The organism is Tsukamurella sp. NPDC003166 (assembly GCF_040611135.1).
Classification (GTDB): domain Bacteria; phylum Actinomycetota; class Actinomycetes; order Mycobacteriales; family Mycobacteriaceae; genus Tsukamurella.
In genome coordinates this window covers 1-55797 of sequence record NZ_JBEXNL010000011.1, presented here as the reverse complement: position 1 = coordinate 55797, position 55797 = coordinate 1, and the positions used below count along the sequence as shown (strand labels likewise).

Sequence of the window (55797 nt, the reverse complement as noted above, 5' to 3'; positions counted from 1 at the left end):
CTGGACCGCCTGCGCCAGCACGTGCGCCGCCGAGTGGCGGATCACGCTGCGACCGTCGTCCGTGTTCGCCGCGACGGACTCGACCTCGGTGTCGGTCTCGGGGATCCAGCTCAGGTCCTTGAGGGTGCCGTCGGCGGTCTTGACGACCACGACCGCCTCGGGGCCCTTGTTCGGCAGGTCCAGGTCGCGCATGGCTGCCCCGGCCGCGATTCCGGCGGGGACGACGAAGGTGGTGCTCACGGTGCTCCTAGTCATGTAGCGGGCGGCATACCTGGCCGCACGCGGTTGTCAGTCCGGTCGATCCTATCGGTCCCCGGCGCTCGGTCGCCGCGCGAGGCGACGCTCATGCGAGCCGCGCGCGCCGCTCCTGCGGAGTCTGTCGGGGGCAGCTCAGACACTTGCTCATACCGGGGCACAGGTAGAGGAGGCAGCAGGAGCCCCGCCGGACGACGGTGCCGCGCCCCGGGACCTCGTCGAACCGCGCCGCCGGGGCGTCCGGTCCGCACGCCTGCAGCATCCGATCGGCGACGGTGCGCGGCTCCCGCGTCTCGAGCGCCACCGCGGCGATCGAGTCCGTTCCGATCGCCCAGAGCGAGCGTTCCGTCGCGCCGCAGCCCTGCGCGATCTCGGGGATCAGTCGGTGGAACGCACGTGCCAGGGCGCCGGTCGGGTCGTCCGACGGTGCCGCCTCCCCCACCTCCGGCCATCCGCCGGCCCCGGTCCGGACGGGCGCGGCGGCACCGTCGAGCCCGGCGACGGCGAGCCGAGCGAGCGCCCCGGACAGCGCGTACCAGTACAGGATTCCGGCCACGCGCAGGTCGGGGGCGCGGACACCGCGCCGGAGCGCGTCGATGGGGTCGTCGAGCATCGGGCGTCACCCGAGGAGAGGGCCGGCGAGCCACGCCCAGTGGACGCCGAACCAGCCGGCGACCAGACGCAGGGCGCCGAGGAGCCAGAGGGTCGCGAGAACGATCGCGCACGTGCCCAGGCCGAACAGCACCTTCACGATGCCGCGCTGGCGCGAGAGCCATGCGGCGAACCGATCGTAGCGGGCTCTCGCGAAGCGTAGAAGTCTTTGCGCCCAGTCGAATTCGGTGGCGAGAATACCGAGACCCGCGAACACGATGAGCCAGCCCGGCCCGGGATACGGGATCGCGATGACGCCGCACACGAGCACGACGGCGCCGACGACGCCGACGCCGATGCGCCACGTGAGCGCACCGAACCGCGTGGACCTGATTCTCCGACGCCACGCGCGGAGCCCCGCGGCGGGTGCGTCCGCCTGTTCGTCGTGCATCCCCCCACGGTACCGGCGCCCTCGTCCACATTCCTCCCCCGCCATTTCCCGCGGCTTGCGATCGCTATTCGCCGAGGGCCTATTCGAATAGTAATACACCGATTTCCGTACTAGTAAGATCGCAAATCGATAGAACGAGTTCCCTTAGATCGCAGACGTTTTCGCTACTGCGAGGTAACAAAATTAGTTTTAACAACGGCTGCCGAAAACCATTGGTATCGCCCAGCAATGGTGATAACTTCAGAACTCCCAGGACATCCACAGGCAAGCTTCAGGCACTCACCGTGAGGGCCGGTGCGGAGCCTCCACCTGGGTCCACATCCCTTCCATCGGCGTTCTCGTCCGAGCTCGCCACACCTTCATGAACCGGAGGTTCTCCATGTCCACTACCTCGCCCAAGCATGCCCGAAAGACGGTGCGCCGCAGCGCTGTCGCCGTAACAGCCGTCGCCGCCGCGGCAGCGATGACGGTGGCCACGCCGGCCGCCGCGAACGCATCGACGCCCACCGGCAATCCCCAGGTCGACGCGATCCTCGGGGCCGCGCCGTTCCTACCCGGCGGCATTCCCCTGATCGTTATTCCGCAAGTCGCCCCACAAATCAATCAGGGTGTCGCCGTGTGGAACCAGATCCCCGTGGTCAGCAGCCTGATCCCCGTCTCGAACGCCAGCGGCACCATCATCTCGACCGGCCAGGTCACCGGCGCCCCCGCGGGCTGGCTCGGTGGAGGACAACAGAACACCTTCTCCGTGGGCGCCCCGCTCGGGCTCGGCGGGCTCACCAACACCACCTACGGCCTCGTCGGTGCCAGCTTCGGTCCCAGCGGTCTCGGCGGAGGCAGCATCGGCGGCAACAACACGACGCTGAGCGGCCCGCTCGGCAGTGGACTGAACCTCAACACCAGTCTCGCCGCTGTCACGAACCCGCTCACCGGTCTCACCACATGGACACCGACTCTCGGCCTCGGCGCCACCGCTCCGCTCGGTCTCGGCGGGGCCTCGGCGACGATCGTCCCCGTCACGGTGACCTACGGCCCCAACACGTTCATCGTGGGCCTCCCCGCCGTGAACCTGGGCCTGACCACCCCGCTCGGCGGCGGCACGCTCGGACTGAACCTGGGTAGCATCGGCTTCCAGAACGGCCAGCTGGTCCTCGTGACGCCCAGCGTCACCGGCGCCATCACCACCCCGCTCGGTGGGGGCAACCTCGGTGTCACTCCCGGGACGATCAAGGTCGGCACCGGCGGTCTCGACGTCACCGCTCCGAACGTCACGTTCGGGACGACCGTCCTCGGCCAGAACGTCGTGAGCGGCAGCGTCGTCGGCGGCTCGGCAACGGTGTCGCCCACCAAGGTCGAGGTCGACGGTCCGTCGGGCACCGTGATCGCAGGTCCGACCGGCGCGCAGGTGAAGGTCTCCGGCGACGCCGGCGATCTCAAGGTGACGCCCACCGAGGTCAAGGCCACCGGTCCGTCCGCAAGCACCCAGGTCACCACGCCAGTCGGCAACGGCGGGGCGCACGTCGAGACGGGCAGCGTGAACGTGTCGAACGGTGTCGGCACCGTCACGGGCCCGACCGGCGGCGCGAATGTCAACACACCGGCGGGTAGCGGCCAGGTCGAGGCCTCGGGCGGCCAAGCCACGGTGAACACGAACACCGGCAGCGCGTCGGTGACGGGTCCGAAGGGCTCGGTCGAGACCCAGACCGCCGCGGGCAACCACGGCGTCGAGGCCGATACGGGCGCTGCGAGCGTCGACTCGAACGGCCCGCACGTGACCGACACCCCCTCGGTCGACGTGCACTGACCTCCGGTCGATCCCACGGCGGCCGGGGCTACACGCCTCGGCCGCCGTCGGCGGGTCCGGTTGGATCCGCAGCGCACTTGCGAGTCCGTCAGTACAACCAGACGGACTGCGCACCGGTGTCGCCGATCCGGTACACCCAGATGGCACTGCCCACCGCCAGCACGACGATCACGACGGACAGGACCCAGCCGGCGATCCGACGCCCGCCGTGCAGCTGGTCACCGTCGCCCGACCGGAAGTCGTGCACCGCCCAGAACGCGAGCGTCGCAACGAACAACGGCGCGATCCACCAGATCATCTCGTGACCGAGATCGATGTGCTGTGCGAGCACCGGATTGATGTGCTTCTTCGTGTCCGCCAGCGCCTCGCCCGCGTTCGTCGTGATCGGGGTCAGCACGGTGGCCACGAGCGCGACCAGCGGCACGAGGAAGCCGAGCCGGCGACGCGCAGCGGGCCAGACCACGGCCGCGATCGAGAGGACGACCGCGAGCACGATGAAGACCACGGCGAAGTGCACGAGCAGCGGATGCAGAGGTACGCCGTTGAAGGTGGGTGCACTCGTGTGAGCGGTCATGCCCTTCAGGAGAAGCCGTCCGGCTGGGACTCCGCTGTGAGCACACTGCGAGGTCGGCGGGACGTCAGCCCTTCGTGAGCTCCTGCGCGAGCATGACGATGATGCCGCTGGGGCCGCGGACGTACGTGAGCCGATAGATGTCCTCGTAGGTGCCGACGCCGCGGAGCGGGTGGCAACCGTGCTTCGCGGCGATCGCGAGGGCCTCGTCCAGATCGTCCACGGAGAAGGCGACGCGGTGCATGCCGATCTCGTTGGGCAGCGTCGGCTCCGTCTCGATGGCGTCGGGGTGGATGTACTCGAACAGCTCGATGTGTCCCTGCCCTCCTGGTGTTTCGAGCATCGCGATCTTGGCGTGGTTGCCGTCGAGTCCGACGGCGGTGTCCGTCCATTCGCCACTGACCGTCTGGCGGCCGATGACGCTGAGGCCCAGATCCGTGAAGAATGCGATGGTCGCTTCCAGGTCGCGGACCGCGATTGCGACGTTCTCTAGTGTGATCGGCATGTCCTCGAGGCTATGCGCGGCCGCTGAGGTTCGTTGTGCGAATCACCGATGCGGGACATCGAGATGGGGCCGCCGTCGGGCGGCGGCCCCATCGACGAAGAGACCTCGTTCGGGGACTGTCGCGAGGTTCGGACCTATCGCGAGATCATTCCGTGGGGATCGATGATGAACTTGCTCGCGGAGCCGTCGCTGAAGGCCTGGTACGCGGCCGGCGCTTCATCCAGCGAGATGACCCTCGTGTTGAGCATCGCTCCCAGGTAGGGCATGCGGTCCCAGAGGATGGCCATCATCAATTCACGGTTGTAGCTCTGGATCGGCGCCATACCGGCGGCGATGCGCGGCGACTTGATCCACGCCTTGCCGAAGTCCAGCGGGAAGACGCCCTCACGCTCGGCCTGGGTCGGCGCGAGCGGATCGGGTCCGTAGACCCCGACGACGCCGGTGGCGCCGCCCGCTCGCGTGGCGTCGAGGACCGAGTTGATGGCGCCCGCCGGACGGTGTTCGTTCGACGCCGCACCGACGCCGTGCGCTTCGGAACCGACGTAGTCGACGGCGCAGTCGACCGCAGGCTCGCCGAGGATCGCCTCGATCTGGTCGCCCAACGGGACGTCGAGGCTGAGGTCGATCGTCTCGCAACCGTTGTTACGCACCAGGTCGAGGCGGTCCTGGTCATAGTCGCCGACGATGATGCAGGACGCGCCGAGGAGACGGGCCGCCGCCGCACCGCACCGCCCCACAGGTCCGGCACCGGCGATGTAGACGGTGGACCCCGGCTTGGCTCCTGCCTCCATGAGTCCGTGGAACGCGGTGGGCAGAATGTCGGACAGGACCGCGAGGTCCAGGATCTTCTCCATCGCCTGGTCCCGGTCGGGGAAGCGGAGGAGCTGGAAGTCGGCGTACGGGACGAACAGGTACTCGGCCTGTCCGCCGTCGAAGCCGCCGAGGTTGAACCCGTAGGCCGCCGAGGCGACATCGGGATTCGCGGTCTCGCACACGTCCGTGCGCTGCGCCTTGCAGTTCCGGCATCGCCCACAGGCGACGTTGAAGGGCACCGACACCAGGTCGCCCTCCTTGAGGAACTCGACGTCGGGACCCACTTCTATGACCTCGCCGGTCATCTCGTGCCCCATGACGAGGTTCTGCGGAACGGGGAAGGAGCCCCGGAAGATGTGCAGATCGCTGCCACAGATGTTGGTGGCGACGATCCTGAGGATCACGCCGTGGGGCGCCTTCCGTCCGTTCGGCATCTGCAGCTTGGGGAAGTCGAGGGTCTCGACCTTCATGGTGCCGGGGCTGTCGAACAGGACTGCGCGGTTGCCGTCTGCCATGGATCCACTCCTACTCGGATTGATGATTCCCTATGCGGGAGAATCGATCCCGGGCCATCTACTGCGGCCGACCGGGATCTACGGATGAGCGTATGCGCACGGATCGATGGGCGTCACTAGCGCGACGTGCCGCCCGACTGACGGTCCGTGCCAGACCGCTCCGGGGCGATAGACCGGTTGTCGGCGCCGCCTCGATCCGTTCTTCGGTCGGTCTCGGACTGCCTCGGTCCATGGAGGACCTGACCATCCGTGCCGCGTTCCTCGCATCGCGTGCCAAGCGGGTATTCCGATGTGGCCATGCGTGCATGCGGCGAAATACGGTGGGTCCATGAGCCAAACAGTTCGTGGAATCATCGCCCGTTCGCAGGGGCAGCCCGTCGAGCTCGTCGACATCGTCGTCCCGGACCCCGGTCCGGGCGAGGTGGTCGTCGATGTCCAGGCGTGCGGCGTCTGCCATACCGACCTCACCTACCGCGACGGCGGCATCAACGACGAGTTCCCCTTCCTCCTCGGTCACGAGGCAGCGGGCGTCGTCGAGTCCGTCGGCCCCGGCGTCACGCACGTCGAGCCCGGCGACTTCGTCGTCCTCAATTGGCGCGCCGTCTGCGGCGAGTGCCGCGCCTGCAAGCGCGGTCGCCCCCAGTACTGCTTCAACACCCACAACGCCACGCAGAAGATGACCCTCACCGACGGCACCGAGCTCACCCCGGCCCTCGGCATCGGCGCCTTCGCCGACAAGACCCTCGTCGCGGAGGGCCAGTGCACGAAGGTGGACGCCGACGCTGATCCGTCGGTGGTAGGGCTGCTGGGCTGCGGCGTCATGGCGGGCTTCGGCGCCGCCGTCAACACCGGCGGCGTGGCTCGGGACGACTCGATCGCCGTCATCGGCTGCGGTGGCATCGGCGACGCCGCTATCGCGGGAGCCTCGCTGGTCGGCGCGCGTACGATCATCGCGATCGACATGGACGACCGGAAGCTCGAGTGGGCGCGGGAGTTCGGCGCCACCCACACGATCAACGCCCGCGGGACCGACGTGGTCGCGGCGATCAGGGAGATCACCGGTGGCTTCGGCGCCGATGTCGTGGTCGACGCGGTCGGCCGGCCCGAGACCTACGAGCAGGCGTTCTACGGCCGGGACCTGGCCGGCACCGTCGTCCTCGTCGGGGTGCCGACACCCGACAAGCGCCTGGACCTTCCGCTCGTCGACTTCTTCTCGCACGGCGGGTCGCTGAAGTCGTCCTGGTACGGGGACTGCCTGCCGGAGCGCGATTTCCCCACGCTGGTGGACCTGTACCGGCAGGGCCGGTTCCCGCTGGAGCGGTTCGTCACCGAGCGGATCGGCATCGATGGCGTCGAGGAGGCCTTCCACAAGATGCACGCCGGTGAGGTGCTGCGGTCCGTGGTGGTCCTGTGAGCATCCAGCGGGTGGTCACCAGCGGCGTCTTCGAGCTCGACGGCGGCAGTTGGGCGGTCGATAACAACGTCTGGGTGGTCGGCGACGAGACGCAGGTGGTGGTCTTCGACGCCGCGCACACGGCGGAGCCGATCATCGAGGCGGTGGCCGGCCGGGAGGTGGTGGCCGTGATCTGCACGCACGGCCACAACGACCACGTCACGGTTGCGCCGCAGCTGAGCGACGCCTTCGGGGCGCCGATCCTGCTGCACCCCGCCGACGAGATGCTGTGGCGGCAGACCCATCCGAACCGCGACTTCCAACCGGTGGAAGACGGTCACGAGGTCCGGGCGGGCAACGTCGCGTTCCACGCCCTGCACACCCCCGGTCACTCGCCCGGATCCGTGTGCTGGTGGGCGCCGTCGCTGGGCGCGCTCTTCTCCGGGGACACGCTGTTCCACGGCGGCCCCGGCGCCACCGGGCGGTCCTTCTCGGACTTCCCGACGATCCTCGACTCGATCCGGACCCGAGTGGGCGGTCTGCCCCCGGAGACGGTCGTGTATACGGGGCACGGCGATTCGACCACCGTCGGCGCCGAGCTCGCGGACTACGACCAGTGGGTGGCGCGCGGCCACTGAGCCGCCCGGCACCGTCGAATACCCGAACCGGAAGGAGGCACCGCGTGGACACCGGCGATGCCATGGTGCACGTGCGCGGCGCGCGCGAGCACAACCTCAAGAACGTGGACGTGGACGTCCCGCGCTGCTCCCTGGTCGCCTTCACCGGCGTCTCCGGCTCGGGCAAGTCGAGCCTGGCCTTCGGCACGTTGTTCGCGGAATCGCAACGGCGGTACCTGGAATCGGTCGCGCCGTACGCGCGGCGGCTGATCGACCAGGTGGGTGTCCCCGATGTGGACGCGATCGAGGGGATGCCGCCGGCCGTCGCACTGCAGCAGCAGCGCGGCGGTACGAGCACCCGTTCCTCGGTGGGCAGCATCACCACCCTCTCGAGCCTGCTCCGCATGCTGTACTCGCGGGCCGGAACCTACCCCGCCGATCAGCCGATGCTGTTCGCGGAGGACTTCTCCCCCAATACTCCGCAGGGCGCGTGCCCGGCGTGCCACGGCATCGGCCGCGTCTACGAGGTCACCGAGGCGCACATGGTCCCGGACCCCACGCTGTCGATCCGCGAACGCGCCATCGCCTCCTGGCCGCCGGCCTGGTACGGGCAGAACCTGCGCGACATCCTCGTCTCCCTGGGCTACGACGTGGACGCCCCATGGCAGGACCTACCCCGCAAGGACCGGGACTGGATCCTGTTCACGGAGGAACGGCCCACGGTGCCCGTCTACGCCGGATTCACCCCGGCGCAGACCCGCCGGGCCGTCCGCAACGAGATGGAACCCAGCTACCAGGGCACGTTCATCGGCGCCCGCCGGTACGTCCTCGACACGTTCGCGGGCACCAAGAGCGCGAGCGTCAAGAGGCGGGTCTCGCAGTTCGTCGGGAGCATGCCGTGCACCCTGTGCCACGGCAAGCGACTCAAGCCCGAGGCACTGTCGGTGACCTTCGAGGGGCTCGACATCGCGGATCTCTCCCGGCTCACGCTCGACGAGCTGGCCACGCTCTGCGCGGCGGTGCTGTCGCCCGACTGGGCACCGGCCACGTCGGGCGGGGTGCTCGACGCAGCCGCCCGACGGTCCGCCGTCGACGCGCGGGTGGCGTCGGGCGGCGCGGAGCACGCCGCGGCCCCCGACGTCCGAGCGACGCCGAACATGTCGGCGGAGAAGCGATCCGCCGCGCAGCGGCTGATCGCCGACCTCGCCGTCCGGCTGCAGCCCCTGCGGGACCTGGGGCTGGGCTATCTCTCCCTGGCCCGCAGCACCCCGACGTTGTCGGGCGGCGAGCTGCAGCGCGTGCGGCTCGCGACGCAGCTCTCGTCGCAGCTCTTCGGCGTGGTCTACGTGCTCGACGAGCCCTCCGCCGGACTCCATCCACGTGATCGGGATGCGCTGCGCGGCATCCTCGCCGGGCTCAAGCGGGCCGGCAACAGCGTCTTCGTCGTCGAACACTCGCTCGACGTGATCCGGTCGGCGGACTGGCTGGTCGACATCGGCCCCGGCGCGGGCGAGGACGGCGGCCGCGTGCTCTACAGCGGCCCGCCCGAGGGGCTGGCCGCGGTCGAGGAGTCCGTTACCCGCCGCTACCTCCTCGACCGCGCACCGTCGGACAGTGGGCCGCACGTCCCGCGGGATCGCGCGGCCTGGCTCGAACTGACGGGCGTGACCCGCAACAACCTTCGCGACCTCACCGTCGCGCTCCCGCTGCACTGCCTGACGGCCGTCACGGGGATCTCCGGGTCGGGCAAGTCCAGTCTGGTCTCCCAGGCGCTCCCCGAGCTGGTCGGCGAGCACCTCGGCAGGCCCGTGCGGTTCGACGACACCGATGACGACGACCTCCTCGCCGAGTCGGCCGCACCGGTCGCGGGCGCCGTCGTCGGCGACCCGCAGGGGGTGCGCCGGGTGGTGAGCATCGACCAGAAGCCGATCGGCCGCACGCCGCGCTCGAACGTCGCGACCTATACGGGGATGTTCGACCGGATCCGGCGGCTCTTCGCGGAGACCGACGAGGCCCGCCGGCGCGGGTACAAGCCCGGGCGGTTCTCCTTCAACGTCGCGGGCGGACGCTGCGCCACCTGCGAGGGCGAGGGCTGGGTGATGGTCGAGTTGCTCTTCCTGCCGAGCGTCTACAGCCCGTGCCCCGATTGTCACGGCTCCCGGTACAACGCCGACACCCTCGAGATCACCTGGAACGGCCGCACCATCGCCCAGGTCCTGGAACTCAGCAACGCCGAAGCCCGCGCGTTCTTCACCGGCGAACCCGAAGTCCTCCGCACCCTCGAGGCACTGCGCGACGTCGGCCTCGACTACCTGCGCCTCGGCCAACCGGCGACGGAGTTGTCGGGCGGCGAGGCCCAGCGCGTCAAACTCGCCGGCGAACTGCAGCGCGCCCACCGCGGCGACACGCTCTACCTGCTCGACGAGCCCACCGCCGGACTGCATCCGGCCGACACCGATCGCCTCCTGGCGCACCTGCACCGCCTCGTCGACGCCGGGAACACCGTCGTCGTCGCGGAACTGGACATGCGCGTCGTCGCCCAGGCAGACCACGTCATCGACATGGGGCCCGGCGCGGGCGGCGCAGGCGGCCGCATCGTCGCCGCCGGTACGCCGGCGGAGGTCGCGGCGTCCGCCGAGGGGGCGACCGCCCCCTACCTCGCAGCCGAACTCCCCGCCTGAAACAGACCCGATCGCGCACAAATCGGTTCCAGCCCTGCGCGCTGGGCCGGCCACGACTCTCGACCGAAGGACATCGACGTGCGGGAACAAACACCACCTCCGGCAGCGCCGGCACGCATCCTGTGGATGTTGCGCCGCGAATCCGGTGCGGCGATGCTCCTCGTCGCGGTCACCGTCGTCGCACTGGTGTGGGCGAACTCGCCCGCGTCGACGGCGTACTTCGACCTGTGGCACCAGGAGGCCGGCTTCGAGATCGGGCCGTTCGGCATGCGGATGAGCCTGCAGCACTGGATCAACGACGGCCTGATGGTGATCTTCTTCTTCGTCATCGGCCTCGAGGTGCGCCAGGAGTACGCGCACGGCACCCTGCGGGACCGGTCCCGCGCCCGGATCGCGCTGATCGCGGGCGCCACAGGGGTGGTGCTACCCGCAGTCATCTACCTCCTCGTCGTCGGCATCAGCGGCGGCGAGGGCCTGCGGGGCTGGGGCGCCGTCGTGGGCACGGACACGGCGTTCCTTCTCGGGGCGCTCGCGATCGTCGGACCGCGGCTCTCCGGCCAGCTTCGGGTCTTCCTGCTCACCCTCACCGTGGTCGACGACTTCCTCGCCGTGTCGATCATCGGCCTGGTCTACAGCGAGAAGATCCACCTCGGGCCGCTCCTACTCGCCGTGACCTGCCTCGTCGGGCTGTGGCTGCTCGGGCGTTCCCGCCAGTGGCGGGCGGCACCGTACGTGGTCCTCGTCGTGGTGCCGTGGTTCGCCGCAGTCTCCTCCGGCGTGCACGCGTCCCTCGCGGGTATGGCCGCCGGCCTGCTCATTCCGGCGTATCCGACCCAGCGGCACAAGGTGGTCGCGGCGCGGCAACTGTTCCGGGACTTCTGGCAGTCTCCCAGCGCCGCATCGGGGCGGGAGGTCTCCCGAGGCCTCGCCAAGGGCACCGCCGTCAACGAACGCTTGCACGAATACCTGCGCCTGCCGACCGCGCTCCTCGTGGTCCCGGTCTTCGCCCTCGCCAACGCGGGCGTGGACCTGCGCGGCGGCCTCCTCGGCGAGGCCGTGACGTCGAGCGTCACCTGGGGTGTGATCGTCGGACTCGTGCTCGGGAAGTTTCTCGGCATCGGCCTGTCCACGTGGGCAGCCGTCCGGCTGGGGATCGGACGACTCCCGCAGGGCGTCGGCATGGGCAGCGTCTTCGGCGGAGCGGCGCTGTCCGGCATGGGATTCACCGTCTCGCTGCTCATCATCGGGCTGGCCTTCGGCTCGACCTCCGACCTCGGGCGACAGGCCACCGTCGGGGTCCTCATCGCGATGGTCCTGGCGAGCGCGCTCGGGTGGGCCGTCTTCCGGCTCGCCGCCGCCCGGTGGGGCGAGGACACGGCGGATCTCCCGATGGTGCTGTCGGTTCCGGTCGATCCCGAGGTCGACCACGTCCGCGGCCCCGAGGACGCCCAGCTCACCCTGGTCGAGTACGTGGACTTCGAGTGCAGCTTCTGCGCCCACGCGACGGGCGGATGGGACGACCTGCACGCCCGCTTCGGGGACGACCTTCGCTACGTCGTGCGGCACCTCCCGCTCGTCGACGAGCATCCGCACGCGCTCCTGGCAGCGCGGGCCTCCGAGGCGGCCGCGCACCAGGGGATGTTCTGGGAGTGGCTCGATCTCGTCTTCGAGCGGCAGGCGCACCTCGAGCGGGAGGATCTCATCGCCTATGCGGGTGAACTCGGGCTGGACGTCGACCGGTTCGTCGCCGATCTCGACGGTGCCGACGTCGCCGAACGTGTGGAACGGGACGTGCGGAGCGCCGCGGACAGCGGCGCGCGGGCGACTCCCACCTTCTTCATCGACGGATGCCGCAACGTGGGCGCCTACGACGCCCGCGCCCTCGGTCGCGGTCTGGAGGCGAGCCGCCGCGGCAGCCGCACCCAGGAACCGGCCTGAGCGGTCAGGACTGGAGCAGCGGAGCCGCTTCGGATTCCCTGTTCCGGTACTCCCCTGGCGTGGTGCCGGTGATCGATCGGAAGCTGCGGTAGAAGTGGGCTTCGCTGGCATAGCCGACGTCGCGGGCGATCGACCCGACGGCCAGGTCGGTGCGGTTCGCGAGCATCTTCTGCGCCGTCTCGATGCGCAGTAGCCGCAATTGGCCGACGACCGTCTGCCCGGTCCCGTCGAACAGCCGGTACAGGCTGCGACGCGACAGATGCGACGCGGCGGCGATGCGATCGACGTCGAGATCGGGGTCGGCCAGATTCTTCCGCATGAAGTCCACCACGCGTTCCCGGCGCAGAAGCAACGGCAGGTCCTCCGACCCCATCTTCGCGGTGGAGTAGGCGACGAGTGAGCTCGCAAGGCCGGAGACCTGGGGCCGCAACAGTGACGCGCCGGCGGGATCGTCCACCTGGGCCCGGGCGAGGCTGAGGAAGAACGCCGAGACGGACCCCAACGCACCGTCGAGCGGGATGGCCCGCGCCAGGAGGTCCGTGCCGCGTCGCAGGCCCGCGGTCGCGAAGGCGCGCTCAGCGGGAACGTGGATGACGACCTGCTCGTAGGCCCCGTCGAAGTCCAGTTCGAACGGGATACTGCTGTCGTAGAAGACCATCTCCCCGGGACCGAAGACGGCCGTGTTCCCGGCCTGCACGACAGCGCCGCTACCACTGACCGGGAGCACGGCGAACAGGTACTCGTCGCTCTCCGAGCCCTGTCCGATGAGGCGACTCGACCGCGTCACGGTCTCCCCGTTGGAACGCTTGGTGGACACCGCATAGTCGCCGTAGCGGGAGCTACTGATCTCGCCGACGAACTCGGGGTGCCGCGGCGTCGTGTCGACATCCACGTACACGTGCCGGCGAATCGACCGCCAGTAGTCCACGGCGGCCGATCGATCCACGTCGTCGGTGGACCATTGCGATTCGCCGCGGGGCCACCGCGTCGCACGCTCGGTCACGCGCAACCACCTCCTCGCAGTGCAGCTTGCCTCATCTGATCCTACGGCCGGGCGCGCATCGCGGACTCGGCACGAACGGTCACCGACGTGGCACGCGACGACAGAGGCGGTGCCCGCCGGGGCGCGGAGAACTCCGTCACCGACCCGGATGGTGATCGACGATGACATCGAACTCAGCACGCAAGCGCGCAGCCAGGGACTACAGCCGGCGCCACGGAGTGAACTACCGCGTCGCGCTGCAGGCCGTGGGAACTCATGATCCGGACCGGTTCCATGCCCTCGCCACACGAGTCCTGATCGAGGCCGTTGAGGGAGGCGCGCTGACCGTCGCGCCGCATACTCCGGACTGCAGATACGACGAAACCCCCTGGATTTCAGGGGGTTTCGTGTTGTGCGCGATACTGGGATTGAACCAGTGACCTCTTCCGTGTCAGGGAAGCGCTCTCCCACTGAGCTAATCGCGCCTTCATGAAGTGGGGCTCAGCCGCTCCGATGCGGAGTGGCTGAGCGTGTTGGAGGCGGCGACGGGAATCGAACCCGTGTGCACGGCTTTGCAGGCCGTTGCCTCACCACTCGGCCACACCGCCACGGTAAGCCCACTTCGAGCGGATGACGGGATTCGAACCCGCGACCCTCACCTTGGCAAGGTGATGCGCTACCAACTGCGCTACATCCGCATTCGTCCGAACCGGCGCTTGGAACGCCTTTCCGGTGCGAGAGAGAACACTACGTGAACATCGCGCGCTCTGCCAAATCGGCTGGTCACCCCATGTTTCGTGCGCAGTCGGCGTGGTCGGGGCGCATCCGAGACCGCGTCGGCTTACGGGATGGGACTGTAATCGCTGATGGGGCGCCCGATTACCCTTTCGCTCAGCGGTCGTGTTAGTGTTCTCTCTCGTTCGCCTCCCTGGTAACACGGAGTCGCGCGCAGCTCCGGTCCTATGGCTCAGTGGGAGAGCGTCCCCTTCACACGGGGAAGGTCGCTGGTTCGATCCCAGCTAGGACCACCGAGAAACCGCCTGGTGACAGGCGGTTTTCTTCGTTTTCCGGCCCGAACCACCGCACGGATCTCGACGTGGACCACCGAGGGGCACCTACTCGTGCGGCACGGAACCGCATGGAAGACCGTGGCACGAGCATCGCGCGCGGTGCCCGTCGGCGCCATCCGCACGAGAGGAATCGGACTCGACATCACTGTCGGCCGGCCCGCCGGGGGCTTCGACGGCCACCGTGACCGGCTCCGGCTCGGGCGGCGCGACCGCAGGACCGCGAGCCGAACGCCACCCGGCGAGCACCTGGGCGATGTAGAGCGGGATACCGACGAGGCCGGCGACCACCCCGAGCACACACAGCCCGATCGACAGCTTCGTGGGGAGCGCGTCGATGAACACGGTCACGATCGCGAGAGCGATCAGCGCGACACAGAGTCCGTTCCAGAACAGGGCACGATCACTGACGCCGCGCGCACGCGAGAAGAGTCGGGTCGACACGGGTACCTCTGCCAGGTGCACGATGCGCGACGGGCCGAGCGGCTCCAGCCCCGGAACGGAAGATCGATCTGATCCGCGCCGTCATCGACGGCGCGGCACGTAGTGCATCATAACCGGCTTGGACGACACTCGCTCGGGAGCGCCGACCACGGATTCTCGAAACATCAAGCGTTGCAACCACATATGCGAGCCCGGACTACGCCTCCCTACGCGAACCCGTCGCCGCCCACACCGGAACCGCGATACGCATCGCCGAACCACCCTGCAACCCCGCGCAACCCTTGCCGCCGGTCTCGCGACGGACGTCTGATGAGCCGCCACGAGTGGTCCCGAAAACTGCTGAGGGAGAATACAAATGCCCCAAAGAGAGCAAAGCGGTCACGACGAAGCCCCACCCCGCACCATCGATCGGACTCAACGTCACGCGGTCGCGGCGCCCCGATGGGATTCATGGGCACGCCCCGCCGGGTTCCCCAGCATGCAGGCGGCACTGATCTGGGCGGCGCGCCACGCCCCCGACGCGAGCGACCCGATCAGTCTCCTCGCCCGCCGGCTCGGCGTGCCCTACGCAGTCCTGCACTCGACGGAGGTCGTCCAGCGATTCCTCCACACCGGCGGCGTCCTGGACGCACGGCGCAACCTCGGACGCTTCCGCTAGACGCTCGACTCCACTCGGGTGTTGACACTGCTTACATGTCGCTCTACCCTCATGTAAGCAATGCATACATCATCGAGGCGAGGAGCCACGAGGACATGACCCCAGCAGCAACGGACACCGTCGAGGTCGACCTGGGCGGGCGCACCGTCACCGTCCCCAAGGACGGCCTCTACGACCGCTTCCGGATGGACACCCCGCTGGACGAGGTCGCGCAGGACCCGCGAGTGCCGGGTGTCGGCTTCTTCCGCACGCTCCCGAAGGCCCAGGTGGACTCCCCCATCGGACCGACGCGCACGCCGAACTTCTACTACGCGATGTCCTCCGCGCGGCTGACGATGCTCGCCCCGAGCAGCGCCATCCGCAAGCGCCTGCCGGCCGAGCTCGCTCCACTCGAGGTCGCGCCGGGCCTCGCCCTGGCCTCGGTCATGCTCTTCCGCTACGACGTGTGCGACATCGACTTCTACACCGAGGCCGCTGTCGGCGTCGCGGTCCGGCCGGCCCGGCACGGCGGCCCCGGCCTCGCCGACCTCGTCTCCGCGCTCGGCGATGACCACCTGCACTCCTACGTGTTCTCGCTGCCCGTGAACACGCAGATCGCCCAGGTCCGCGGGCACGACGGCTACGGCTTCCCCAAGTGGGTCACCGACGTCGACGTCGACATCGACGAGACCCGCACGACCGCGCGGATCGCCAACGCCGACGGTGGCGTCGACCTGGCTTTCTCCGCCGCGACGCCGAAGCAGAAGCGCCACGCGAGCGGCGAGAAGGTCTCGACCCTCACCTCGTACACGCAGCGCGACGGCTCCTGGTTCTCCACCCTCAACCAGACCAACGTGCTCGCCAGCGGGACCTCGCGGTTCCCCCGGGGTATCGACCTCACCCTCGGCGAGGGCCGCGTGTCCGACGACCTGCGTTCGCTCAAGCCGATCCGCGCGGTCCAGTTCGACGTGAACACTGGAGCCCAGGCCGCGCTGCACATGCCGGTCCCGTTCTCCGTCCGCTGAGCTCCGTCCCTCCGAAAGGCGCACCATGAGCACCAACGCCCCGACGTTCATGCGCGCGCCGGTCATCTCGGCGCGACTCCCCCTTGCGGAGGCGGAACAGGGCCAGGCCCTGCTGGAGTCGAAGGACTCCGTCGGGAAGGTCCTACTCCTGCCTCGGGAAGCGTGACGCCACCAGGCGATTCGCCTCACGAGGCAACAGTCGTGTACTTTGTTGTTCGCCTGAGAGGCACGCGGATGTAGCGCAGTTGGTAGCGCATCACCTTGCCAAGGTGAGGGTCGCGGGTTCGAATCCCGTCATCCGCTCCAGAAGCCCCGATCGCGTACGCGGTCGGGGCTTCAGCCATTCACGGCCGGGTATCGCCAGGGGGCGAACGGAATTCGGCCGGTGGGAACTGCGGCGGAACGCGCCCTCCCTGCTGCACCGGCGGGTACCCGGGATAGGGCGGATACGGGGGCCGGGACCGCTGTTTCGACCCGCGGACGATGAGATACACCACACCGGCCACAGCTGCGGCGGCGAGCACCATCACGACCAGCGCAAGGATCGCCATGGGAAAGATCGTCATTTCCGTGACCATACTCGGATCAGCATCGCCGGGCACCCGACCTGCGGACATGGACGGAACCGGCCCGCGTGTGCATCGAGATGTGATCGCCTACCGACTCCCGACCACGAGCGAATCAGCCCGACGCTCAGCGTCCGCGCAGTAGCGTCGAATCGGACCGCGAAGGAATCGACACCAGCGCAGGAGTGACCCGTGGGCACAACCGTGACGGACGAACAGATTCAGGACCTGGTGAAGACGGCGCAGCCGTTCAGCCTCCTCATCCTCCGCTGGGGCCCGCGCCGTGCCCAGGACGGGGCCGACGCCATCGAACTCGAACACCAACGGCGCATGGTCTCGCTGCGGGCGGACGGCGTGATCGCCGTCCTCTGTCCGATCCTCGACGACGCCATGGCCGGTACGGCGATCATGACCGTTCCCCCCGACCGGGCCAGGGAGATCATCGCCGACGATCCCTGCGTCCGGGCCGAGATGATGCACAGCGAGGTGTACCCCTGCCTCGGCTTCCCCGGAGATTCTCTGCCCGGCTGACGCCCGGTGGGCGCATGACTGACGCCCGGTGGGCGCCCGGGTCGGCGTCCGCAGTGAGGCGAGCGGGGCACCGTCGGGCATCCCACCTGCACACATGGACGGAACCGGCCCGGCTGTCCAGCAAGCTGTGATCGCCTGCTAACTTCCGACTGTGAGTGATTCCACACCGGAACAGGTGCTCAACGACCGCGTCCGGGACGCCTACCACGCCGTGACCGACGAGGCGCGGGCCGAGAAGGTCGCCAAACAGCACGGACGCGGCAAGATGACTGCGCGCGAACGAGTGGCGGCGTTGGCCAACGGCGGCTTCCACGAATTCGGCGCCCTCGCGGGTCCGGGGCCGGCGCAGCAGGGCGCCGCTCCCCTGGTCGCGCCCGGCGACGGCGTGGTCACCGGGATCGGCTACATCGACGGCCGGCCCGCGGCGATCGCCGCCTTCGACTTCACCGTTCTCGGCGGCAGCAATGGCGCCACCGGCATGGCGAAGCTCGACCGCTGCGCCGAACGCGCGCTCCTCGACGAGATCCCGCTGATCATGCTCATGGACGGCGGCGGGCACCGCATGCAGGAGGCGCTCGACTCCCGCCTCGCGGCACCGGGATCACAGCTCCTGCTGCGCCTCGCCGACCTCTCCGGGCACGTGCCGCTGGTCGCGGCGATGATGGGGCCCGGCTTCGGCGCGCCCGCGAACATCTCCGCGTGCTGCGACTTCGTGACCATCGTGCGCGGCATGGGCACCATCGGCATCTCCTCGGCTCCGCTCGTCCGGGCGGCGACCGGCGAGAATCTCACCAACGACGAGATCGGCGGGGCGGACCTGCAGGCGAGGCGCGGCGTCGTCGACGTGGTGACCGCCGACGAGCAGGAGGCGCTCGATTCGATCCGCGCATTCCTGAGCTACCTCCCGCCGTCGGCGGCCGGACAGCCGCTGATCAACGCGGGGCCGCACGAACCCGGGGACGGTGCGGAGACGATCGACACGATGATCCCCGCGTCGATGCGGCAGGCCTACGACGTCGTCGAGGTCATCGAGGCGATCGCCGACGTCGACAGCGTCTTCGAGCTGGGGCGCACGCACGCACCGAATCTCGTGACCACGCTGGTTCGCGTGGACGGCCGACCGATGGGCGTCGTGGCCAACCAGCCGCGGGTCCACGCCGGCGCGCTCGACGCGCACGCGTGCGAGAAGGCGGCGCACTTCATCGCGGTATGCGACGCGTTCGGCCTGCCGATCCTCATCCTCATCGACCTGCCCGGCTTCCTCGTCGGCGCGGGGGCCGAGGAGACGAACCTGGTGCGGCGCAGCGCCCGTCTCGGATACGAGCTCGGCGCGGCCACGGTGCCCCGCTTCGTGATCGTGACCCGCAAGGCCTACGGCGCCGCCTACATCGCGATGGGCGGCGGGCGCAGCGCGCACGCCGATCTCTCCCTCGCGTGGCCCACCGCGGAGATCTGCGCCATCCCGATCGAGAGCGCCGTCGATCTGGCGTTCCGGTCGCAGTACGAGTCGGCACCCGATCCCGCGCAGGCGCGGACCGATCTGATCACTCTGTTCAAGGCCAATGTCGACCCGCTGCTCGCCGCGGACGGCTTCGGCATCGATGACGTGGTGCTGCCCTCGGCCACCCGACCGATGCTCGCCGAGGCCCTCACCCGGGTGAAGCGCCGCCCACCGCGGGTCCCGCAGAAGCGACGCTCGATCTCCCCCATCTGACCGGCGCTCGGCCCACGGTCGCTCAGGCCCGACGGTGCCGCCGCACCGCGTCGGTGTTGGCGCAGCGCGGCGAGCAGTAGGACTGGCGCCCACCGCGACTGGTATCGGCGAACACCCGATCACAGCCCGCGCGGGCGCACGTCCCGAGCCGAGCCCCCTCGGCCTCGGTGGTGAACACCGCGAGCCCGCCCGCGGTGACCGCCTTCACCCGACCCAGCAGTGACTCCGTCTCCGGCGTGAAATGCAGGTGCGGGCGCCAGTCGTCGTGCGCGGTCAGGTAGATCCCCGCCGTGCCCTCCTCCAGGAGCGCGTTGACGGCATCGCACCGCTCGTCGACGGTGCCCGCCTCGAAGGGCCCGCGCAGCAGCGTGGTCCAGTCGTCCAGACCGGCGATCGTGTCGTCGTCCACGTCGATCCGGCGGATCTCGTGGTCGCGGAGCGCGCCCACCACCCGCTCGGTCGTCCAGGCCCCGTCGGCCCGGAGATTGACCAGGTCGACCGAGAGCCGGACACCGGTCATGTTGTCGTGATCGAACTGCACGCGACGATCATCCCGCCTGCGCCGCGATCTCGGGCCAGACGGTCGGGTACTCGGGCGCGACGAGCTTGATCCGCCGCACACCGCACGAGCACAGCTGGTACATCACCACCCCCTCGCTGGTCGGGTGGTGCGATTCGGTCTCCCAGGAATGGGCCAGGTGCGTGATCTCGTTCATGCGAACCAGCGTGGAACGAGGTCATCAGGCGTTTCAACCATTACATTCGGCGTTCGAGTCACCCGCACCGTCCGGCGCCGGAGAAACGCGTACCCTAGGGGGGTATGATCCGGCTGACGTCGACGGAAGGAGTACGAGTGGCCACCGATGCCCACGCGCCCGCCGTCGTGGACCTCGAGATCGACGGCATGACCTGCGCGTCGTGCGCGAACCGCATCGAGCGCAAGCTGGGCAGGCTCGACGGGGTCACCGCCACCGTCAACTTCGCCACCGAGCGGGCGCACGTCACCGCCCCGGCCGACATGCCGGTCGAGCGCCTCATCGAAGCGGTCGAGGGCGCCGGGTACGGCGCGCGCGTGCCGGCACCGTCGACCCCGGACCGCGAGGACGCCGCCGGACGCGACCGCGATCCGATCGACGCGCTGCGCCGGCGACTCGTGGTGAGCCTGGCGCTCGGCATCCCCGTGATCGCCCTGGCGATGATCCCGGCGCTGCAGTTCCCGTACTGGCAGTGGGTCTCGCTCGCGCTCGCGACGCCGGTCGTGCTGTGGGGCGGCCTGCCCTTCCACCGCGCCACCTGGACCAACCTGCGGCATGGCGCGGCCACCATGGACACGCTGATCACGCTCGGTACCCTGGCCGCGTACGGCTGGTCGGTGTACGCCCTGATCTGGGGCACCGCGGGGATGCCCGGGATGACGCACCCCTTCCGGCTCACGATCGAGCGGATCGACGGTGCCGGCAACATCTACCTCGAGGCGGCCGCCGGCATCACCGTGTTCCTCCTCGCCGGCCGGTACTTCGAGGCCACGAGCAAGCGCCGGGCCGGTGCCGCGCTGCGCACCCTGCTCGAGCTGGGAGCGAAGGACGCGACGCTGCTCCGCGACGGGATCGAGACCTCGATCCCCGTGGACCGGCTGGTCGTCGGCGACGATTTCGTCGTGCGGCCGGGCGAGAAGGTGGCCACCGACGGGATCGTCGTGTCCGGCCAGTCCGCGATCGACGCCTCGCTGCTCACCGGCGAGTCCGTGCCCGTCGAGGTGCACCCCGGCGATGCCGTGACCGGCGCGACGGTCAACGCCGGAGGCAGGCTCGTCGTCCGCGCGACGCGGGTGGGATCCGACACCCGGCTCGCCCGGATGGGCCGGCTGGTCGAAGAGGCGCAGGCCGGCAAGGCCCAGGTGCAGCGTCTCGCGGACCGCGTCTCCGCGGTCTTCGTACCGATCGTGATCGTGCTCGCCGTCGCGACGCTGGCATTCCGGCTCGGCACCGGCGCATCGGCGTCCGCGGCGCTGACCGCCGCCGTGTCCGTGCTCATCATCGCCTGCCCGTGCGCGCTCGGCCTGGCCACGCCGACGGCCCTGCTCGTCGGCACCGGGCGCGGCGCTCAGCTCGGGATACTCATCAAAGGCCCCGAGGCGCTGGAATCGACCCGCCGCATCGATACGGTGCTGCTCGACAAGACGGGCACCGTGACCACCGGGGTCATGCGGCTGCAGGCCGTGCACGTCGCCCCCGGCGAGGACGAGGACGAGGTACTCGCCGTCGCCGCCGCGGTCGAGTCCGCATCGGAACACCCGGTCGGCCGCGCGATCGCCGACGCGGTGGCCGCACCGGGCACCGTCGAGCGGTTCGCGAACGTCCCCGGCCTGGGCGTGCGCGGCACCGTCGGGGGCCGGACGGTGACCGCCGGTCGTCCCGCACTCCTCGGCGAGGAGGGCATGCCCCTGCCCGCCGAGCTCCGCGCACGCTTCGCCGAGGCCCAGGCCCTCGGCGGGACCGCGGTTGTCGTCGGCTGGGACGGCGCCGCCCGCGGCGTACTGGTCGTCGCCGACGAGGTCAAGCCCACCTCCGCGGACGCCGTGGCGCGCCTCGTCGGGCTCGGCCTGCGTCCGATCATGCTGACCGGCGACAACGAGCGCGCCGCGCGGACCATCGCCGCACAGGTGGGCATCGACGAGGTGATCGCCGACGTGCTCCCCACCGAGAAGGTCGACGCCGTACGGCGCCTCCAGGCGGAGGGCCGGGCGGTCGCCATGGTCGGCGACGGCGTCAACGACGCGGCGGCGCTGGCCCGGGCGGACCTCGGCATCGCCATGGGGACCGGGACGGACGCGGCGATCGAGGCCGCGGACCTCACCCTGGTCAGCGGCGACCTGCGCACCGTCGTCGACGCGATCCGGCTCGCGCGCCGCACCCTGGGCACCATCCGGGTGAACCTGTTCTGGGCCTTCGCCTACAACACGGCCGCGCTCCCCCTCGCCGCGGCCGGACTGCTCAACCCGATGCTCGCCGGCGCCGCGATGGCGCTGTCCTCGGTGTTCGTGGTGAGCAACAGCCTGCGACTACGGGGCTTCGCGCCCCAGAAGGAATACTGATCGCCATGACCACTGAGACCGGCCACGAACACCATCATGGCTACATGTCCGACAAGGACGAGTACCTCAAGCGCCTGCGGCGCATCGAGGGACAGGCCCGCGGCCTGCAGCGCATGGTCGAGGAGGAGAAGTACTGCATCGACATCCTCACGCAGGTCTCCGCGATGACCAAGGCGCTGCAGGCGGTCGGGCTCGGGCTCCTCGAGGACCACATGAGCCACTGCGTCGTGGACGCGGCACGGTCCGGCGACGAGGCCGAGACCGCCGCCAAGCTCAAGGAGGCGACGGACGCGATCGCCCGGTTCACGCGCTGAACCACTGTTGCAGAAGGGCCGGTACGGGCGTCCGATCATGCCCCGCACGGATTTTGCGTATCCGCTCGCACAGGGGCGGCCGGTTACCGTACTATCAGTGTTGTCAGCGAAGTGAGACCTCTCTCACACTCCGGCACCCTCACCCTTGCACCCGCCCGGCCCACACATCGCCGGGCGGGTGCTGGTGTGTTCGGGGCCTACGTCGCGTCCGCCGACGCGAAGCGGGACAGCGCGAGCAGACGCGAGGTGGCGCGCAGGTACTTCTTTCGGTAGCCGCCGGCGACCATCTCGGGGGTGAAGATCTCGTCCAGCTTCGCTCCTGACACGAGCACGGGAATGCCCGCGTCGTACAGCCGGTCCGCGAGAACGACGATGCGCAGCGCGACGGTCTGGTTGTCCGCGGGGTGCACACCACTGATGCACACCTTGGAGATCCCCTCGACCAACTGCTTGTACCGCGACGGGTGCAGCTTCGACAGGTGCTCGGACAACGCGTCGAAACTGTCGAGCGTCGCCGTCGGATCGGCCTCCGCGATCGCCACCAGCTCCTCGTCGGTGAGCGGATCCGGCGCGGGCGGCAGGTCGCGGTGCCGGTAGTCCGGGCCGTCCACCCGCACCGACTCGAAGACCGAGCTGAGCTTGTTGATCTCGCGCAGGAAGTCCTGGGCCGCGAACCGCCCCTCGCCCAGCTGCCCGGGCAGGGTGTTCGACGTGGCCACGATGGACACGCCGCGGGCCGCGAGCTCGGTGAGCAGCCGCGACATCACCATCGTGTCGCCCGGATCGTCGAGCTCGAACTCGTCGATGCAGAGCACCGTGTGGTCGGACAGGTATTCGACGCACCGGTTGAAGCCCAGCGCGCCCACCAGGTGGGTGTACTCGACGAAGGTGCCGAACGACTTCGGCGAGGGGACGCTGTGGAAGATCGACGCGAGCAGGTGGGTCTTGCCGACGCCGAAGCCGCCGTCGAGGTAGAGGCCGACGCCGTGCGGCGGGGTGCTCTTGCGGCCGAACAGGCCCTTCTTGTTCCGCTGCTTCGTCAGCTTGATCACGTCGTCGACGAACCGCCGGCCGATATTCACCGCCGCGGCCTGCGTGGGCTGGTTCGGATCCGGGATGTAGCTGTCGAAACTGACCTGACTGAACATCTCCGGCGGGACCAGTTGCTCCACCATCTGCTCCGGCGTCACCGTCGGGTTGCGATCCACGAGATGCAGCGTCATGGGACGTGATGATATCCGCTGGTCCGCCGCGTGCTGAAATCACACGCTACCGTCGCGGATGTGATCGACCACCTGCCTGCGGACGACGCCGCCCTCGCCCACCGCTACGCCCACCCCTTCGCCGCCGGGCGGGCCTTCGTACGGGCCAACATGATCAGCTCGCTCGATGGATCCGCGACCGCCGCTGGCCGCTCCGGCGGGCTCGGCGGCGACGGCGACCGACGGGTGTTCCGAGCGCTGCGCGCGCAGGCCGACGTCGTGCTCGTCGGGGCCGCGACCGTGCGCGACGAGGACTACGGCACGCCGGAGCACCCCGCGCTCGCCATCGTCACCAGGGGTGAGGTCGCGCGCACCCCTCGCCTCTACCCGCCCGACGGTGCCGAACCCCTCGTCTACTCGGGCGGGGGCTCCTCCGTCGACCTGCGCGAGGTCCTCGCCGACCTGTACCGACGCGGCTTCCGGCGCGTGCTCGCCGAGGGCGGCCCCGGCGTGCTGGGTGCCCTCCTCGCCGACGGCCTCGTCGACGAACTGTGCCTGACCGTCGCGCCGATGCTCGTCGGGGGCGACGGCCGACGCATCGTCACGGGCCCGGATCTGCCGACCGGCCACTGGCGCCGTCTGCAGCTCCTCGGCGACGACGAGGGCTACCTCTACACGCGCTGGGCGCGGTGACCCCGCGCTCCGGCGCGATGCCGCGCGCGCGACACGGTGCCGCGCTGTCGACGCCGATCTGGCTAGGGTGAACGGCATGCCCCACCCGCGCACCCGTGCACTCGCCGTCGGCGCGTTCGCCGTGGCTCTGGCCGCGTCGGCGTGCACCCCGATCCCCGCGCCCACCCCCGGGTACGTGAGCGACTTCGGCGAGGGCGGCCGCGCACCGTCGTCCGCGGCACAGCAGGCCCCGAAGGGGCCGGAGTGGAAAGCTCCGGCGAAGGACACGCTGACCTGGCAGGACTGCACGGAGCAGCTCGCGACCCGCTACGGCACTCCGTCCGCCGCGAACGCGACACTGCAGTGCGCATCGATCACCGTTCAACTCGGCACGTCGCGATCGCCGCTGCAGCTCGCGCTGACGCGGGCCGAGGTCCCCGGCACACCCGACACGGCCGCGCCGCTCGTCCTGGTCGGCGGTACCGAGTTCACGGGTCAGCGGGCGGTCGCGACCCTCGCGTCCGCGGACTCGCCGATCCTCACGAACCGTCCCGTGGTCGCCGTGGAACGGCGAGGCGTCGGCGCCTCATCGCCGCTGACCTGCCGCAGCGCCGCCGACCGGGCGGTGCTGCGCGACGGATTCACCGCAGGCGCGGACCTGGACACCCGGATCCGCAAGGTCGGGGAGGCCGCTCAGGGCGCCGCCACGGCCTGCGGCGACGCCTACCCCGCGACCCTCACGGAGTACACCGCCACCGCCGCCGCCGAGGACCTCGAGGCCCTGCGAACCACGTGGAACGTGCCGGCGCTGGGGCTCCTCGCTGTCGGCGACGGCTCCACGACGGCGCTCGCGTACGCCTCGAAACACCCGAAACAGGTCGCGCGCCTGGTGCTCGACTCCCCCGTCCGGTACGGCGGCACCGAGCTCCAGCGCGCCGAGGACGCCGCGCGGGGCCTGTCGGCCACCGTCGACGCCTTCGCCGCGCAGTGCGGCCCCACGTGCGCCCTGGGCGCCGACCCCGCCGCCGCGATGCGCGGGATCATCGACGACGCCGCCGCCGGCCGGCTCGGCACGTTCACCGACACCGATGTCCGACGGGCCGTCCTCGTCACGCTCGGTATCGGGCCCGGGGACCGCGACGCGCGGATCACGCGCGTCGCGACCGCCCTTCGGGGTGCGCGCACGGGCGACGCCGTCCCCCTGCGCGCCCTCCTCCGCACCGCCGACGACGCGCTCGGCAGCGACGGCCAGTTCGTCGCGCGCTGCTCCGACGCCGCCACCAAGGCCTCCCCGGACCAGATCACGGCGTCCGCGCTGGCGTGGGGCCCGCAGTACCGGCTCGGTGCCGCGACGGCGCTGGACCTCGCCGTCTGCTCGGCGTGGCCCGCGATGCCCGCCCCGCCCAAGCTGACCGACCTGACGGTGAAGTCGGTGGTCGCCACCTCGGCGGCCGACCCGCTCACCGCGCGCACCGCGCTCGACACGCTGACCGGACAGCTCACCGTCGTCGGGGCGCAGCCCTCGGCGGTCACCTGGGCCGGGATCGGCGACGGTGCCGTCATCCGGTCGTCGTGCGTCCAGAAGTCCCTGATCGCCTACCTGGACCGCCAGGACGCGCCGACGGTGCGGGGTTGCCCGGCCTGATGCGGCCGGGCCCGGCCGGGCCCGCGGGCACCGTCGGATACGGTTTAGCGGTGTCGTCCCACGCCCTGTCCCGGATGAAGTCCGACCCCGCGCTCATCGCGAAGGCCATCCTGTGGCCGCTCGCGATCCTCACGCTGCTGCAGCGGCTGATCATCCTGGTCCCGAACGGCAACAAGACGGACGACTTCACCACCGTCTACGCCGCAGCAGTGCGCTTCCTCCGGCATGAGGCGGTGTACACCGAGAACTACGACACGGTCGACCCGCATTACCTGTACCCGCCATCGGGAACGCTGGTCATGGCCCCGTTCGGGTACTTCGACCCGGAGACCGCGCGGTACATCTTCGTCGGGCTCAGCGCCGTCGCGCTGCTGCTCGCGCTGTACATCCTGCTGCGGATGTTCGGCTACGGGCTGAACTCGATGGTCGCACCGGTCGTGTTGTTCTTCGCGGTGACCACCGAGGCCGTGACCAGCACGCTGGTCTACACGAACGTCAACTGCTTCGTCCTGCTGGCCGAGGTGGCCGCGATGGCGCTGTTGCTCAAACGGAAGGACCTCTGGGCCGGCATCCCGCTCGGGCTGTCCTTCGCGATCAAACCCCTGCTCGCGGTGATGCTCCTGCTGATTCTGGTCAACAGGCAGTGGAAGGCGCTGATCACGGCGTTCGCCATTCCCGCGGTGCTGATGGGCGCCGGAATGCTCCTCTCCGCGGACCGCACGGAGTTCTTCCGCAAGACCCTGCCCTATCTCAACGCTCCTCGCGACTACTACAACAGCTCCATCCAGGGCAACGCCATGTACTTCGGCCTGCCGAACTGGCTGGAGCTGTTCCTCCGCGCGGCGGTGGTCATCCTGGCCGCCGTCACGCTGTGGCTGCTGTGGAAGTACTACCGCCAGAGCAACGAGCTGCTGTGGCTCGCCACCTCCACCGGGACCCTGCTCACCACGTCGTGGCTCGTGCTCTCGCTGGGCCAGGGCTACTACTCGATGCTGCTGTTCCCGATGCTGATGACCGTGGTCTACCGCAGCTCCGTCCTCGGCAACTGGGCGTCCTGGGTCGCTGTCTACGGCTTCCTCAGTTACGACAACTGGCTGTCCGGGAAGTGGCCCGCGTTCGGGCGCTCCCTCGCCTACCTCAAGTGCACGCTCGGCTGGTCACTGCTGATCATCGTGCCCTTCTGCGTGCTGCTGTTCCGCTACCTCGACGCCCGCGCGGAGAACCGGCTCGACGAGGGCATCGACCGTCCGCTGCACCCCGATGAGGAACCCGGTCGGCACGAGCTGGCACAGTCCAGCGCGCGCGGTTAGTTTGGAACCATGACTGAGCCCAAGCCCAAACTGCAACTGAGCGATTCGGAGTGGCGGCAGCGCCTCTCCGCGCCGGAGTTCCGTGTGCTGCGGCAGGCGGGCACCGAGGCGCCGTTCACCGGCGAGTACACCGATACCAAGACCTCGGGCGTGTACCGCTGCCGCGCCTGCGGCGAGGAGCTCTTCCGATCGGACAGCAAGTTCGAGTCCCATTGCGGCTGGCCGTCGTTCTTCTCCCCGCTCGCGGGCGAGAAGATCATCGAGCGCGAGGACACCTCACTCGGCATGCGGCGGGTGGAGGTGGTGTGCGCCAACTGCGGCAGCCACCTCGGCCACGTCTTCGAGGGCGAGGGCTACGACACCCCCACCGACCTGCGCTACTGCATCAACAGCATCTCCATGCGCCTGGAGCCGGACGAGGCCTGAGCCCCGTCCGGCCGGGCATCACGGCAGCGCGGTGATCAGGTCGCGCACCTCGACGCGCGGGCCCGAGAAGAACGGCGTCTCCTCGCGGGTGTGGCGCCGGGCGTCGGTGGCCCGCAGATCACGCATGAGGTCGACGATGCGGTGCATCTCGGGCGCCTCGAAGGCGAGCAGCCACTCGTAGTCGCCGAGCGCGAAGGCCGGCACGGTGTTCGCCCGGACATCGGGATAGCCGCGCGCGGCGCGCCCGTGGTCGGCGAGCATCTTGCGGCGCTCGTCATCGGGCAGCAGGTACCACTCGAGGCTGCGGACGAACGGGTACACGCAGATGTACGCGCCCGGGTCCTCCCCCGCGAGGAAGGCGGGGATGTGGCTCTTGTTGAACTCCGCGGGGCGATGCAGCGCGGTGTTGGACCACACCGGGGCGCTCGCGCGGCCCAGCGCGGTGCCCCGCCGGAACTCGTTGTACGCGGCCTGCAGATCCTCGAGCCGCTCCGCGTGCCACCAGATCATGAAGTCCGCGTCGGCCCGCATCCCGGCGATGTTGTAGACACCGCGGACCACCAGATCGCCCTGCTGGATCTTCGCCAGGAAGGCTTCCGCCTCGGTCGCCGCCGCCGCGCGCTGCTCGTCGTCCCCGAGCTCCCCCGGGGAGATCGAGAACACCGAGAACATCAGGTAGCGAACAGTCGAATTGAGCTCCGCGTAATCCAGTTTGGCCATATCCCCGATCGTAGTCCCGTGACCGGGACCGGCTCAGGAGAGGTCGGCCAGGACACGCTCGGCCGCACGCTCCGCGCGCGCGATGCAGGCCGGCACCCCGACACCGTCGAAATAGGCGCCCGCCAGCGCCAGACCGCTCGGCGTGGCGGCGTCGATCGCGGCGAGCGTCTCGCGGTGTCCGGGCAGGTAGACGGGGATCCCCTCGTACCACCGCTGCACGTGCGCATGGGTCGGTTCGACGGTGACCCCCAGGATGTTCGCCAGATCGTCCCGGGCCGCGGCGAGGAGGCCGGAATCGAGATCGTCGACGATCCGGCTCACGCCGAGGCGCCCGAAGGACAACCGGACCGTGCCGTCCGGGAGGTGGTCCCACTTGCGACCCGACAGGGTCAGGGCCTTGGCGCTGACCTGCTCCCGGCTCGCCACCAGCACACCCGAGAGGTCGGGCAACTCGACGTCGTCCGGAAGGCGCAGTGTCACCAGGGCCGAACTCGCCGCGGGGATCTTCGACACCGCCGCACCGAGCTCCGGCAGGTTCATGCCCACGAGCCGAGCCACCTGCGGCGCGGGCACGGCGAGGACCACCGCGTCGAACATCGAGCCGCGAAGGCTCCACCCGGGCCGGATCTCCGGGACGGGCGCTCCGAGCATGACCCGGTCGCCGAGCCGCTCGGTGAGCGCGTCGAGCAACTGCTGGTACCCGCCGCGGAACGCGCCGAACACCGGGCTGTCGTCGGGCTCGCCGAGCACATCGCGCACCGCCTCCCCCAGTGACGGTGCGCCGTCGTCGAGGCGGGCGGCCAGGGCGGGCAGTGCGGCGCGGACGGAGACGTCGTCGGCGTGCGCCGCGAACACCCCCGAGACCATCGGATCGACACTGCGCTCGACCACCTCGTCGCCGAGCCGCGACCGGACCAGTGCACCGATCGACGCGTCGGCACCGGCGTTCCAGCGCAACGGGATCCGCACCTCGTCCGCGTCGCCCGGTACGCCCATCAGCGTGCGGCCGAAGCCGCCCAGGAGTCCACCGTCAGCGAACAGCGCCGGGCGCCGCCCCGCGGGCTCGACCACCTCGTCGGCGAGGCCGAGCTCGGCCGCGAGGTCGAGGACCTCCGGGCGACGCCGGACGAAGGCCTCCGCGCCCACGTCCAGGCGCCGGTCACCGAGCATCTCCGAGCGCAGCTTCCCGCCGACCCGGTTGCCCGACTCGAAAACCGTGACCCGGGCGCCCGCCTGTTGCAGACGGAGCGCGGCCACCAGACCGGAGATTCCCGCCCCGACGACGGCGACACTGCTCACAGCTCGTGCACCAGGTCGACGACGCGGGTCAGCACGTCGGGATCCGTCGCGGGCAGTACACCGTGCCCGAGGTTGAACACGTGCCCCGTCGCGCCGGCGGCGACCGCCGCGTCGCCCTCGGCGACCACGCGCCGGACCTGCGCCTCGACGGTGCCCCGGTCGGCCATGAGAACAGCGGGGTCGAGGTTGCCCTGCAACGCCCGACCCGGCCCGACCCGACCCGCCGCGACGTCGAGCGGCGTGCGCCAATCGACGCCCACGACGTCGGCACCGGCCGCGCCCATCGCGCCCAGGAGTTCGCCCGTGCCCACGCCGAAGTGGAACGCGGGCAGCGCGGGAGCGGACTCCCGCAGTGCGGCGAAGACGCGCTCCGAGTGCGGCTGCACATAGGTGCGGTAGTCGGCGAGCGAGAGCGCGCCCGCCCAGGAGTCGAACAGTTGGAAGGCCTGCGCTCCGGCCTCGGCCTGCGCCCGCAGGAAGGTGATCGCGATGTCGCCGAGCTTGCCCAGCAACGCGTTCCACGTGTCCGGGTCCGAATACATCAGCGACTTGGTGCGCTCGTGGTTGCGGCTGGGACCGCCCTCGACCAGGTAGGAGGCCAGCGTGAAGGGCGCACCCGAGAAGCCGATGAGTGCGACGCCCGCGGGCAGCTCACCGCGCAGCATCCGCACGGCCTCCGCCACCGGCGCGACCTGCTCGGGATCGAGCACCGGCATGGCCGCGACGGCGGCGGCGTCCCGGACGGGCTGCTCGATGACGGGGCCGATCCCGCTCACGATGTCGAGGTCGATGCCCGCCGCCTTGAGCGGAACGACGATGTCGGAGAACAGGATGGCGGCGTCCGTCCGGTGCCGGCGCACCGGCTGGAGGGTGATCTCGCAGACCAGATCAGGGCGGAAGCACGACTGCAGCATGCCGATTCCCTCACGCACCTTGCGGTACTCGGGCAGCGAACGGCCCGCCTGGCGCATGAACCACACCGGCCGGCGCGAGGGCGTGGCGCCCGTCGCGGCGGCGAGCAGCGGGTAGGCGACCGCGTCGTCCCTCGTCGACTCGTCCTTGGTACTCATCGCCATCGATCATGTCATGAGTGCGGCGCCGGGGGCTTCAGGCCTGCGGCGCGCCTCCGCCGAGAGCGCCGGCTTTGCGGCTACGGTCACGGTTTGTGAGCCAACCAGGAACGGGTGCCGACGGGGCGACCGACGGAGCGGGGCAGCGCGGCGCCGAGCCGGAGCCCTTCCGCGTCGCCGTCGAATCCCTGCACACGGCGACGGTCCGCCCCGAGATCGAGATCGGGAGCATCCGCCCGCCGCAACGGCTCGCGCCCTACAGCTACGCGCTCGGTGCCGAGGTCCGCTCAGCGGAGACCGATGTCGTCCCCGAGTACTCCGACGGGGAGACCTTCGGCCGCCTGATCCTGCTCTACGACCCGCACGGGCACGAGGCGTGGAACGGCCTGATGCGGCTCGTCGCGTACGTGCAGTCCGAGGTCGACGAGTCGCTCGCCTCCGATCCGCTACTCCCCGAGGTCGCATGGAGCTGGCTCACCGACGCGCTCGCCGAGCGCGGCCAGGAGGTGACCGCACTGGGCGGCACCGTCACCGCCACGGCGTCGGTGCGCTACGGCGACATCGCCGGACCGCCCCGCGCTCACCAGCTCGAACTGCGCGCGTCGTGGACCCCGCTGGGCGAGAACCTGTCCGGGCACGTCGAGGCGTTCTGCTCGGTACTGGAGATGGCTGCCGGACTCCCCCCGGCCGGCATCACCCGGCTCGGGTCGTAGGCCGGCCGTGGCGAAGGGCCCCGCGGAACCCGTTCCCGGCATTCCCCTGACCGAGCCCGACGAGGGCGTCCCCGAGCCACTCACCACGGTGGAGGAGTTCGCCGACTGCGCCGCCGCGCTGCTGCGCGGAAGCGGCCCCGTCGCCCTCGACACCGAGCGCGCCTCCGGATTCACCTACTCCTCCCGCGCCTACCTGATCCAGATCAAGCGGACCGGTTCGGGACTGTTCCTGCTGGACCCGATCCACGAACCCGAGGGGCTCGCACCCGTCATCGGCGCACTGCGGGGCGTCGAATGGGTACTGCACGCCGCCGATCAGGACCTGCCCTGCCTGCGCGACGACGGATTCGTCTGCGACGAACTGTTCGACACCGAGCTCGCCGGGCGGCTGCTGGGCGCGCCGCGGGTGAACCTGGCCGCGATGACCTCCGAGTACACCGGCTACGCGCTGGCCAAGGGGCACGGCGCCGCCGACTGGAGCACCCGCCCGCTGCCGCACGAGTGGCTCAATTACGCCGCCCTCGACGTCGAGGTCCTCGTCGACCTGCGCGACGAGGCCTACGAGCGCCTCGAGGACGCAGGGAAGCTCGAGTGGGCGCTCGAGGAGTTCGAGTACGAGCGCACCCGGCCGGACCCGCCGCCGAAGCAGGATCCGTGGCGTCGACTGTCGGGCCTGAGCACCCTGCGCAACCGCCGCCAGCTGGCCCGCGCCCGCGAACTGTGGCTCGCGCGCGACGAGATGGCCGAGCAGCGCAATGTCGCGCCGGGGCGCACCCTGCCCGATGCGGCCATCGTCAACGCCGCCGCGAAGAACCCGGCCTCGGAGGCGGAGCTGACCGCGCTGCCGGTGTTCGGCGGGCCCAGGATGCGCCGGTCGGCGAAACGCTGGATGTCGGCGATCGAGCGGGCCAACGCATTGTCGGACGCGAAGCTCCCCCCGCTGCACGGCCCGCGGAACGGCATGCCCGCCACCAACCGGTGGGCCAAGTCGAATCCCGAGGCCGCCGAGCGGCTCGCGAAGGTCCGGGCCGCGCTCGCCGAGATCTCCGACGAGGTCGCCGTTCCCGTGGAGAACCTGCTGCCCACCGACGCCGTCCGGCAGTTGTGCTGGGAGGGCGGCGCCGCGGGCGTCACCAAGGTCGACGATGCCCTGGCCGCGTCGGGTGCGCGGGACTGGCAGCGTCGCCTGACGGTGCCCGCCGTCGCCGCCGCGTTGGCGTCCGCCTAGGGCTCCGTCAGCGCACCTGCTCCCGCGCCACCTCCGCGGCGGGAAGGCTCACGTGGGCGCACGCCGTGACCCAACCGGTGATGCGGAACGCGATCTCCGACGGGGTCAGGCCCAGGTCGCCCAGGATCTCGCCGCGGGAGGCGTGGTCGAGGAAGGCCTGCTCGACGCCGAGCACCCGGGTGGGGACGTCCACCTCGGCCTTCTGCAGCGCCGCGGTCACCGCGGAACCGATTCCGCCCGCCACACCGTTGTCCTCCAGCGTGACCACGAGTTGGTGCGTGCGCGCCAGGTCCACGACGGACGCCGGCACCGGCAGCACCCAGCGCGGATCCACGACGGTCGTCGAGATGCCCTGGTCCCGCAGGCGGGCGGCCACGTCGACGGCGGTGTGCGCGAAGGCACCGACCGCGACGAGGAGCACGTCCGCGCCGCGGCCGTCGCCCTCGACCAGCACGTCGACCCCGTCGGGAAGGCGGCGTACGGCCTCGAGGTCCGCGGGGACCGCGCCCTTGCCGTAGCGGACGAGTGTGGGCGCATCGTCGACGGCCAGTGCCTCGGCGAACTCCTCCCGGAGACGGGTGGCGTCGCGCGGCACCGCGGCACGCAGGCCGGGGACGATCGCGGCGAGCGAGAGGTCCCACATGCCGTGGTGGCTGGCACCGTCGGGCCCCGTGACGCCCGAGCGGTCGAGCACGACCGTGACGCCTTGCTTCAGCAGCGCGACGTCCATGAGCAGCTGGTCGAAGGCGCGGTTGAGGAACGTGGCGTACAACGCGACCACGGGGTGCATGCCGCCCAGCGCGAGGCCGGCCGCCGAGGTCAGCGCGTGCTGCTCGGCGATGCCCACGTCGTACATGCGGTCGGGGAACTTGCGCCCGAAGTCGGCGACGCCCGTCGGCTCGGCCATGGCGCCGGTGATGGCCACGATGTCGGCGCGCTTCTCGCCGTGCGCGACCAGCTCTTCTGCGAACACCGATGTCCAGTCGGCGCCGCCGCCCCCGCCCACGGGCAGACCGGTGGCGGGATCGATGACGCCGATGCCGTGCATCTGATCGGCCTCGTGGTTCTCCGCATGCTCGTAGCCATTGCCCTTGCGCGTGATCGCGTGCACCACGACGGGGCCGCCGAAATCCTTGGCGCGCCGCAGCGCGGCCTCCACGGCCGCCTCGTCGTGCCCGTCGATCGGACCGAGGTACTTCAGGCCCAGGTCCGCGAACAGCGCCTGCGGGCTGACCATGTCCTTGATACCGGTCTTCATGCCGTGCAGCACGGAGTAGGCGGGCTCGCCGAGCACGGGAACGTTGCGCAACCGACGCCGCGCCTCCCCCAGCAGCCGCTCGTACTCGGGCTGGGTGCGCAGGCCGGAGAGGTGGGTGGCCAGGCCGCCGATCGTGGGCGCGTAGGAGCGGCCGTTGTCGTTGACGACCACGACCACCGGCCGGTCGGACGCGGCGATGTTGTTGAGGGCCTCCCAGCACATCCCGCCGGTCAGGGCGCCGTCGCCGACCACCGCGACGACGGTGCGCTTCTCCCCCTTCAGCGCGAAGGCCTTCGCCAGGCCGTCGGCGTAGCTCAACGCCGCCGAGGCGTGCGAGGACTCGACCCAGTCGTGCTCGGACTCGGCCCGGCACGGGTAGCCGGACAGGCCGCCGGCCTGCCGCAGCGTGTCGAACCCGTCGCGCCGGCCGGTGAGGATCTTGTGCACGTAGGCCTGATGGCCGGTGTCGAAGAGCACCGGATCCACGGGCGAGTCGAAGACGCGGTGGATCGCCATCGTGAGCTCGACCACGCCGAGGTTCGGACCGAGGTGCCCTCCGGTGGCCGAGACCTTCTCCACGAGGAAGTCACGGATCTCCCCGGCCAGCGCAGTGAGCTGGTCCTGGTCCAGCCGACGCAGGTCGCGTGGGGACTCGATGGTGCTCAGCAGGTTCATATCCCTCGTGTCTACTCCCGTGAGAGGTGTTCCGCCCACCTTACCGGCCACGACGGTCCTCGCGCCCCGGCACCAGCACGGCGAAGGCCTCCAGGTGATGGGTTCCGGGGAAGGCGTCGTAGGCCGAGAGCTCGGCCACGCGGTAGCCGTTCTCGCAGGCCGCGCCCACGTCCCGGGCGAACGCCGCGGGATCGCAGCCGACGTGCACGATCGCCCGCGGAGCGGCCGCGGTGATCGCGGTCATGACTGCCGCGCCGGCACCGGTGCGCGGCGGGTCCAGCACCACGGTCGACGGTGCGCGCAGGCCCTTGAGCCGCGAGGCGACGTCGCCACGATGGAACACGACGGGTTCCCGTGCCAGGGTCTGTTTCCCGGCGGCGATGGCGCCGCCCGAGGTCTCCACGACGTCGACGGACATGCCCTCGTCGATCAGCGCGCCGGCGAGCACGCCCGCGCCGCCGTACAGGTCCCAGGCATGGCCGCCGTCGCCGCCGTACTGCGCCGCGTAGCCGCCGACGAGCGCCGCGTAGCGGGTCGCGGCGTCGCGATGGGCCTGCCAGAAGCCGCCCACCGGGATCTTCCACGAGCGGGTTCCTACGCGGTACTCGGCGAGGGCGTCGCCGGACAGCGCTGTCGCCGGCCGCCCGCGCCGGGCCGGGACGGCGGCGTGCGCGGCGCCGGCGTCGTCGAGCACGAGCGCGACCTCGGTGCCGGGCACAGGGCGCACGTCTCCCGCGAGGTCCGTGAGTGCGGCGGGCAATTGTGCGCAGGGCGCAACGACGACCGCGTCACTGCGGAAGGCGTGTTGCCCGAGCGCGCCGGCACCGTCGGCCACCAGACGCGCGCGGTGCCGCCAGCCGGTGACCGGGGCGCCGGACAGGGGCTCGACGGTGGGCTCGAACGCGCCCGGCTCGAAGCCCCCGAACCGCGCGAGGAGATCGTGCAGGACGTCCGCCTTGAGCTCCCGCTGGTACGCGGGGGCGGCGAAGGTCAGGTCGCAGCAGCCCGCTCCGGCCGCTGCGGCGGCGCAGGCCTCGCCGACGCGATGCGGCGAGACGATGAGCACCTCCTCGGCCGTCGCGCGGGCGTAGGACTTCTTGACCTCGGTGACCCGGGCGCGCACCGTCTCCCCCGGCAGCGCGCCGCGCACGAAGACCGCGCGCCCCTCGTGCCGGGCGATGACGAAGCCGCCGTGCCCGGGCGCGCCGCAGGTCAGCTCGAGCAGGTCATTCGGCACGAGCATGCGTGAACCTCCGGGCGACGAGGAAGACGATGAGCAGGCCGGCGGCGAACATCGGCCAGCCCATGAGGATCCGCGCGACGCCGAGCCCGCCGACGTTGTCGCTGACGTACAGGGAGAACTGGACGCCGAAGCGGACCGCGAACATCGCCGTCCACATCAGGGTCAGCCAGGTGAACGCCCGGGACTGCCGGCGGTCCGCACGCCAGTCCTGCGGCGCCGTCGGTGCATCGTCGTCCGACTCCCCTGCATCCTGCCGCTCGGAGAAGAGGTGCCACAGCACCCCGACGAGCGGTCGCCGGACCAGCATCGACACCAGGCACGCGACCGCGAGTACGGCCTGCATCACGATGCCGTAGAGGAAGTAGCCCTTGCCGTTGCCGCCCACGAGCAGGGCGATCACGACGCACACCGCCACCCCGAAGAACCCCGACACCGCGGGCTGGATCGAGCTGCGGGTCGCCAGCCGGACCACGGCGACCAGCGCGGCCACGACGAGCGCGGCGATCACCCCGCCCCACAGTCCCCACAGGGCGTTGGCGGGCACGAACGCCACGACCGGCAGGGCCGAGTACACCATGCCCTGCCAGCCGCCCATCTGCTCGAGCACCTGGTCCTTGATCGACAGCTCCACGACCTCGGTGGTCGCCTCCGCCTGGTCCCGTTCCGCGCCGTCCGTCACCCGTCCACCCTACGTGGCGGCCCTGGCATGCTCGTCCCATGCAGTTCCTCGAGCGGACCACCGCTGTGCTCCTGCCCGGTTCGGGCTCGGACGCCGACTTCGTACTCCGCGCGTTCGCCCCGCTGACCCGGCTGTGCGCGCGGACCGTCGCCGTGGACGCGACGCCGCCGTCGGTGGTGGCCGGGTACCGCGCCGCCCTCACCGCCGCCGCGTCCGACGGTCCACTGCTGGCCTGCGGGGTGTCCCTGGGCTCGGCGGTCGCGGCGGGCTGGGCCCTCGAGAACGCCGACGCGGACATCACGCTGGTGCTCACCCTGCCGCCGTGGTCGGGCGCCGCGGGTCCGGAGGTCCCGGCCTCGATGTCGGCGCGGGTGACGGCGGAGACCGTCGACGAGGTCGGCGCGACCGAGGCCATCGCGCGGATGCGGGCGGGCAGTCCACCGTGGCTCGCGCGCGAGCTGAGCAGGTCGTGGGCCGCACACGGCGAGTTCCTCGCGCCCGCGCTCCGGGAGGCCGCCGCGTTCGTCGCCCCGACGGAGGCCGAGTTCGGGCGGCTCGCGGCGCGCACCGTCGTCATCGGTGCCGAGGGAGACCTCATCCACCCGGTCGCCGTCGCGCAAGCGTGGGGCGCGGCGATCCCGGGGGCGACGACGACGATCGTCGACCTGGCCGACCTCGGCCCGGCCCCGGAGGTCCTGGGCCGAGCCGGCCTCGCGGCGATTACCGCTGGTTGTTGAGCCGGCTCAGGGCCGAGCCCTGGGTCAGCCGGTCCTGATTGTTCTGTCGCAGGGCCGCGGGTCCGTCCGCGGCAGCGCGCTGCGCGACCTGCGCCGCGATCGCCGCTGCCGCCTCCTCCTGCTGGGCCTGCTGCTGCGCCATGGCCTGCTGCAACTGCTGCACCAGCTCGGCGGGCAGCTCGATCTCGAGATGGTCGCGCGCGGGGCGCGGGTCGGTACCGCGCCGGATCACGGTCTCCGCGAGCATCGCCCGCGCCAGCTGCGCAGCCTGATCGGCGCCCTCGAGCGGCGCGGCGACGACGAACCGGACCATCCACCGCGGACCGTCGACCCCGATGAAGCGCAGCACGCCGTCGGGCTGGACACCGACGACCTCGCGACCCCAGTGACCGTCCTCGATCGTGACCTGCGCGCCGTTCTCGCGGAGCGAGTCCGCGAGCTCGGTGACCACCTCACGCCACTGGCCGCCCGACTTGGGAGCGGCGAAGACGCCCGGCGTCACGCGGCCGACGGGCGTGTCGAGGTGCACGCCGATGGGCACGCCCTCCGGGCTCATCTCCACCTGCAGCTGCGATTCCGGCGGCATCGCCAGGATGATCGACCCCAGGTCGAGGCGGCCCTCATCGAGGCCCTCCTCGCTGCTCAGCGACGAGAGGTCGTACGGGCCGGCGCCGCTGCCCAGCTCCTGCGCCTCGTCGTCCTCGGCGGGCGCGGGGGCGGTGTGGTGCTCCGGCTGGCCGATCGTGGCATACGGATCGACGCTCGAAGTGCTGCGCGGCTTGGACTTACGGCGGCCGAGGGCCATGGGAACTCGCTCCTGGGGTGTGTGGATCGGGTGGGACGGGGTCGGACGGGACGGCCTACGACGAGGGTTCGAGGCTGGCGTGGCCGCCGGACGAGCCGTAGCCTCCCGCGCCGCGCACCGAGTCGTCGAGGAACGTGACCTCGTGGAAATCGGGCAGTTCCACCCGCTGGACGAGCAGCTGGGCGATCCGGTCGCCCCGCTTGATCTCGACGGCGCTCTCGCGATCGGTGTTGAGCAGGCACACCTTGATCTCGCCGCGATACCCGGCGTCGATCGTCCCGGGCGTGTTCACCACTGTGAGACCGTGTTTCGCGGCGAGGCCCGAGCGCGGGTGGATCAGCCCGACGGTGCCGTACGGCAGAGCCAGCGCGATGCCGGTCGGGACCAGCGTGCGGGCTCCGGGCTCGAGCCGGACGTCCATCGTCGAGTACAGGTCCACGCCCGCGTCGCCGGGATGTGCGCGCTGGGGAAGTGGGAGGCCCTCGTCCAGCCGCAGTAGGGGTATCTGGCTCACCATGGCATGCAGACTACGCTGAAGGCGTGGCAGAAGATCGTGCAGTGAAGACCTCGAAGCCGGGAACCGGGTACTTCGAGAGGCTGACGGTGCCGTGGTACTGGTGGCTCGCAGGCGCGATCGTGGCGGGCCTGCTCTGCTTCGAGGTGACGCTGGCCACGCGCTGGGGCGACTGGATGATCGGTGTCTTCGTCGTGATCGTGGCCGTCATCGCCGTCCTGCTCTGGTCGATGGGGCGCGGCACGGTAGCCGTGCGCGACGGTGAGCTGTGGGCGGGCAACGCCCATCTCCCGCTGGAGCTGGTGTCGCGGGCCGCAGCCGTGCCGGCCGCCGCGAAGAGCGCGGCGCTCGGCCGGCAGCTCGATCCCGCCGCCTTCCTGTATCACAAGGGGTGGATCAAGACGATGATCGTCGTGGTCCTGGACGATCCCGACGATCCGACGCCGTACTGGATGGTGTCCACACGGCGCCCGGAGAAAATGCTGGCGCACATCCCGGCCGCGACGACCCTGGGCTGATTGCGGGCCGTCCCGCCCGACAAGTGGGCCGCCGCGCACGGCGAGGCCGGTGCCGCCGCGGTGGCCCCGTTCCGTCAGGCGCAGTCGACGCAGATCAGCTCGCTGCCGTTCGGATCTGCGAGCCGGCTGCGGTGGTACACCAGGAAACAGCTGGTGCACGTGAATTCATCAGCCTGCTTGGGCACCACCCGGACACTCAGTTCCTCGCCCGAGAGGTCGGCGCCGGGCAGCTCGAAGGACTCGGCGGTCTCGCCCTCGTCGACGTCGACCGTGCCGGACTGGCCCTCGTTGCGGCGGGCCTTGAGCTCCTCCAGCGAATCCTCCGAGACCTCGTCGGCCTCGGACCGCCGTGGCGCGTCGTAATCAGTTGCCATACCGTGTCATCCCCATCCTTGCTCGGGCCCCCGGTCTCGGGGTTTCCGAGACCGCCGGGCGCGTTGTCCCGCGCGAGCGGCCCAGAGTGTAACTCACTCACGGATCGATGTCACGGGGTTCGATCCCGGTCGCCGAATCCGCCGCTTGCAGCCGGTCTAACGCACGACGGGCCGGGATGATTCCCGCGCCGCGTCCGCGCAGCCTCCCCTACTCCGACGGCGTGCTCCCGTACAGTCGGGGCCGTGGTTTCCCAGCTCACCGGCGCAGGCCGGCGATTCGACCGGAACGGTGAACCGTTCCGTCGGCGCAGCATGCTGCCGATCCTCATCGTGATCGCGGTTCTCGCCGTCATCGCCATCGCCACCTGGGCGCGGGCCATGTCGTCCCAGGAGGAGGTCGCCGCGCCGGTGTCCTGCCCTCCGCCGACCGCGCCGTCGGCCTCGGCCACCGCCACCGCGGGCACGACCGCCCCGGCCGGTGCCACGCCGCCGCCCGCCGCGCCCGCCCGGTTCGAGGTGGTCGCGCCCGACGACCTGATCTCCGTGCGCCCGGCGCCCCTGTCCGCGTCGACGGTGCGCGTCCTCAACGCCTCGGGCCAGGCGGGACGCGCCGAGACCACGCTGAACAAGCTGGCCGACTACGGTTTCCAGGCACCCAAGACCGGCGGCTACGGCAACGACCCGCTGTATCCCCAGATGGAGTGCCAGGCGCAGCTGCGGTTCGGCGACGCGGGCCGGGCCGCGGCCGCGGCGGCGTGGATCATCGCTCCGTGCGCCGAGCTGATCAACGACGGCCGGCGCGATAACACCGTCGACCTGGTGCTCGGCACCTTCTTCACCGACCTCGAGCCCAGTACCGATGCGCAGGAGATACTGCGGATCCTGCGGGCCGCGCCGGTGGGTGCCGCCGACGGCGGTGCGAACCCCGCCCTGGTGTCGGCGGTGCACACGCAGTCCTGCAACCGCTGACGGTCTCCGCAGCGGACCGCACCGCGACTACAGGTTCTCCAGCCCGCCTGCCGACTCGAGTGCCGCGATCAGCCGATCGGCGATGCCGGGTGCCGCGGCGAGCGTGAGCGCACCGTCGGCGCTGGACGAGTCGGGGCGCGGCACGATGACCCGGGCACCGGCCTCCTGCGCGATGAGAGCCCCTGCGGCCCAGTCCCACGGGCTCAGGCCGTGCTCGTAGTGGGCGTCCGCTCGGCCGGCCGCGACCATGCACAGATCGAGTGCGGCGGAGCCGATCCGACGCACGTCACGCACCTGGGGCAGCAACTCCGCGAGCACGCGCCCCTGCTTCTCGCGGCGCTCGCGCGCGTAGCCGAAGCCTGTCGCCACGAGCGCGAGCGCGGGGTCGGTGATCGGGTTGGCACGCAGCTCGCGGACGGCGCCGTCGGGCGCGATCTCCCGCGCGCCCGCGCCGAGCGCTGCGGCGTAGACGGTGCCGTGCACCACGTCGGCGACGGCGCCCGCGACGGACACGCCATCGACCTGAGCACCGACGGAGACCGCGTAGGCGGGCACGCCGTAGAGGAAGTTGACGGTGCCGTCGATCGGGTCGACGATCCACCGCACGACCCCCTGCGCGACGCCGCGCTCGTCCCCGTCGACGCCGAACTCCTCGCCGAGGACCGTGTCGTCGGGGCGGAGTTCCGCGAGCCGGTCCCGGACGAACCGCTCCGTCTCGGTGTCGACGACGGTGACCGGGTCCGTCGGGGTCGACTTGGTGGTCACGGCCTCGGGAACGGTGTCCTCCGGCGGGTCGAATGCGTTGACGCCGAACACCTCCGCCCGTCGGGAGGCCACGCGGCGCGCGGCCTCCCGCGCGACGGTCACGGCGATCTCGGACAACTCCCACCGGTTGTGTTGCACGCCCTCCACAGAACCACAATCCGCGGTAGTTTGACAGCGTCGGGTCACCCCGGCCGGAGGACGAGACGTCCGGAACTTCGAGGAATGCGGAGCAGGCAATGGCGGAGAATCTGGGGTTCGGCGTCGACATCGGCGGCAGCGGGATCAAGGGCGGGATCGTGGACCTGGACACCGGCGAGTTGGTCGGCGAGCGGTTCAAGGTGCTCACGCCCCAGCCGTCCACACCGGGCGCCTGCGCCGGCGCCGTGCGCGAGGTCATCACCCACTTCGGCTGGGAGGGGCCGGTGGGCATCACGGTGCCGGCGGTCGTGACCAGCGGCACGGTGCGCAGCGCCGCGAACATCGACCCGGGTTGGGTCGGCACCGACGCGAACGAGCTGTTCACCTCGACCCTCGGCCGGCCGGTGACCGTGCTCAACGACGCCGACGCCGCCGGCCTCGCGGAGGACCGCTACGGCGCCGGCCGCGACTTCGACGGCGTGATCCTGCTGCTCACCCTGGGCACCGGGATCGGCTCCGCCCTGCTGTACCGCGGCACGCTGGTGCCGAACACGGAGTTCGGTCACATCGAGGTCGAGGGCAAGGAGGCCGAGCACCGCGCCGCGAGCTCGATCAAGGAACGCCGCGGGTGGAGCTACGAGAAGTGGGCCGGACAGGTCAGCCGGGTGTTCCGCGAGTACGAGAAACTGCTGTGGCCCGACCTGATCATCGTGGGCGGCGGCATCAGCCGCAAGGCCGACAAGTGGGTACCGTTGCTCGAGGTGAAGACGCCGGTGATTCCCGCGAAGCTGCTGAACACCGCAGGCATCGTCGGAGCGGCGATGGCATCGCGACAGGTGTGATTCCGCACGCTTGCGGCGCTTTGGCCGCAGGTGAATGCGGGCGGAGCTACCGAATCGTTACAATGGGGGCCCGGCGTCGATGCGCCGGACCAGACGCCGGACCTCCTCGCCCCCGGACGCCGCAGCCACCACCGACGCCCGTAGGCACGGGAGACGGTGCCGTTGTCGCGCCCGGGAAGCGGTTCCGGCGCACGCAGGCACAGTAGGAAAGGGCGTACGTGGCAGCGACGCAGACCAGCTCCAGCGCACCGTCGGCGGACGGCGTGGACGGTTCGGCCACCTCGGCGGAGACCCCCGCCAAGAAGACCACCGCCAAGAAGGCACCCGCGAAGAAGGCCCCGGCCAAGAAGGCGGCGGCGAAGAAGGCACCCGCGAAGAAGGCTCCGGCCAAGAAGGCGGCGGCCAAGAAGGCCGCAGGTCCCGTCAAGCGCACGGCCAAGAAGGCCGCGGGCAAGAAGGATGCTTCCGCGGCCGGTGCCGAGGGCGGCGCCGAGGATGAGGAGGACGTCGAGCTCGACGGCGATCCCGATCCCACCGAGCTCGCGGACGAGGACATCGCGATCGACGCGGACGACGCCGACGACCCGGCCGACACGGGCGAGGCCGCCAAGGGCAAGAGCGCCGTCACCAAGCCGGCCCCGGCCGACTCGGAGGAGGACGAGCCGTCCGAGGCGGACAAGGCGTCCGGCGACTTCGTCTGGGACGAGGAGGAGTCGGAGGCTCTCCGCCAGGCCCGCAAGGACGCCGAGCTCACCGCGTCGGCCGACTCCGTGCGCGCCTACCTCAAGCAGATCGGCAAGGTCGCGCTGCTCAACGCCGAGGAGGAGGTCGAGCTCGCCAAGCGGATCGAAGCCGGCCTGTTCGCCGAGCAGATGATCGGCCGCTGGCTCGAGCGCGGCGAGAAGCCGGCGATCGGCGTCCGGCGCGACATGAACTGGATCTCCCGCGACGGCAACCGCGCCAAGAACCACCTGCTCGAGGCCAACCTGCGCCTCGTGGTCTCCCTCGCCAAGCGCTACACGGGCCGCGGCATGGCCTTCCTGGACCTGATCCAGGAGGGCAATCTTGGCCTGATCCGCGCGGTGGAGAAGTTCGACTACACCAAGGGCTACAAGTTCTCGACCTACGCGACGTGGTGGATCCGCCAGGCCATCACCCGTGCGATGGCCGACCAGGCCCGCACCATCCGCATCCCGGTGCACATGGTCGAGGTCATCAACAAGCTCGGCCGCATCCAGCGCGAGCTGCTCCAGGACCTGGGCCGCGAGCCCACCCCGGAGGAACTGGCCAAGGAGATGGACATCACGCCGGAGAAGGTGCTGGAGATCCAGCAGTACGCGCGTGAACCCATCTCGCTGGACCAGACGATCGGCGACGAGGGCGACAGCCAGCTCGGCGATTTCATCGAGGACTCCGAGGCCGTCGTGGCCGTGGACGCGGTGTCGTTCACCCTGCTGCAGGATCAGCTCCAGTCCGTGCTCGACACGCTGTCCGAGCGCGAGGCCGGTGTCGTGCGCCTGCGGTTCGGCCTCACCGACGGTCAGCCGCGGACTTTAGACGAGATCGGTCAGGTCTACGGCGTCACGCGGGAGCGCATCCGCCAGATCGAGTCGAAGACGATGAGCAAGCTGCGGCACCCGTCGCGCTCGCAGGTCCTCCGGGACTACCTGGACTAGGTCCCGTTTCCGAACGCCCGACGGTGCGCCGTCGGGCGTTCGGCGTCTCGCGGACCGAACCGTTCCTGCCATTCACACCCGTTTCGCCCGGTCGCACCCTGCATGCCGGGTGCGCCGGCGCATTTCGGGTGCGGATGGCTTCCCGCACCCGTTCTGCCCGGCGCAGCGGCTATGGCCGGCACGGTGACTTCAGCCACGGTCACTGGCCGCCGGCGGTCCGCTCCCCTCGTCCCGCCACCCACAGCGGCCCGGTGACGAGCCAGATCACGGTGACCACACCGAGGGTGCCGAAGACCCCCATCAGTGCGTCGCGTTGGGTGTCGTCCGCCACGGTGTAACCCAGCCCCAACGACACGGCACCGGCGATCGCCACCGCGCCCAGCCAGCGGTAGAAGTCCGACCACTCCTTGCGGGTGCGCTCCGGGCCGAGCTTCGGGACCCTGTGCGGCGCGGGGCCGCCCGCGAAGCGGTGCGCGAAGCGTTCGTCCGCCCAGGTGATCATGCGGTGCCCGAACATCACGGTGCACCCGAGGTAGATGCCCGCGAGGCGGTGGGCGAAGCCGACCTCGCCGCCGCGGTAGAGGTCGACCGCGACGGCGGCGATCAGGACCAGGTCGAGGACCGGCACCAACGCCAGCGCGACCATCCCGGCCCGGCGCGCCCGCACGATGTAGCGGAGCGTCAACCCGCCCACGACGAGGACCCAGAAACCGATCTCGCATCCGGCGATCGTCCACAGCACCGGACTGTTCAACTCTTCCATGCCCGGCACTCTGCCCGGTGCCGACGGCACCGTCGTCCCACGTTCGACGACACTCCCGTCCACCTTTCGACGGACCCGCGACTGTCGGCGATGTGCTGCAATGGGCGCATGGAGTCGCCGGGGCGGTCGTGGACGTCGGAGTACGCCGCGGTCCCGGCGATCGGCATCACCCTGGTGGGGGCGATGCTGTGGGCGGCGGGCGGCTGGTCGGTGCGCGCCGACGCGGAACACTTCTACCCGTGGCAGGTGAAATTCGGCCTGCTCTGCGGGGCGCTCGCGATCCAGCTCCTCGCACGCGACCGGCCGGCACTCGCGTTCGCCCTGATGCTGACACTGGTGGCATGGGATGCGCCGTTCGGTCCGTCCGTGGTGCTGTGGATCGCATTGTCCGACGTGATCTACCTCGCGGTCGCGACCGGTGGCGACCGCCTGCGCACGGCGGTGATGTGGACGGTGCTCGTCCTGACCGTCGCGGTGAGCACGGGGCTCACCGCCGCCGGTGGCGTGAAGGGCGGAATCTACGCGGTCCTGGTGATGGTGGCGATCCTGTGGTCGCCGATCGGCTACGGACGCGCCGTCCTCGCCTATCGCGAGCTCGCCCAGGTCGAACGGGACGAGAGTGAGGCCCGCCGCGCGACCGCGCTCGCCGACGAGCGCCGGCGCCTCGCCCGCGAATTGCACGACACGGTCGCCGGGCACCTCTCGGCGGTCGCCATCCTGGCCGATGCCGCGCAACGTACGCCGCAGGATCCGGCCGTGCTGCAATCGATCCGGTCCGGCAGCCTGGCCGCGCTCGAGGAGATGCGGTCCACGATCAACCTGCTCACCTCCCCGGACGATGCCGCGGTCCGCACCACCCTCACCTCCCTCGAACCGCTCATCGAGAGCGCCGGGGCGGCGGGCGTCGCCGTCCGGCTGCGCGTGCCCGACGGTCCGCTGCCCGCCGCGGCCGAGGCCGTGCTCACCCGCATCCTCGGCGAGGTCATCACCAACGCCACCAAGCACGCGCCGGGCTCGCCGTTGGAGATCGTCGTGGCCGCCGACCGGGAGGAGCTCACCATGACCGCGACCAATCCCCTGCCCGCCGGCCCATGGTCCGAGGGCTCCGGCGACGGCCTGCGCAACATCGCCTTCCGTGCCGAGTCGGTCGGCGGCACCGCCACCGCCGGTCCGCACGATGCCTCCTGGATCGTCCGGGCGAGCGTGCCGATGGAGGTCGCGCGGTGACGGTCACCGTCGTCCTGGCCGACGATCACGCGGCGATCCGGGCCGGCCTGCGCCTGCTCCTCGAGTCCACCGGCGAGATCAGCGTCGTCGGCGAGGCCGCCGACGGTGCCGCCGCCGTCCGGCAGGCCCGCGCCCTCAAACCCGACGTGGTGGTCATGGACGTCCGGATGCCGCGGGTGGACGGTCTCGCCGCCACCGCCTCCGTCGTGGCGGAGACCGCCAGCGCAGTACTCGTCCTCACCACTTTCGACCTCGACGAGTACGTGCTCGGCGCCCTCGGCGCCGGCGCGAGCGGATTCCTACTCAAGTCCGCCGGCGGCGACGAACTGATCCGCGCCGTCCTGGCGGTCGCGGACGGTGACGCGGTGCTGGACCCGAAGGTGACTCGCGCCGTGATCGGCGCGCTGCCCCGGCCGGCCGCCGAGCCCACGCCGGTGGACCTGACCGCGCTCACCGATCGCGAACGCGACGTGCTGGCCGGGCTGGGCGAGGGCCTGTCCAACCAGCAGATCGCGCGTCGCCTGGACATCGGCGAGGCGACGGTGAAGACCCACGTCTCCCGCGTGCTGATGAAGCTGGGCGTGCAGTCGCGGGTGCAGGCCGCGGTCATCGCCGCGCAGTCCGGCACGGACTGATAGCACCGCATAGCATCAGTCGCTACCCGGTCGGTATGACCAGGACGATCAGTCAAGCGGAACTGCGAAACGGCAGTGCCGGCGTCATGGACGCGCTCGAAGCCGGCGACGCCTTCATCATCACGCGCAACGGCCGACCGGTCGGCGAACTCCGACCGATCCGGGCGACCCGGGAGGTCTCCACAGCCGAGGTGAAGCGTCGCTTCACCAGGTTCGGCGGCACCGCAACCGGAGCGCAGGAACGAGCGGAGATCGACGCCGGTTTCGGCGCGGAGCGCCTTGATGACTGACGATCCCACAGCTGCTCGACACCCCGTCGGCCTCCTCGACACGTGCGTGCTGATCGATATCGAACGTATTGATGAGACGGAGCTCCCCGCCTCCTCCAGGATCAGCGCCGTCACCCTCGCCGAACTGGGACTGGGCGTCGCCATGGCCTCCGACGCACCCACCCGGGCGCTGCGGTCCGAGCGTCAACTCGAGGCGGAGCACACCTTCGACGCCCTACCCTTCGACTCGGCCGCCGCACGACGGTTCACCACGATGACCTCGCTGATCGTCGCGGCCGGCAACAGCCCGAAGCCGCGCAAAGTGGACCTGATGATCGCCGCGATCGCCTCCGTGAACGGCCTCCCCCTGTTCACGAGCAACACTGACGATTTCATCGGACTCGAATCGGTCCTCACCCTCGTCCCGGTCACTCCGGTGGACACGCCGCCGGCCTGACCGCGTCGGTGCTGCTCTCGAAGCTCTGGTCCCCGATCCCGCGCGTCGCGGGCGTCGTCGGCGCGGCCGCGTCGTCGGGCACCGTCGCGGGAACGCTCGCCGCGGACTTCGACGGTGCCTCCACGACGATGCTCGCCCTCATGCACGTGGTGATCGCCACCGTGCTGGTGATCGCCCTCGAGGCCCGCTACCGTCGGGTGCGCCGACCGTGGACCGCGGACGATCCCACCGTCACCCGGTGGGACCGTCCACGGCGGATCCGTACCCTCATCCCCTCACCGGGTGAGGGTACGGATCCAGTTCCGGGTGGCGGCGGGGTCGATCACGTCGTCCAGCTCGAAGGTGGTGGCGGCGTGCAGGGCCCGGCCGCGCTGGTACGCCAGTGCCAGGAGCTGGTCGAAGAGCTCGGCGCGGGCGGCCTCGTCCGGCGCCGCCGCGAGTTCCTTGCTGAATCCCAGCCGCACCGCGCCCTCCAGGCCCATGCCACCGATCTCGCCCGTCGGCCACGCGACGGTGAACTGCGGGGCGTGGAAGCTACCGCCCGTCATCGCCATCGCGCCGAGGCCGTAGCCCTTGCGCAGGACGACGACGCCCAGCGGCACCGTGAGCCGCGCGCCGAGCACGAACAGCCGGGAGAACCGCCGGACCGTCCCGTGCTCCTCCGCTTCCGGCCCGACCATGAATCCCGGTGTGTCGCACAGCGAGATCACCGGCAGTCCGTGGGCCTGAGCGAGCTCGAGGAAGTCGGCGAGCTTGTCGGCGCCCTCCGCGTCGATCGCGCCGCCCAGGTGGCGGGTGCTGTTCGCGATGAGCGCGTACGGCTTCCCCTCGACCCGCACCAGCGCGGTGATGATTCCGACGCCGTAGTCGCGCCGCAATTCCAGAGTCGAGTCCTCGTCGACGATCGCGGCGATCGCGGCGCGGACGTCGTAGGCGCGCAAGCGGTTCTCCGGCACCACATGCCGAGCCCTGCGCGGATCGGGGGCGGTCCAGTCGTCGACGGGACCCGCGAAGTAGCCGAGGTACTTCCGCGCCTGCGCAACCGCCTGCACCTCGTCGTCCGCCACGACGTGCACCACGCCGTTGCGGCGCTGCACGTCGATCGGACCGATCGCCTCCGGGCGGAACTCGCCGAGCCCGCCACCGGAGATCATCGCGGGACCGCCCATGCCGATGTTCGCGTCGGGCGTCGCGATGATCACGTCGCAGATGCCGGCCAGGGCGGCGTTGCCCGCGAAGCACCGGCCGGAGACGATGGCGATCAGCGGCACCCGGCCGCGCAGCGCGCCGAGCGAGCGGAAGGTGGGCACGTCGAGACCTGCGACGACGTCGAGATCCGTATCACCGGGGCGGCCGCCGCCGCCTTCGGCGAACAGCACGATCGGGACGCCTCGACGCTCCGCCACGTCGATGAGCCGGTCGGTCTTCGCGTGGTTGCGCCAGCCCTGCGTGCCGGCGAGCACGGTGTAGTCGTACGAGATGACCATCGCCTCGGCGCCGCCGATCGTCGCGAGGCCGCCGATGAGGCCGTCCGCGGCGCCGGTGGCGATGAGCTCCGCCTCCGAGCGGCGGGCCCGCTGCGCGGGCAGCAACAGCGCCCCGTACTCGGTGAAGCTGCCCTCGTCCACGAGGTCGTCGATGTTCTCGCGCGCGGTGCGCCGGCCGATCCTGCGCCGCTTGGCCACGGCGTCGGGCCGGCCCTCGTCGCGGGTCACGCGGTGCCGCTCGCGCACCTCATCGAGGTCCGCGCGGGACCGATCGAGGTCCTGCTCGTCGGTTCCGGCACCGTTGCCGATCGAGCCGTCGGCGGGCGTGTGGGTCAGCAGGGGGGTCCCCGCGCTCACGGTCTGCCCGGGCCGCACGAGCACTTCGCCGACGGTGACCGGCACCGCCAGCACCTGCTCGTGCTCCATCTTCATCGCCTCGAGGACGACCAGCGCGGTGCCGGGTTCTGCGGTCGTCCCCTCCTCCGCCACAGCGACGACGGTGCCGGTCAGCGTCGCCGTGAGCACGTCACCGTCCAGGTCGGCGGTCGACACGAGCGCGGGGGCGTCGGCCTCCGGCACGAGATCGCCGATCCGGCGCGCGAGATAGCCCGTATCGACGGGGCCCGAACGGAACTCCGGGTCGCCCAGGACGGCGCGCAGGAGCGCGATGTTCGTACCCGGTCCGTCGATCACGAACTCCGCCAGCGCGGCACCGGCCTTGTCGAAGGCGCGGGCGGGGGTGACGGCCCGCACGATCACCTTCGCCAGCAGCGAGTCGTAGCGGGCGGAGGTCGTCAGGCCCGCCCGCCCGTAGTCGTCGACGCGGACGCCGGGACCGGTCGGCGGCGTGTAGCCCGCGAGCGTGCCGGCGGCGGGCAGGACGGTGCCGTCGCGCTGCGGGACCTCGAGGTTGACGCGGGCCTGTACTGCGGTCCCGTGCGCCGCGGCGGGCGAACCCGTGACCTCGCCCGCACGGCAACCGATCGCTTCCGGCAGGCCGAGATCGCCGAGCGACGCGCCCTCCGCCAGGGCGAGCTGCGCGGCTACGAGATCGACTCCGGTGACCTCCTCGGTCACGGTGTGCTCCACCTGGATCCGCGGATTGACCTCCAGGAACACTGCCGCACCGTCCCGTACGAGGAATTCGACGGTGGCGAGCCCGCGGTAACCGGCGGCGGCGCAGAGCCGCGCGGCGTGGCCGTGCAGGGCGGAGCGCAGTTGCTCGTCCAGCGCCGGGGCGGGCGCGATCTCGATCAGCTTCTGATTGCGGCGCTGCACGCTGCAGTCGCGGTCGCCGAGCGCGACGGTGGCGGTGCCGTCACCGACGACCTGCACCTCGATGTGGCGGGCCCCGGTCTGCAGTTCCTCGGCGAAGACCCGGCCGTCTCCGAACCCCAGCTCGGCCTCGGAGACGCAGGCGCGGTATGCGGATTCGAGATCCTCGTCGAACCGGGGGCCGGGAAGCACTGCACGCATGCCGCGGCCCCCGCCCCCGGCGACGGCCTTGATCATCACGCCGGTCGGGCGGCCGGTGGCGAAGCCGCGCACCGCATCCAGATCCACACCCCCGTCGGTGGCGGCGGGGACGGGGACCCCCGCGGCGACGGCCGCGGCCCGGGCAGCGGCCTTGTCGCCGAAGGTGCGCAGCACCTCCGGGGCCGGCCCCAGGAAGACGAGGCCGGCGGCGGCGCACTCCGCGGCGAACTCGGCGTTCTCCGCGAGGAACCCGTAGCCGGGGTGCACCGCATCGGCGCCCGTGCTCGTGGCGGCCGCGATGACTGCGGCGCGGTCCAGGTACGCGGCCGGGCCGGAACCGGGGAGCGCGACGGCGTCGTCGGCAGCGCTCACGTGCGGGGTATCGGCGTCGTCCGTCGCGTAGACGGCCACCGTCGGAACACCGAGTTCCCGTGCGGTACGGATGATCCGCAGTGCGATCTCGCCGCGGTTCGCGATGAGCAGCTTCACTTCGATTCCCCTTCAGCGGCGATCCGTGCCGCGCGCTCGAACAGATCTCCCTTGCGCACCTTGCCCGTCGCCGTCATCGGCAGGGCGTCGACGAGGACGAAGTCGGGCACCTTGTAGGTCGCCATGTTCTCCCGCGCCCACGCGGTCAGCTCCGCGACGTCCACGGGACCCGCCCCGACGACGAAGGCGAGCGGCACCTGCCCCTTGCGCGCGTCCGGCCGCGGCACGACCGAGACCGATCCGATGGCGGGGTGCGCCTTGAGCAGCGCCTCCACCTCCGACGGGAAGACGGACATGCCGTTCACCTTGATCATCTCCTTGGTCCGCGCGAGGTAGTGCACCGCACCCCAATCGTCGATCATTCCCACGTCGCCGGTGTGCAGCCAGCCGTGGCGGATCGCCTCCGCCGTCGCATCGGGCCGGCCGTGGTACGCGGTCATGATCGATTCGCTGCGCACCACGATCTCGCCCGTCTCGCCCACGGCGACGGGCGCACCGTCGGCGTCGACGACCAGGATGTCCGTGCCCGGCACCGGAAGTCCGCAGAAGACGGGGTCGGCGGTGAGGTCGCGGTCGTCGTCCTGGAATCCCAGCGTGAAGGTGTCGGCGGTGTGCGTCTCGGTCATGCCGAAGGACGCCTCGCGGAGGACGCCACCGGTGAGCGCGCGCCACCGCGCGCGCAGTTCCGGGGTCAGCTTCAGCACGAAGGACACCGCGAAGGGGTTCACCACGCTGCGGAACGCCGCACCGTCGAACCCGGGCAGGTCCATGAGCTCGACGTAGTTGTCGACGGTGGCGACCAACTCGGTGACCGCGTAGCGCGCGACGAGCGCCGCCGCGACGGCAGGATCCCACCGGGTCATCAACACGGAGGTCTGGCCGTTGATGAGCGGCTTGAGAATGCCGAAATCCTCTCCGGCGATCCAGAAGACGGGCAGGAAGTTGAGGCCGACCGCAGCGCTGTCCCCCACCGCGGTGCCCGTCGCGAGAGTGGCCGTCGCGGCGGTGTAGGCCATGTGCCGCTGCGTGTGCTCGCAGCCCTTGGGCAGCCCGGTGGTGCCGCCGGTGTAGTTGAGCGCGGCGAGCGCCTCCGGGTCCGAGTCCCGTTCCGGTGCGCGCGCAGCGGCGAGCACGAGGGGCCAGTCGCTGCGCGCGTCGGGCGCGGTGTCGAACGGGGCCGGGGCGTCGGCGATCGGCTCCGTGCCGCCGAGCATGTCCCCCAGTGCGGTCGCGATCACGGTGTGCACGGGGGTCTCCGGACGCACCGATTCCACCAGGTCGAGCAGGTCCGTCTGCGCCAACAGCACGCCCACACCGGCATCATCGAGCTCGTGGTGCAGTTCGCGGCCCTTGAGGAGCGGGTTCACCGGCACGTGCACCGCACCGAGCTTGAGGATGCCCAGCATCGCGATGGCGAATTGGGGACAGTTCCCGAGGTACACGCCGACCGCGTCGCCGGGCCGCACCCCGCGCTCGGCGAGCAGGCCCGCGAACCGGTCGGAGAGCTCGTCGTACTCGGCGTAGGTCACCTCGCGTCCGTAGAAGGCGATCGCGACCGTTTCCGGCTGCAGCCGCGCCCAGTGCCGCAGGTGCTCCACCATCGCCGGCGTCCCCGCGGGGTATTCGACGGTGCGCGTCACCTGCGCGGGCCAGTTCCGCAGCCGCAGCGCGCGGATCTCGTCGGCGGCGGCGTCGAGCGCGGCGGCCCCGTTTGTGATCGTGTCGGACATGATGCTCCTTAGTCGACCGGCATCTCTCGGATGCCGATCAATCGCTCTGCGACGCGGATCTGGTCCGCGATGAAGCGCTCGCGCTCGGCCGCGCTGTCGCGGGCGACGCGCTTCGCGCCGTGGTGGATGATGTCGTTGAGGATCCTGACGAGCTCGGCGGGCTCGAGGCACAGGTCGACGGTGCCGGGATCGAGCGCCGCGAGGTAGGCGGTGTAGCGGCGGTGGGTGCGCCGGATCATCCGCTCCCAGATCACCGCCACGTCGTCGCGGACCGGTGCCATGGCGTCGAACAGGGCGACGAGGCCGCCGTTCGCGAACACCCCGTCGGCGTAGGCCCGCATCGTCGCGGCGATCACCTGCCGCGGGTCCGTGGTGTCGATCCCCGCGAGGGACTGGGTCGCCTCGAGCTCGGCCGCGACCCGGTCCACGAGGGCCAGCAGGATCTCGTCCTTGGACCGGAAGTAGGCGTAGAACGTGGGCCGTGAGGTCTGGGCGCGGGCCGCGATGAGCTCGACTGTGGTGCCCGCGTAGCCGAGGTCGTCGAAGCATTCGGCCGCGGCCCGGAGAAGCTCCTCCCGGCGTGCTCCGCCGGCGTCCTTGCGGTTCGCGCGGGCCCGCTCCTGCGATTCGCTGATCGTCACGCTCACGAGTGTGCTCGGCTGCGCCGGGGGCTTCAACAACGTCTGCACGCGTCACGCCGATGCCGGGACGCCCGGGACCGCCTCCGGGTCCTCGCGCACCGTCCTGCCGTTCGTCTCGGTGAGGAAGTACGCACTGGCCAGGGTGACCAGACCCATGGCGGCGAGGTACACCGACACGAACGTGGTGGACTGCGTCTCCGCGATGATCGCGGTCATGATGAGCGGCGCCACGCCCGAGACGCCGACGGCCGCGAGCTGGTAGGCCAGGGAGGCTCCCGAGTAGCGGATCCGCGGCTCGAACAGCTCCGCCATGAACGCGGCGAGCGGGCCGTAGGTGAGCGCCTGCCCGAAGCTCGAGACGAACATCGCGACCAGCAGCAGACCGATGTTGGTGGTCTCCGCCAGCCAGAAGAACGGGAAGGCCCAGACCATGAGCACGGCAGCGCCGATGAGGATCAGCGGACGGCGGCCCACCCGGTCGGAGACCGCACCTGCGGCCATGATCACCAACGGCATCACGACGGAGGTCACGAGCACGCACATCAGGATCGAGTTGCTGCTCATGCCGAGACCACCCGCGGAGGGCTTTTTGCTGCCGTAGCTGACGAAGCCGGCGATGGAGACGTAGAAGGCGGAGTTGGTGCCGGCCAGCAGGCCCGCGCCGAGCAGGATCTTGCCCCAGTGCCCACGGATCGCCTCGGACAGCGGCGCTGCCGCGACCGCCTCCTTGCCGGCGTTCTTGGCCGCGACCTCCTGCTGCAGGGCGAGGAACTCGGGCGAGTCCTCGATCCTCTTGTGGATGTACATCACGACGGGCACCAGCACTGCGCTCGCCCAGAACGGCACGCGCCAGCCCGAGCTGAGGAACGCGGCGTCGTCGAGCGCGGTGTTCATCAGGATCATCATGACGTTGCCGAGCAGCAGCCCCAGGGGTACACCCATCTGCCCGAAGGTTCCCGCGAAGCCCCGCTTCTTCGGGCCGGCGGATTCGGTGAGCAGGAGCACGACGCCGCCCCACTGGCCGCCGCACGCGAGACCCTGGATGAAGCGCAACGACACCAGCATGATCGGCGCCAGCGAGCCGATGGCGTCCGCGGTGGGCAGGCAGCCGATCAGGAAGGTCGCGGCTCCCATGGCGGTGAGGCACCAGATGAGCATCGGCTTGCGGCCGATCCGGTCGCCGAAGTGCCCGGCGAGGATCCCGCCGAGCGGACGGGCGACGAAACCGACCGAGAAGGTCGCGAAGGCCATCAGGGTGCCCATCAGCGGCGACAGGCCCGGGAAGAAGACCTTGTCGAACACCAGGGCGGCGGCGGTGCCGTAGACGAAGAAGTCGTACCACTCGATCGAGCTGCTGATCAGCCCGGCGGTGAGAAGTTTGCCGTGCGACTTCTTCGTCGGTGCGGCCGCACTCGGCTCCCGAGTCTGCGTCATGGGTGGCCCTTCGTGACAGTGTGTGATCCCCGACACGCAGAATGCTTGACGTTGACGTTCATGTCAACACCTCTCGGGAGGTTACTAAGCGTTTGCTTATGCAGATGGGGCACCGTTTCCGCGACCCGGCACCATTTCGCCGCGGTGTCCGCACCGATCACGTACAACTGGTCCATGGCGCTCCTCGAACCCGATTTCCCCTCCGCGAACGGCCGCGACACGATCCGCGCATGGATCTACACCCCGGTGCGCGAGCCCCGCGCGATCGTGCAGCTGATCCACGGCCTCGGCGAGCACTCCCGCCGCTACCTCCGGCTGATCTCCGCGCTCCTCGACGAGGGCTTCGTGGTGGCCGCGGAGGACCACGCGGGGCACGGCGCCACGGCGATGGACTCGGGCGTATGGGGCGACGCGGGCGACGATGCCGGCCGCGTCATGGTGGCCGACGCGCGCTCGCTCGGTGCGACGGTGCGCGCGCGCCACCCGGGGTTGCCGTACATCGTCTTCGGCCACTCGATGGGCTCGATGATCGCCCGCGGTGCGGCGATCGAGTCTCCGTCGGAGATCGACGGTCTCGTGCTGTGCGGTATCGCGGCGCAGATCCCGGGCGCCGAGACGGGCATCGATCGGGCGGCGTTGGCCGCCGAGCCCGACCAGGCCGGCGCCGCCCCGCTCGAGTACGTGGGAACCCTGTTCGACGGCTTCGTCTCCCGGTTCGGCGCGGGCGCGGGCCCGACGGACTGGGTCGCCCGCGACGCCGACGTGGTGCGCGACCACGCGGTGGACCCGTTCAACAACTTCGGAGCGCCGATGTCGGTCCGGTTCCTGCGCGGCTTCGTCGACCTCTACGACGCGGCCAACGGTGACGGCTTCTACGCGGCCCTTCCGTCCACGACGCCCGTCCTGATCCTCGCCGGCGACCAGGATCCGGTCACCAACTACGGCGAAGGCGCCTACCACGTGGCGAACCGCCTCGTCGCCACGGGACATCCCGACATCCGAACCCGCGTCTACCCCGGCGTGCGGCACGAGGTGCACAACGAGCCCGAGACCCGAGACGACGTGACCGCCGAGCTCCTCGCCTTCGTCGAGCGCGTGATCGCCTGACGGAGAACGAAGGTCGGTGCCGAAGGCCGGGTTGACGCCGGTTCCGCCCGGGCCGCCCGCAGCTGACCGGTTCCCGAAGGGGCTGGTGAGGGTGGT

At 70.8% G+C, this 55797-nt stretch carries 56 protein-coding genes and 5 tRNA genes (1 of these 61 only partly in view); 30 read left to right on the top strand and 31 right to left on the bottom strand.

The features are described 5' to 3' along the window. The 3 genes from thrS to ABZX10_RS13985 all read right to left on the bottom strand — a co-directional run. Positions 1 to 192, bottom strand: partial view of a threonine--tRNA ligase gene (gene thrS / locus ABZX10_RS13995; RefSeq protein WP_355540705.1) — the start only. The gene continues 1809 nt to the left of window position 1, outside the view; the window shows 192 of its 2001 coding nt (coding positions 1-192); the start codon lies at positions 190 to 192; its stop codon lies off the left edge, out of view. Positions 193 to 343: 151 nt separating this feature from the next. Further along, on the bottom strand, positions 344 to 868 hold the full coding sequence (locus ABZX10_RS13990) for a (2Fe-2S)-binding protein (RefSeq protein ID WP_355540484.1): 525 nt from the start codon (positions 866 to 868) through the stop codon (positions 344 to 346). A gap of 6 nt (positions 869 to 874) precedes the next feature. Beyond that, complete coding sequence (locus ABZX10_RS13985; protein ID WP_355540481.1) at positions 875 to 1297, bottom strand: TIGR02611 family protein; 423 nt, start codon at positions 1295 to 1297, stop codon at positions 875 to 877. Positions 1298 to 1676: 379 nt separating this feature from the next. Here ABZX10_RS13985 and ABZX10_RS13980 point away from each other — a divergent pair, with 379 nt between their 5' ends. After that, positions 1677 to 3101 carry a hypothetical protein gene (locus ABZX10_RS13980; protein ID WP_355540478.1) on the top strand — a complete coding sequence of 475 codons (1425 nt, stop codon included), beginning with the start codon at positions 1677 to 1679 and terminating at the stop codon, positions 3099 to 3101. A gap of 88 nt (positions 3102 to 3189) precedes the next feature. On the opposite strand, the gene ABZX10_RS13975 is transcribed toward ABZX10_RS13980, so the two are convergent. From ABZX10_RS13975 to ABZX10_RS13965, 3 genes are all read right to left on the bottom strand, one after another. After that, positions 3190 to 3675: a DUF2231 domain-containing protein gene (locus ABZX10_RS13975; RefSeq protein ID WP_355540475.1), complete on the bottom strand. Its 486-nt coding sequence runs from the start codon at positions 3673 to 3675 to the stop codon at positions 3190 to 3192. A 64-nt stretch (positions 3676 to 3739) separates the two neighbouring features. Beyond that, complete coding sequence (locus tag ABZX10_RS13970) at positions 3740 to 4177, bottom strand: VOC family protein (protein ID WP_355540472.1); 438 nt, start codon at positions 4175 to 4177, stop codon at positions 3740 to 3742. Positions 4178 to 4311: 134 nt separating this feature from the next. Continuing rightward, positions 4312 to 5505: an alcohol dehydrogenase catalytic domain-containing protein gene (locus ABZX10_RS13965; RefSeq protein WP_355540469.1), complete on the bottom strand. Its 1194-nt coding sequence runs from the start codon at positions 5503 to 5505 to the stop codon at positions 4312 to 4314. A 328-nt stretch (positions 5506 to 5833) separates the two neighbouring features. On the opposite strand from ABZX10_RS13965, the gene ABZX10_RS13960 reads away from it, so the two are divergent. The 4 genes from ABZX10_RS13960 to nhaA all read left to right on the top strand — a co-directional run bounded on the left by ABZX10_RS13960 (position 5834) and on the right by nhaA (position 12134). Beyond that, a complete protein-coding gene (locus ABZX10_RS13960) occupies positions 5834 to 6919 on the top strand; it encodes an S-(hydroxymethyl)mycothiol dehydrogenase (RefSeq protein ID WP_355540466.1) in 1086 nt (361 codons plus the stop codon). Continuing rightward, positions 6916 to 7536, top strand: coding sequence for an MBL fold metallo-hydrolase (locus ABZX10_RS13955; RefSeq protein WP_355540463.1), 621 nt, complete (start codon positions 6916 to 6918; stop codon positions 7534 to 7536). Before ABZX10_RS13960 ends, ABZX10_RS13955 begins: the two co-directional genes overlap by 4 nt. 62 nt (positions 7537 to 7598) lie before the next feature. After that, positions 7599 to 10196 carry an excinuclease ABC subunit UvrA gene (locus ABZX10_RS13950; RefSeq protein WP_355540702.1) on the top strand — a complete coding sequence of 866 codons (2598 nt, stop codon included), beginning with the start codon at positions 7599 to 7601 and terminating at the stop codon, positions 10194 to 10196. Between the two features lie 126 nt (positions 10197 to 10322). After that, positions 10323 to 12134: a Na+/H+ antiporter NhaA gene (gene nhaA, locus ABZX10_RS13945; protein WP_355540699.1), complete on the top strand. Its 1812-nt coding sequence runs from the start codon at positions 10323 to 10325 to the stop codon at positions 12132 to 12134. A gap of 4 nt (positions 12135 to 12138) precedes the next feature. On the opposite strand, the gene ABZX10_RS13940 is transcribed toward nhaA, so the two are convergent. The 4 genes from ABZX10_RS13940 to ABZX10_RS13925 all read right to left on the bottom strand — a co-directional run bounded on the left by ABZX10_RS13940 (position 12139) and on the right by ABZX10_RS13925 (position 13814). Beyond that, on the bottom strand, positions 12139 to 13137 hold the full coding sequence (locus ABZX10_RS13940; RefSeq protein ID WP_355540460.1) for a helix-turn-helix domain-containing protein: 999 nt from the start codon (positions 13135 to 13137) through the stop codon (positions 12139 to 12141). A 392-nt stretch (positions 13138 to 13529) separates the two neighbouring features. Beyond that, a tRNA-Val gene (locus ABZX10_RS13935) sits at positions 13530 to 13601 on the bottom strand. A gap of 49 nt (positions 13602 to 13650) precedes the next feature. Continuing rightward, positions 13651 to 13724, bottom strand: a tRNA-Cys gene (locus tag ABZX10_RS13930). A 17-nt stretch (positions 13725 to 13741) separates the two neighbouring features. Then, a tRNA-Gly gene (locus ABZX10_RS13925) sits at positions 13742 to 13814 on the bottom strand. A 258-nt stretch (positions 13815 to 14072) separates the two neighbouring features. Between ABZX10_RS13925 and ABZX10_RS13920 the strand changes: the two genes are divergently transcribed. Beyond that, positions 14073 to 14144, top strand: a tRNA-Val gene (locus tag ABZX10_RS13920). A gap of 87 nt (positions 14145 to 14231) precedes the next feature. Here ABZX10_RS13920 and ABZX10_RS13915 read toward each other — a convergent pair. Continuing rightward, positions 14232 to 14627, bottom strand: a complete 396-nt coding sequence (locus tag ABZX10_RS13915; protein WP_355540457.1) for a hypothetical protein — start codon at positions 14625 to 14627, stop codon at positions 14232 to 14234. Between the two features lie 478 nt (positions 14628 to 15105). On the opposite strand from ABZX10_RS13915, the gene ABZX10_RS13910 reads away from it, so the two are divergent. The 4 genes from ABZX10_RS13910 to ABZX10_RS13895 all read left to right on the top strand — a co-directional run bounded on the left by ABZX10_RS13910 (position 15106) and on the right by ABZX10_RS13895 (position 16595). Beyond that, complete coding sequence (locus tag ABZX10_RS13910; protein WP_355540454.1) at positions 15106 to 15285, top strand: hypothetical protein; 180 nt, start codon at positions 15106 to 15108, stop codon at positions 15283 to 15285. Between the two features lie 95 nt (positions 15286 to 15380). After that, positions 15381 to 16289 (top strand): acetoacetate decarboxylase family protein, encoded by a 909-nt coding sequence (locus ABZX10_RS13905; RefSeq protein ID WP_355540451.1) that lies wholly within the window; start codon positions 15381 to 15383, stop codon positions 16287 to 16289. Positions 16290 to 16314: 25 nt separating this feature from the next. Next, positions 16315 to 16455: a hypothetical protein gene (locus ABZX10_RS13900; RefSeq protein WP_355540448.1), complete on the top strand. Its 141-nt coding sequence runs from the start codon at positions 16315 to 16317 to the stop codon at positions 16453 to 16455. A 64-nt stretch (positions 16456 to 16519) separates the two neighbouring features. Further along, a tRNA-Gly gene (locus ABZX10_RS13895) sits at positions 16520 to 16595 on the top strand. A 38-nt stretch (positions 16596 to 16633) separates the two neighbouring features. Here ABZX10_RS13895 and ABZX10_RS13890 read toward each other — a convergent pair. Beyond that, entirely contained in the window at positions 16634 to 16855 is a 222-nt protein-coding gene (locus ABZX10_RS13890; protein ID WP_355540445.1) for a hypothetical protein, read from the bottom strand. 192 nt (positions 16856 to 17047) lie between these two features. Here ABZX10_RS13890 and ABZX10_RS13885 point away from each other — a divergent pair, with 192 nt between their 5' ends. Then, positions 17048 to 17386: a hypothetical protein gene (locus ABZX10_RS13885; RefSeq protein WP_355540442.1), complete on the top strand. Its 339-nt coding sequence runs from the start codon at positions 17048 to 17050 to the stop codon at positions 17384 to 17386. A gap of 151 nt (positions 17387 to 17537) precedes the next feature. Then, positions 17538 to 19100, top strand: coding sequence for a carboxyl transferase domain-containing protein (locus ABZX10_RS13880; protein WP_355540439.1), 1563 nt, complete (start codon positions 17538 to 17540; stop codon positions 19098 to 19100). A gap of 22 nt (positions 19101 to 19122) precedes the next feature. Here ABZX10_RS13880 and ABZX10_RS13875 read toward each other — a convergent pair whose 3' ends face one another. After that, on the bottom strand, positions 19123 to 19641 hold the full coding sequence (locus tag ABZX10_RS13875) for a CGNR zinc finger domain-containing protein (protein WP_355540436.1): 519 nt from the start codon (positions 19639 to 19641) through the stop codon (positions 19123 to 19125). Between the two features lie 7 nt (positions 19642 to 19648). After that, positions 19649 to 19816 carry a hypothetical protein gene (locus ABZX10_RS13870; RefSeq protein WP_355540433.1) on the bottom strand — a complete coding sequence of 56 codons (168 nt, stop codon included), beginning with the start codon at positions 19814 to 19816 and terminating at the stop codon, positions 19649 to 19651. Between the two features lie 188 nt (positions 19817 to 20004). On the opposite strand from ABZX10_RS13870, the gene ABZX10_RS13865 reads away from it, so the two are divergent. Continuing rightward, positions 20005 to 22194: a heavy metal translocating P-type ATPase gene (locus ABZX10_RS13865; RefSeq protein ID WP_355540696.1), complete on the top strand. Its 2190-nt coding sequence runs from the start codon at positions 20005 to 20007 to the stop codon at positions 22192 to 22194. A gap of 5 nt (positions 22195 to 22199) precedes the next feature. Then, the gene (locus ABZX10_RS13860; protein ID WP_068572646.1) at positions 22200 to 22508 is read left to right on the top strand and encodes a metal-sensitive transcriptional regulator; all 309 of its coding nucleotides are present in this window, start codon (positions 22200 to 22202) and stop codon (positions 22506 to 22508) included. Between the two features lie 197 nt (positions 22509 to 22705). Here the strand turns inward: ABZX10_RS13860 and zapE are convergent, their stop codons facing one another. After that, on the bottom strand, positions 22706 to 23731 hold the full coding sequence (gene zapE, locus ABZX10_RS13855) for a cell division protein ZapE (RefSeq protein ID WP_355540428.1): 1026 nt from the start codon (positions 23729 to 23731) through the stop codon (positions 22706 to 22708). 60 nt (positions 23732 to 23791) lie between these two features. On the opposite strand from zapE, the gene ABZX10_RS13850 reads away from it, so the two are divergent. The 4 genes from ABZX10_RS13850 to msrB all read left to right on the top strand — a co-directional run bounded on the left by ABZX10_RS13850 (position 23792) and on the right by msrB (position 27763). Further along, a complete protein-coding gene (locus ABZX10_RS13850) occupies positions 23792 to 24403 on the top strand; it encodes a dihydrofolate reductase family protein (RefSeq protein WP_355540425.1) in 612 nt (203 codons plus the stop codon). Between the two features lie 76 nt (positions 24404 to 24479). Next, positions 24480 to 26027: an alpha/beta fold hydrolase gene (locus tag ABZX10_RS13845; RefSeq protein ID WP_355540422.1), complete on the top strand. Its 1548-nt coding sequence runs from the start codon at positions 24480 to 24482 to the stop codon at positions 26025 to 26027. 50 nt (positions 26028 to 26077) lie between these two features. Then, on the top strand, positions 26078 to 27337 hold the full coding sequence (locus tag ABZX10_RS13840; RefSeq protein ID WP_355540419.1) for a glycosyltransferase family 87 protein: 1260 nt from the start codon (positions 26078 to 26080) through the stop codon (positions 27335 to 27337). Between the two features lie 9 nt (positions 27338 to 27346). Then, entirely contained in the window at positions 27347 to 27763 is a 417-nt protein-coding gene (msrB, locus tag ABZX10_RS13835; RefSeq protein ID WP_355540416.1) for a peptide-methionine (R)-S-oxide reductase MsrB, read from the top strand. 18 nt (positions 27764 to 27781) lie between these two features. On the opposite strand, the gene hemQ is transcribed toward msrB, so the two are convergent. Genes hemQ through hemE form a run of 3 tightly spaced genes read right to left on the bottom strand, consistent with a single transcriptional unit; the run spans position 27782 to position 30852 of the window. Beyond that, positions 27782 to 28483 (bottom strand): hydrogen peroxide-dependent heme synthase, encoded by a 702-nt coding sequence (hemQ, locus tag ABZX10_RS13830; protein WP_355540413.1) that lies wholly within the window; start codon positions 28481 to 28483, stop codon positions 27782 to 27784. Positions 28484 to 28516: 33 nt separating this feature from the next. Beyond that, complete coding sequence (gene hemG / locus ABZX10_RS13825) at positions 28517 to 29782, bottom strand: protoporphyrinogen oxidase (protein ID WP_355540410.1); 1266 nt, start codon at positions 29780 to 29782, stop codon at positions 28517 to 28519. Next, the gene (gene hemE, locus ABZX10_RS13820; RefSeq protein WP_355540407.1) at positions 29779 to 30852 is read right to left on the bottom strand and encodes a uroporphyrinogen decarboxylase; all 1074 of its coding nucleotides are present in this window, start codon (positions 30850 to 30852) and stop codon (positions 29779 to 29781) included. The genes hemG and hemE overlap by 4 nt, the downstream gene beginning before the upstream one ends. A gap of 95 nt (positions 30853 to 30947) precedes the next feature. On the opposite strand from hemE, the gene ABZX10_RS13815 reads away from it, so the two are divergent. Beyond that, complete coding sequence (locus ABZX10_RS13815; RefSeq protein WP_355540404.1) at positions 30948 to 31565, top strand: DUF3000 domain-containing protein; 618 nt, start codon at positions 30948 to 30950, stop codon at positions 31563 to 31565. Between the two features lie 7 nt (positions 31566 to 31572). Continuing rightward, positions 31573 to 32793, top strand: a complete 1221-nt coding sequence (locus ABZX10_RS13810) for an HRDC domain-containing protein (protein WP_355540401.1) — start codon at positions 31573 to 31575, stop codon at positions 32791 to 32793. A gap of 7 nt (positions 32794 to 32800) precedes the next feature. Here the strand turns inward: ABZX10_RS13810 and dxs are convergent, their stop codons facing one another. Genes dxs through ABZX10_RS13795 form a run of 3 tightly spaced genes read right to left on the bottom strand, consistent with a single transcriptional unit; the run spans position 32801 to position 36648 of the window. After that, positions 32801 to 34726: a 1-deoxy-D-xylulose-5-phosphate synthase gene (dxs, locus tag ABZX10_RS13805; protein ID WP_355540398.1), complete on the bottom strand. Its 1926-nt coding sequence runs from the start codon at positions 34724 to 34726 to the stop codon at positions 32801 to 32803. A 40-nt stretch (positions 34727 to 34766) separates the two neighbouring features. Further along, complete coding sequence (locus tag ABZX10_RS13800) at positions 34767 to 35969, bottom strand: TRAM domain-containing protein (RefSeq protein ID WP_355540395.1); 1203 nt, start codon at positions 35967 to 35969, stop codon at positions 34767 to 34769. Beyond that, positions 35953 to 36648 (bottom strand): DUF3159 domain-containing protein, encoded by a 696-nt coding sequence (locus ABZX10_RS13795; protein WP_355540392.1) that lies wholly within the window; start codon positions 36646 to 36648, stop codon positions 35953 to 35955. The genes ABZX10_RS13800 and ABZX10_RS13795 overlap by 17 nt, the downstream gene beginning before the upstream one ends. Before the next feature lie 38 nt (positions 36649 to 36686). Between ABZX10_RS13795 and ABZX10_RS13790 the strand changes: the two genes are divergently transcribed. Continuing rightward, complete coding sequence (locus ABZX10_RS13790; protein ID WP_355540389.1) at positions 36687 to 37385, top strand: alpha/beta hydrolase; 699 nt, start codon at positions 36687 to 36689, stop codon at positions 37383 to 37385. Here ABZX10_RS13790 and ABZX10_RS13785 read toward each other — a convergent pair. Both ABZX10_RS13785 and dut read right to left on the bottom strand, forming a co-directional pair. Then, the gene (locus ABZX10_RS13785) at positions 37369 to 38190 is read right to left on the bottom strand and encodes a DUF3710 domain-containing protein (RefSeq protein ID WP_355540386.1); all 822 of its coding nucleotides are present in this window, start codon (positions 38188 to 38190) and stop codon (positions 37369 to 37371) included. The genes ABZX10_RS13790 and ABZX10_RS13785 overlap by 17 nt on opposite strands. Before the next feature lie 55 nt (positions 38191 to 38245). After that, positions 38246 to 38707: a dUTP diphosphatase gene (dut, locus tag ABZX10_RS13780; protein ID WP_355540383.1), complete on the bottom strand. Its 462-nt coding sequence runs from the start codon at positions 38705 to 38707 to the stop codon at positions 38246 to 38248. A 23-nt stretch (positions 38708 to 38730) separates the two neighbouring features. Here dut and ABZX10_RS13775 point away from each other — a divergent pair, with 23 nt between their 5' ends. Further along, positions 38731 to 39222, top strand: a complete 492-nt coding sequence (locus ABZX10_RS13775; protein ID WP_355540380.1) for a DUF3093 domain-containing protein — start codon at positions 38731 to 38733, stop codon at positions 39220 to 39222. Between the two features lie 74 nt (positions 39223 to 39296). On the opposite strand, the gene ABZX10_RS13770 is transcribed toward ABZX10_RS13775, so the two are convergent. Next, positions 39297 to 39596 carry a DUF4193 domain-containing protein gene (locus tag ABZX10_RS13770; protein WP_068572678.1) on the bottom strand — a complete coding sequence of 100 codons (300 nt, stop codon included), beginning with the start codon at positions 39594 to 39596 and terminating at the stop codon, positions 39297 to 39299. A gap of 243 nt (positions 39597 to 39839) precedes the next feature. Between ABZX10_RS13770 and cei the strand changes: the two genes are divergently transcribed. Next, positions 39840 to 40565, top strand: coding sequence for an envelope integrity protein Cei (cei, locus tag ABZX10_RS13765; protein ID WP_355540376.1), 726 nt, complete (start codon positions 39840 to 39842; stop codon positions 40563 to 40565). A 27-nt stretch (positions 40566 to 40592) separates the two neighbouring features. On the opposite strand, the gene ABZX10_RS13760 is transcribed toward cei, so the two are convergent. Then, positions 40593 to 41477, bottom strand: a complete 885-nt coding sequence (locus ABZX10_RS13760) for an inositol monophosphatase family protein (protein WP_355540373.1) — start codon at positions 41475 to 41477, stop codon at positions 40593 to 40595. Positions 41478 to 41566: 89 nt separating this feature from the next. Between ABZX10_RS13760 and ppgK the strand changes: the two genes are divergently transcribed. Continuing rightward, entirely contained in the window at positions 41567 to 42310 is a 744-nt protein-coding gene (ppgK, locus tag ABZX10_RS13755; RefSeq protein WP_068572683.1) for a polyphosphate--glucose phosphotransferase, read from the top strand. A gap of 218 nt (positions 42311 to 42528) precedes the next feature. Beyond that, the gene (locus tag ABZX10_RS13750) at positions 42529 to 43986 is read left to right on the top strand and encodes an RNA polymerase sigma factor (protein ID WP_355540369.1); all 1458 of its coding nucleotides are present in this window, start codon (positions 42529 to 42531) and stop codon (positions 43984 to 43986) included. A 199-nt stretch (positions 43987 to 44185) separates the two neighbouring features. On the opposite strand, the gene ABZX10_RS13745 is transcribed toward ABZX10_RS13750, so the two are convergent. Next, positions 44186 to 44749 carry a hypothetical protein gene (locus ABZX10_RS13745; RefSeq protein WP_355540366.1) on the bottom strand — a complete coding sequence of 188 codons (564 nt, stop codon included), beginning with the start codon at positions 44747 to 44749 and terminating at the stop codon, positions 44186 to 44188. Between the two features lie 108 nt (positions 44750 to 44857). On the opposite strand from ABZX10_RS13745, the gene ABZX10_RS13740 reads away from it, so the two are divergent. From ABZX10_RS13740 to ABZX10_RS13725, 4 genes are read left to right on the top strand one after another with little or no spacing between them, the layout of a single operon-like run. Next, positions 44858 to 45976: a histidine kinase gene (locus ABZX10_RS13740; protein WP_355540363.1), complete on the top strand. Its 1119-nt coding sequence runs from the start codon at positions 44858 to 44860 to the stop codon at positions 45974 to 45976. Then, a complete protein-coding gene (locus tag ABZX10_RS13735) occupies positions 45973 to 46611 on the top strand; it encodes a response regulator transcription factor (RefSeq protein ID WP_355540360.1) in 639 nt (212 codons plus the stop codon). The genes ABZX10_RS13740 and ABZX10_RS13735 overlap by 4 nt, the downstream gene beginning before the upstream one ends. A gap of 35 nt (positions 46612 to 46646) precedes the next feature. Beyond that, positions 46647 to 46901, top strand: a complete 255-nt coding sequence (locus tag ABZX10_RS13730) for a prevent-host-death protein (protein WP_355540357.1) — start codon at positions 46647 to 46649, stop codon at positions 46899 to 46901. Next, complete coding sequence (locus ABZX10_RS13725) at positions 46894 to 47337, top strand: type II toxin-antitoxin system VapC family toxin (protein ID WP_355540354.1); 444 nt, start codon at positions 46894 to 46896, stop codon at positions 47335 to 47337. Before ABZX10_RS13730 ends, ABZX10_RS13725 begins: the two co-directional genes overlap by 8 nt. Here the strand turns inward: ABZX10_RS13725 and ABZX10_RS13720 are convergent. From ABZX10_RS13720 to ABZX10_RS13700, 5 genes are all read right to left on the bottom strand, one after another. Next, positions 47309 to 47479 (bottom strand): hypothetical protein, encoded by a 171-nt coding sequence (locus ABZX10_RS13720; RefSeq protein ID WP_355540351.1) that lies wholly within the window; start codon positions 47477 to 47479, stop codon positions 47309 to 47311. The two genes, ABZX10_RS13725 and ABZX10_RS13720, sit on opposite strands and share 29 nt — an antisense overlap. A 133-nt stretch (positions 47480 to 47612) precedes the next feature. Continuing rightward, on the bottom strand, positions 47613 to 50789 hold the full coding sequence (locus tag ABZX10_RS13715; protein WP_355540348.1) for a carboxyl transferase domain-containing protein: 3177 nt from the start codon (positions 50787 to 50789) through the stop codon (positions 47613 to 47615). Continuing rightward, a complete protein-coding gene (locus ABZX10_RS13710) occupies positions 50786 to 52519 on the bottom strand; it encodes an AMP-binding protein (protein WP_355540345.1) in 1734 nt (577 codons plus the stop codon). Before ABZX10_RS13710 ends, ABZX10_RS13715 begins: the two co-directional genes overlap by 4 nt. A gap of 8 nt (positions 52520 to 52527) precedes the next feature. Continuing rightward, the gene (locus ABZX10_RS13705) at positions 52528 to 53160 is read right to left on the bottom strand and encodes a helix-turn-helix domain-containing protein (protein ID WP_355540342.1); all 633 of its coding nucleotides are present in this window, start codon (positions 53158 to 53160) and stop codon (positions 52528 to 52530) included. A 51-nt stretch (positions 53161 to 53211) separates the two neighbouring features. Beyond that, positions 53212 to 54594 (bottom strand): MFS transporter, encoded by a 1383-nt coding sequence (locus tag ABZX10_RS13700; RefSeq protein ID WP_355540339.1) that lies wholly within the window; start codon positions 54592 to 54594, stop codon positions 53212 to 53214. 144 nt (positions 54595 to 54738) lie between these two features. On the opposite strand from ABZX10_RS13700, the gene ABZX10_RS13695 reads away from it, so the two are divergent. After that, complete coding sequence (locus ABZX10_RS13695; RefSeq protein ID WP_355540336.1) at positions 54739 to 55701, top strand: alpha/beta fold hydrolase; 963 nt, start codon at positions 54739 to 54741, stop codon at positions 55699 to 55701. The last annotated feature ends 96 nt before the right edge of the window (positions 55702 to 55797 follow it).

Coding starts and splice junctions, on each gene's coding strand:
- ABZX10_RS13730 (WP_355540357.1), top strand. CDS start 46,647: ATGACCAGGACGATCAGTCAAGCGGAACTGCGAAACGGCAGTGCCGGC.
- ABZX10_RS13700 (WP_355540339.1), bottom strand. CDS start 54,594: ATGACGCAGACTCGGGAGCCGAGTGCGGCCGCACCGACGAAGAAGTCG.
- ABZX10_RS13860 (WP_068572646.1), top strand. CDS start 22,200: ATGACCACTGAGACCGGCCACGAACACCATCATGGCTACATGTCCGAC.
- ABZX10_RS13725 (WP_355540354.1), top strand. CDS start 46,894: ATGACTGACGATCCCACAGCTGCTCGACACCCCGTCGGCCTCCTCGAC.
- ABZX10_RS13790 (WP_355540389.1), top strand. CDS start 36,687: ATGCAGTTCCTCGAGCGGACCACCGCTGTGCTCCTGCCCGGTTCGGGC.
- ABZX10_RS13965 (WP_355540469.1), bottom strand. CDS start 5,505: ATGGCAGACGGCAACCGCGCAGTCCTGTTCGACAGCCCCGGCACCATG.
- ABZX10_RS13960 (WP_355540466.1), top strand. CDS start 5,834: ATGAGCCAAACAGTTCGTGGAATCATCGCCCGTTCGCAGGGGCAGCCC.
- zapE (WP_355540428.1), bottom strand. CDS start 23,731: ATGACGCTGCATCTCGTGGATCGCAACCCGACGGTGACGCCGGAGCAG.
- ABZX10_RS13970 (WP_355540472.1), bottom strand. CDS start 4,177: ATGCCGATCACACTAGAGAACGTCGCAATCGCGGTCCGCGACCTGGAA.
- ABZX10_RS13800 (WP_355540395.1), bottom strand. CDS start 35,969: ATGCTCGTGCCGAATGACCTGCTCGAGCTGACCTGCGGCGCGCCCGGG.
- ABZX10_RS13990 (WP_355540484.1), bottom strand. CDS start 868: ATGCTCGACGACCCCATCGACGCGCTCCGGCGCGGTGTCCGCGCCCCC.
- dut (WP_355540383.1), bottom strand. CDS start 38,707: ATGGTGAGCCAGATACCCCTACTGCGGCTGGACGAGGGCCTCCCACTT.
- ABZX10_RS13910 (WP_355540454.1), top strand. CDS start 15,106: ATGCAGGCGGCACTGATCTGGGCGGCGCGCCACGCCCCCGACGCGAGC.
- hemQ (WP_355540413.1), bottom strand. CDS start 28,483: ATGGCCAAACTGGATTACGCGGAGCTCAATTCGACTGTTCGCTACCTG.
- ABZX10_RS13740 (WP_355540363.1), top strand. CDS start 44,858: ATGGAGTCGCCGGGGCGGTCGTGGACGTCGGAGTACGCCGCGGTCCCG.
- ABZX10_RS13770 (WP_068572678.1), bottom strand. CDS start 39,596: ATGGCAACTGATTACGACGCGCCACGGCGGTCCGAGGCCGACGAGGTC.
- ABZX10_RS13975 (WP_355540475.1), bottom strand. CDS start 3,675: ATGACCGCTCACACGAGTGCACCCACCTTCAACGGCGTACCTCTGCAT.
- ABZX10_RS13985 (WP_355540481.1), bottom strand. CDS start 1,297: ATGCACGACGAACAGGCGGACGCACCCGCCGCGGGGCTCCGCGCGTGG.
- msrB (WP_355540416.1), top strand. CDS start 27,347: ATGACTGAGCCCAAGCCCAAACTGCAACTGAGCGATTCGGAGTGGCGG.
- ABZX10_RS13785 (WP_355540386.1), bottom strand. CDS start 38,190: ATGGCCCTCGGCCGCCGTAAGTCCAAGCCGCGCAGCACTTCGAGCGTC.
- ppgK (WP_068572683.1), top strand. CDS start 41,567: ATGGCGGAGAATCTGGGGTTCGGCGTCGACATCGGCGGCAGCGGGATC.
- ABZX10_RS13905 (WP_355540451.1), top strand. CDS start 15,381: ATGACCCCAGCAGCAACGGACACCGTCGAGGTCGACCTGGGCGGGCGC.
- ABZX10_RS13980 (WP_355540478.1), top strand. CDS start 1,677: ATGTCCACTACCTCGCCCAAGCATGCCCGAAAGACGGTGCGCCGCAGC.
- ABZX10_RS13870 (WP_355540433.1), bottom strand. CDS start 19,816: ATGAACGAGATCACGCACCTGGCCCATTCCTGGGAGACCGAATCGCAC.
- ABZX10_RS13865 (WP_355540696.1), top strand. CDS start 20,005: ATGACCTGCGCGTCGTGCGCGAACCGCATCGAGCGCAAGCTGGGCAGG.
- ABZX10_RS13745 (WP_355540366.1), bottom strand. CDS start 44,749: ATGGAAGAGTTGAACAGTCCGGTGCTGTGGACGATCGCCGGATGCGAG.
- ABZX10_RS13710 (WP_355540345.1), bottom strand. CDS start 52,519: ATGTCCGACACGATCACAAACGGGGCCGCCGCGCTCGACGCCGCCGCC.
- ABZX10_RS13720 (WP_355540351.1), bottom strand. CDS start 47,479: ATGAGGGCGAGCATCGTCGTGGAGGCACCGTCGAAGTCCGCGGCGAGC.
- ABZX10_RS13845 (WP_355540422.1), top strand. CDS start 24,480: ATGCCCCACCCGCGCACCCGTGCACTCGCCGTCGGCGCGTTCGCCGTG.
- dxs (WP_355540398.1), bottom strand. CDS start 34,726: ATGAACCTGCTGAGCACCATCGAGTCCCCACGCGACCTGCGTCGGCTG.
- ABZX10_RS13890 (WP_355540445.1), bottom strand. CDS start 16,855: ATGACGATCTTTCCCATGGCGATCCTTGCGCTGGTCGTGATGGTGCTC.
- ABZX10_RS13900 (WP_355540448.1), top strand. CDS start 16,315: ATGAGCACCAACGCCCCGACGTTCATGCGCGCGCCGGTCATCTCGGCG.
- hemE (WP_355540407.1), bottom strand. CDS start 30,852: ATGAGTACCAAGGACGAGTCGACGAGGGACGACGCGGTCGCCTACCCG.
- nhaA (WP_355540699.1), top strand. CDS start 10,323: ATGTTGCGCCGCGAATCCGGTGCGGCGATGCTCCTCGTCGCGGTCACC.
- ABZX10_RS13950 (WP_355540702.1), top strand. CDS start 7,599: ATGGTGCACGTGCGCGGCGCGCGCGAGCACAACCTCAAGAACGTGGAC.